A 57376-nucleotide genomic window follows, 5' to 3' on the forward strand; every position below is an offset into this window, starting at 1 on the left:
GGAGGTGGACGAAGGGCGGGGGAGCGGGCCGGTCAGCCAAGAGGGTCGTCCCGGCGGAGGGTGTCCGGAGGGTATGAGCTGATGGTCATCGTCGCGGGGTAGGGGGGTGGGGTGCCGCCGAACTCGGGGCACAGGGACTGGTGGCTGCACCAACCGCACAGGCGGCTCGGTTTCGGGCGGAAGTCCTGGTTCTGCTTCGCTCGTTCGATGGCCTGGGAGAGGGCCAGCAGGGTGCGCTCGAAACGCTCCAGCTCGCCCTGGTCGGGGCTGTAGTCGAGGGCCTCCGCGTCCTTCAGGTAGAGCAGGCGCAGTGCCCGGGGGACCTTGCCCCGGGTGCGCCACAGGACCAGGGCGTAGAACTTCAGCTGGAACAGGGCGCGGCCCTCGAACGCCTCGCGGGGGGCTCCGCCCGTCTTGTAGTCGACCACCCGCATGTCGCCGGCCGGGGAGACGTCGAGACGGTCGATGTAGCCGCGCAGCAGCAGGGCGTCGTCGCCGATCATCGTGGAGATCAGGGTCTCGCGCTCGGCGGGCTCCAGGCGGCGTGGGTCCTCCACCGCGAAATAGCCGCCCAGCAGGTCCCGGGCGCTGGTCAGGAACGCGGCCAGGCGGGCCGCCTCGGCCTCACCGTCCGGGATGTCGATCAGCGTGGCCTGGCCGGTGGCGTCGACCTCCGCCAGAACCGCCGCCGGATCGCGCACCAGCCCGCCGGCAGCCGCCGGATCGCGGACCGGCCCGCCGGCACCGGTCGCGGCACCCGCCACGGTTCGACCGGCAGCCAGCACGTCACCGGCAGCCAGCACGTCACCGGCAGCCGGCACGTCGCCGGCAGTCGGGACGTCGCCGGAGGCCGGCCTGCTGGCGGCCGGCGAGGACACCGAGGCGGCGGATGAGGAAGAAGACGCGGAAGAAGTTGAGGAAGAAGGAGTGTCGCCGCCGTTGCCGGAGGAGGAAGCCGGTGGGAGGTCGGCGGGCTGAGAGGGGTCTCCAGTGGTGGAGGAGGAGAGCGACCCGGTGCCGGAAGCCGGGCCCTGAGCTGTGGAGACGTCGCCGGTGGGGGCTTTCCGTGGGGACGGGGCCGGGCGGCCCCGGGGTGGTGGCTCGGTGGTGAACAGGTCGGCCAGGGCGGGCTCCCCGGCCAGCAGGCGCTCCCACTCGGGAGTGACCAGGGCGACCGCCGCCTCGGGGGTGCGGTCGGCGGCCGGCAGGTCGAAGAGGCGCTCCAGGACGGCGTGGACGAGGGTGCCCCGGACCTGGTCGGCCGACGGGGTCTCGGGCAGCTTGTCGATCGACCGGTAGCGGAACAGCAGCGGGCAGGTCTTGAAGTCGGCAGCCCGTGACGGGGACAGCGACGGACCGGCCGGCGTCTCCGGGCGCGGCCCCCGGCCGGACACCACGGCCACGGCGCCGGCGGTGGCCTCGACCGTGGCAGGGCCGGCGGTGGCGGGGTCGGTGGTGGCCTCGACCGTGGCGGGGTCGGCAGCGGTGGAGGACGCCGGGTCGGCGGGCTGCGGGGGCGGGGACACCGGCTGGGCCGCCGTGGGGGAGAGCGCCGTCATGTCACAGAGGCTAGGCCAGGGGTACGACGAAAACCGCGGGGTGGGTGCCGCGGCCGGTGGTCCGTAGCATCGGACACGTGGACGACAGCCGGGTATCGCAGCCGCCGCCGACGCCCCGGGGGCGGCCGGTCGGGCGTGTCGCGGGCATCCCGGTGCATACGAACGCGTCGATGCTGCTGCTCGCGGTGCTGGTCACGATCGTGTACGGGAACCACGCGCGGGAGCAGCTGGGCCTGGCGGAGCCGTGGGCGTACCTGGTGGGAACCGGTTTCGTGGTGTGTCTGGTCGGCTCGGTGCTGTTGCACGAGCTGGGGCACGCGCTGACCGCCCGCCGGTTCGGGATCGGGGTGCGGCGGATCACTCTGGAGCTGCTCAGCGGGTGGACGGAGATGGATCGGGACGCGCCGACGCCGCGGGTGGACGCGCTGGTGTCGCTGGCCGGGCCGGCGGTGTCGTTGCTGCTGGGCGGGGTGGCGACGGCGGTGACGCTGCTGCTGCCGGAGCGGACCCTGACCCGGGAGGTGGCGTTCCAGCTGGCGCTGAGCAACGTGCTGGTGGCGTTCTTCAACGTGCTGCCGGGGCTGCCGCTGGACGGTGGCCGGGCGTTGCGGGCGCTGATGTGGGCGGTGCTGCGGGACCGGAACCGGGCGACGGTGGTGGCCGGCTGGGCCGGGCGGGCGATGGCGGTGGTGACCGCGGCGGTGGTGCTGTTCCTCTGGCAGCTGGGTGTGATCACCACGCTGGGGATGGCGTTCGTGCTGCTGGTGGTGCTGACCCTGTGGCAGGGGGCGGGGCAGTCGATCCGGCTGGGCCGGATGACCGGGCGGTTCCCGCTGATCGACCTGTCCGCGCTGACCCGGCCGCTGCTGACGGTGCCGGCGGGCACCCCGCTGGGGGAGGCGCAGCGGCGCCGGTCGGAGGATCCGAGGCCGGACGTGATGCTGGCGGTCGCCGACTCGGCGGGTAGCCTCACGGCACTGGTCGATCCGGTGGCCGCCGAGCGGGTGCCGGTCGGCCGGCGCCCCTGGGTGAGCGTGGAGAGCGTGGCCCGGTCCCGGGACGCGCTGACCGCGCTGCCGCTCGGCCTGACCGGTGAGCAGGTGGTCCGCGCGCTGCAGGCGCACCCGGGTGCGCAGTACCTGGTGACCGCAGGCGAGGATGTCGTGGGCGTCCTGCGGGTCGCCGACGTGGCCGCCGTGCTGGAACCGCGGCGCGCGAGCCGGAATTAGCAGCCTCCTGAGAGAAGATCAGTGACCACAACCCCAGCCCCCGTCGTCGATGACGTTCCCGCGCACCGTGGGCCGTTCCGGGCGGGCGACCGCGTTCAGCTCACCGACCCGAAGGGCCGGATGCACACGATCGTGCTGGAGCCCGGTAAGGCCTTCCACACGCACCGTGGCGCGATGCAGCACGACGAGCTGATCGGCCTGCCCGACGGCAGCGTGATCACCGCCGCCAGCGGCACCGCCTACCTGGCGTTGCGCCCGCTGCTCAGCGACTACGTGCTGTCCATGCCGCGGGGCGCGCAGGTGATCTACCCGAAGGACGCGGCACAGATCGTCGCGATGGGTGACGTCTTCCCGGGGGCGAAGGTCCTGGAGGCGGGCGCCGGTTCGGGTGCGCTGACCTGTTCGCTGCTGCGGGCCGTCGGCAGCTCCGGCGAGGTGCACAGCTACGAGCTGCGGGAGGATTTCGCGGCGGTGGCCCGCAAGAACGTGGAGGCGTTCTTCGGCGGCCCGCACCCGGCCTGGCACCTGCACGACGGCGACGTCGCGGGTAACGAGATCGGTGGGTTCGACCGGATCATCCTGGACATGCTGACCCCGTGGGAGGCGCTCGACATGGTCGAGAAGTCGCTCATCCCGGGTGGTGTGTTCATCGGCTACGTGGCGACCACCCCGCAGCTGTCCGAGCTGGTGGAGGCGCTGCGCGAGCGCGGCGGCTGGACCGAGCCGCGGGCCTGGGAGTCGCTGGTCCGGGACTGGCACGCGGACGGTCTGGCGGTCCGCCCGGATCACCGGATGATCGCGCACACCGCGTTCCTGGTGTCGGCCCGCAAGCTGGCGCCCGGGGTCACCGCGCCGCCGCGGCGCCGCAAGCCGAGCAAGGGCGCGGAGGCGTACGCGGCACGGAAGGCGACCCAGGCCGCGCTGGCCGCACAGGCCGCCGACCCGGCCCCGACCGTGGCGAAGGCGGTGCAGGCCGCGAAGGCGGTGGACGCCGCGGAGATCGCGGCAACCCCGGCGGCTGCCCCGGCGGAAGTCCCGGTGGCGGAGAACGCGCGGCAGAGCGACGCCCCCGGGGAGTGACGCTCGCCTCTGGGTTCCGGTAGGTTCCCTCGGGGGTCAGCGACGCAGACAGGAGTGGGCGCGATGAGTTCTCCACCGTTCGGCGGCAGCAACGAGATGCCGGCGGTTTTCCCGGACTGGTCGCCCTATCCGGACCTGGACTCGGCGGCCCGTGCCTACCTGCGTGATCCGGAGGTGGCTCTGGAAGCGCTGTTCGGGGTGCTGCGTGGGGCATCGGTGCTGTGTTTCACCCTGGAGCGTTTCGTCAACGAGGTGAACGGGGTGTGGCAGGAGGTCGTCGTCTGTGACGGCAGCCGCCTGGTGCTCTGGCACGGTGAGGACGTCGCCCCGGGTGACGGCCCGGTCGGTGCGATGACCTCGTCGTTGCGGGTGGTGCCGCTGTCCACGGTGACCGAGGTGGGCTGCCGGCGGCGGCTCACCCGCACCCCGAACGGGCAGGCCCGGGTGGACAGCATCGACGTCTACCTGCTGCTGAGTTCGGTCGACGACGCGGTGCCGCCCCCGGGTGTGGGCGAGGAGGAGGGCCGGGCCCCGCTGCGGCACGACGCGCTGCGGTTCGGCAAGACCCTCGACGACGGTGGGCCGGGGCAGATCGCCCGGCTGGAGGAGTTCTCCCGGGTGGTGGCGTCCCTGGTGGGCCGTCCCACTCTCTGAGTTCACTCCGATTCACTCGGCGTTCTCCCGGCCGACTCGCCCGTGTGGTCTTTTGCATAGGCGGGCCGGTCGATGCCCGTTATGCCCGGATCGAGCCGTGCGGCGAAGATCGAGGCAGTGGCGTCCGTCGATGCAGATGCGCAGCTCACCAGTGTCGGGGGTCACCTCTACCTCGCACAACCCGCGGAGACCACCGAAGTTCGAACTATGTCCGACCGGCTCACCACCGATCGCACCAATCGATCAAGAGTCGGTGACGAGGGTGTTGCATGGGTCGAAAACCGCCTCGCAACGGCTAGTGTTATCCCAAGACGTTCGAGCCCCCCGGGGAGGTGGGACGTGGCACGTAGCGACGAAGCGGACTCCCGCGCCGCGCGAGCGGAGAAGGAAGTCAACGATCTCTCGAGTCAGGTCGCGTTTCTGCAAGAGGAACTTGCTCTGGTCCGGCGGAAGTTGACCGAGAGCCCCCGACACGTCCGGCAGCTCGAGGAACGGCTCGCGGCAACGCAGGCGCAGCTGGCCCGAGTGACCGAGAACAACGAGCGGCTCGTGGCGACCCTCAAGGAAGCCCGCGCCCAGATCGTCACTCTCAAGGAAGAGATTGACCGGCTCGCCCAGCCGCCCAGCGGCTACGGCGTTTTCCTGGCAGCCCACGAGGACGGCACGGTGGACGTGTTCACCGGCGGCCGCAAGCTGCGGGTGGCGGTCTCGCCGTCGCTCGCGGCCGACGAGCTCCAGCGGGGCCAGGAGGTCCTGCTGAACGACGCGCTCAACGTCGTCGACGCGTTCGGGTTCGAGCGCACCGGCGAGGTGGTCTCGCTCAAGGAGGTCCTGGACAACCCGTCCGGCGGCCCCCGCGACCGGGCCCTGGTGACGTCGCACTCCGACGAGGAACGCATCGTCTTCCTCGCCGACTCGCTCGACATCGGCAAGCTGCGTGCTGGTGACTCGCTGATGATCGAGCCGCGCTCGGCGTACGCGTACGAGCGGATCCCGAAGAGCGAGGTCGAGGAGCTGGTCCTGGAGGAGGTGCCCGACGTCGACTACACCGACATCGGCGGCCTGCACTCCCAGATCGAGCAGATCCGCGACGCGGTGGAGCTGCCCTTCCTGCACGCCGACCTGTTCCGGGAGCACCAGCTGCGCCCGCCGAAGGGCATCCTGCTCTACGGCCCGCCCGGCTGCGGCAAGACCCTGATCGCCAAGGCGGTGGCCAACTCCCTGGCCAAGAAGATCGCCGAGCGACGTGGCGAGGAGAAGCACACCAGCTACTTCCTCAACATCAAGGGCCCGGAGCTGCTGAACAAGTACGTGGGTGAGACCGAGCGGCACATCCGCCTGGTCTTCCAGCGGGCCCGGGAGAAGGCCGGCGAGGGCACCCCGGTGATCGTGTTCTTCGACGAGATGGACTCGATCTTCCGGACCCGTGGCTCGGGTGTCTCCAGCGACGTGGAGAACACCATCGTTCCCCAGCTGCTCAGCGAGATCGACGGTGTCGAGGGCCTGGAGAACGTGATCGTGATCGGCGCCTCCAACCGGGAGGACATGATCGACCCGGCCATCCTGCGCCCCGGCCGGCTCGACGTGAAGATCAAGATCGAGCGCCCGGACGCCGAGGCCGCGAAGGACATCTTCGGTAAGTACATCCTCTCCGACCTGCCGCTGAGCGGGGACGACCTGACCGAGCACGGCGGCAACCGGGACGCCACGGTGGCCGCGATGATCGAGGCGGTCGTGCTGCGGATGTACACCGAGACCGAGGAGAACCGCTTCCTGGAGGTCACCTACGCCAACGGTGACAAGGAGGTCCTGTACTTCAAGGACTTCAACTCCGGCGCGATGATCCAGAACATCGTCGACCGCGGCAAGAAGATGGCGATCAAGGAGTTCCTCACCTCCGGCAAGAAGGGCCTGAGGCTGCAGCACCTGCTCGACAGCTGCGTCGACGAGTTCCGGGAGAACGAGGACCTGCCGAACACCACCAACCCGGACGACTGGGCCCGGATCTCCGGCAAGAAGGGCGAGCGGATCGTCTACATCCGCACGCTCGTCTCCGGCGGCAAGGGCGCCGAGGCCGGCCGGTCGATCGAGACCGCCAGCAACACCGGTCAGTACCTGTAACACGCGCATCGGGGCGGGGCTGGAGGGTTTCCCTCCGGCCCCGCTCTCGTTTCATCACGTATGACCCGTCTGGCCTGGCTCGACGCCCTGCGCGGATGGGCCGCGGTGGTGGTCGCGGCCTTCCACCTCAGCCCGATCGTGCTCGGCACCGCGGTCCACCTCGAGATCTTTCACACCATCGACCTCGGCAAGTACGGGGTTCTGCTGTTCTTCCTGGTCAGCGGCTACGTCATTCCGATGTCCCTGGAACGGCACGGTGACCTGCGGCGGTTCTGGACCGGGCGGCTGCTGCGGATCTACCCCGCCTACCTGCTCGCCATCGCGGTCACGCTGGCGCTGAGTGCCGCCGGGGTGCTGCGGCTGCCCGCTCAGCTGGACACCGAGACCACCACCAGCGTGCTCGGGCACCTCACCATGCTGCAGGACCTGCTCGGCACCCAGGGGACACTACGGCCCTTCTGGACACTCAGCTTCGAGATGGTCTTCTATCTCGTGGTGGCGGGACTGTTCGTGCTGCGGCGGCACGGCGCGGCCCCGTGGTGGGCGGCCGGGCTCACCCTGCTGGCCCTGACCGGCCTGCCCGACGACCTGCTCGGTGCCACGGCCGGTCAGCGCCGGATCAGCGCGATCGTGGTGACGGCCCTCATGATCGCGGTGCTCACGACGTACACAACCGGGAAGTTGACGTTGATCTCGGGGGTCACCGGGCTGGCGGTGATCGTGCTGCCGCTGCTCAACGGGCACGCCACCGACCAGGTCACCAGCGCCTCCTCGGCACAGGCCGCCCAGATGCTCGCCGTCATGTTCGCCGGGACCGTGATCCACCGCGTGCAGCACCGGCGGATCGGGCGTACCGCAGCCGCTCTGGTCCTGTCACTCGTGCTCGGCGGCGTCGCGATCCAGGTAGCGCCTGCCGTCGCCGTGGCGGTGGCCGCCACCTTCACGGTCGCCTTCGCTCTGCGCGAACGCCGGATCCCGGCCGTCCTGTCCTGGCTCGGCACGATCAGCTATTCGCTCTATCTGCTGCACATCCCGGTCCTGGTGGCCGTCCGGCAGCTCACCGCCGACCCCGCGGTCATCACGGTGGCCTTCACCTGCGCATCCCTGACCTTGGCCTGGGCCGGCCACCGATGGGTGGAACGGCCCGCGCAGAACCTCGCCCGGCGCCTCCCGGTGATCAAAGTCGCCACGCAAGGTACGGACGCGCGCACTCCCAGCTTCGGAAAGCGCTACGAGAGCGTCTAGGCTCGATACATGAGCAGGCGCAGCTTCGTGGCGGACAGGGTGGTCGCATGAGCGTTCGCAGGATTATGGGTACTGAGGTCGAGTACGGTATTTCGGTCCCCGGCCAGCCCGGTGCCAATCCGATGGTCACGTCCTCCCAGGTGGTCAACGCCTACGGCGCCCGCCCCGAGCTCAACCGCAACGGCCGCGCCCGGTGGGACTACGAGGAGGAGTCGCCACTGCGCGACGCCCGCGGGTTCACCTACTCCGGCGCCGCGTACGACCCGGCCGAAGCCCTCGCCGACGAGGACCTCGGCCTGGCCAACGTGATACTGACCAACGGCGCGCGGCTCTATGTGGACCACGCCCACCCCGAGTTCAGCACCCCCGAGGTCACCAACCCGCTCGACATCGTCAAGTGGGACAAGGCCGGCGAGCGGGTGATGGCCGAGGCGTCACGCCGGGCCGCCACCATCCCCGGCACGCACCGCATCCAGCTCTACAAGAACAACACCGACAACAAAGGCGCGTCGTACGGGGCCCACGAGAACTACCAGATGCGGCGGCAGACCCCGTTCGCCGACATCGTCGCGCACCTGACCCCGTTCTTCGTCACCCGGCAGATCTTCTGCGGCGCCGGTCGCGTCGGCATCGGGCAGGACGGCAGCGGCGCCGGGTTCCAGATCTCCTCGCGCGCCGACTTCTTCGAGGTCGAGGTCGGCCTGGAGACCACGCTCAAGCGGCCGATCATCAACACCCGCGACGAGCCGCACGCCGACGCCGACAAGTACCGCCGGCTGCACGTGATCATCGGCGACGCCAACCTGTCGGAGATCTCCACCTACCTCAAGGTCGGCACCACCGCCCTGATCCTCAACATGATCGAGGAGAAGGTGTTCACCGGCGAGCTGGGCATCGCCGACCCGGTCAGCGAGCTGAAGAACGTCAGCCACGACCCGTCCCTCAAACACCTGATGCGGCTGCGCGACGGCCGCCGGCTGACCGCGCTCGACCTGCAGTGGGCCTACTTCGAGCGGGCCCGCCAGTTCGTCGACGAGCGCTACGGCGCCGACGCCGACGAGCAGACCACCGATGTGCTCGACCGGTGGGAGGACGCCCTCGACAAGCTCGGCCGCGACCCGATGCTGCTTTCCGACAGCCTCGACTGGGTCGCCAAGCTGCGGCTGCTGGAGGGCTACCGGGAGCGCGAGAACCTCGCCTGGTCCTCGCCGAAACTCCAGCTCGTCGACCTGCAGTACTCCGACGTACGGCCGGAGAAGGGCCTCTATCACCGGCTGGTCGCGCGCGGGTCGATGAAGACGCTGCTCGACCCGGAGGAGACCCAGGCCGCGATGTACGACCCGCCGGAGGACACCCGGGCCTACTTCCGTGGGCGTTGCCTCGCGCAGTACGCGTCCGAGGTGGTCGCCGCCAGCTGGGACTCGGTGATCTTCGATGTGGGCCGGGAATCGCTGGTCCGGGTGCCCATGATGGAACCGGAGCGGGGCACGCGCAAGCACGTGGGGTCGCTGTTCGACACCTGCGAGAGCGCCAAGGATCTGCTCGAGGTGATCACCAGCCGGTGAGAAAACAACCCGTTACGGCGGGGCGTTTCGTCACAGGCGCGAGGTAGGTTTTTTCCAACCCGATGTTGCAGGACTTCGGGTGGCTTCTGAAGGGGGACATCCATGGCAACCCGAGACACCGGTGGTCAGTCGCAGAGCAGCAAGGGCTCCAGCGACCAGGAGATCGAGGACGTCACCGTCGAGGCCAATCCCGAGGTCGCCGAGAGGCACGCGGAGATCACCGAGGACGTCGACGACCTGCTCGACGAGATCGACAGCGTCCTCGAGGAGAACGCCGAAGAGTTCGTCCGCGGCTATGTCCAAAAAGGCGGCGAGTGACCCCTTTGTCCGCTTCTAGGTGACCGGACGCCGCCCCTTCGGCGGCGTCCGGCATTTCCTCAAGACTTGTCGATGGCGTTGATCGCACCCGCGGGCACCGGCGGGATATTGTGCTTCAACTGCACGTACCTTGAAAGGAACCACGTGGCGACGGGCTTTGATCCATCCGGGCGTCTACCGGATTTCTTCACCACTACGGGGACGTCCTCCTTCACGCAGTTCCTGAGTCAGGCGGCGCCGGAGTTGCTTCCCGGGCGCCGGCCGCTGCCGCCGGGGCTGTCCGCCGACATCGCGCCGCACGGCACCACGATCGTCGCGATCGCGACGGCCGACGGTGTGGTGATGGCCGGTGACCGCCGGGCGACCATGGGCAACCTGATCGCCAGCCGGGACATCAAGAAGGTCCACCCCGCCGACGCCTACTCGCTGATCGGCATCGCCGGCACCGCCGGCATCGGCATCGAGCTGATCCGGCTGTTCCAGGTGGAACTGGAGCACTACGAGAAGATCGAGGGCGCCATGCTCTCCCTCGACGGCAAGGCGAACCGCCTGGCCGCGATGGTGCGCGGCAACCTCGGCGCGGCGATGCAGGGCCTGGCCGTGGTCCCGCTGTTCGCCGGGTTCGACCTGGCTCCGGCGGACACCGCGCGGGCCGGCCGGATCTTCAGCTTCGACGTCGCCGGCGGTCTCTACGAGGAGACCGGCTACGAGGCGATCGGCTCGGGTTCGCTGTTCGCGAAGTCGGCGCTGAAGAAGCGGTACCGGGCCGGGGTGAGCACCGAGGACGCGATCGATCTGGCGGTCGAGGCGCTGTACGACGCGGCCGACGACGACACCGCGACCGGTGGGCCGGACGTCATCCGCAAGATCTACCCGGTGGTGATGACCGCTACGGCGAACGGCACGCACCGGCTGACCGACGAGGAGATCACCACGGTGGCCGAGCGGGTCGTCGCGGGGCGCACGGAGAACCCCGGCGGCTGATCCGCCCTTTCTTTCGATCGAGGAGGTAGCCACCCGTGGCAATGCAGTTCTACGCATCACCCGAGCAGGTCCAGCGGGATCGTTCCGAGTACGCCCGCAAGGGCATCGCCCGTGGCCGCTCGGCGGTGGTGCTGACGTACGAGGGCGGCATCCTGCTGGTCGCCGAGAACATCACCACCCTGCGCAAGATCAGCGAGATCTACGACAAGATCGCGTTCGCGGCGGTGGGCCGGTACAACGAGTTCGAGGCGCTGCGGCGCGGTGGCGTGCGGATGGCCGACATGGTCGGCCTGAGCTACGACCGCCGGGACGTGACGGCCCGGGCACTGGCCAACACGTACACCCAGACGCTCGGTGCGATCTTCTCGGAGACGCAGAAGCCGTACGAGGTGGAGATCTGCGTCGCGCAGGTCGGCGCCACCCCGGAGGCCGACGAGCTGTACCGGATCACCTATGACGGCTCGGTCATGGACGAGCCGGGTTTCATGGCGATGGGCGGCCAGGCCGAGGCGATCGGCACCGTGCTGCGCGACCGGCACGACCCCAGCGCGGAGCTGACCGCGGCTTTGGCCCTGGCGGCCGAGGCGCTGGGCAGCGTCGGCGGGGAGAACGGGCAGGCCCGCACCCTGACGCCGAAGCAGCTGGAGGTCGCGGTCCTGGACCGGCGTCGTCCGGGCCGCGCGTTCCGGCGGCTCAGCGGGGCGTCGCTGACCAGCCTGCTGGGGCACGAGTCGGTGCCGGAGTCGGAGCTGGGCGATGTGGACGCGGCTCCGCCCGCGCCGTCCGAGGGCAAGCCGGTCGTGTCGGCGGCGCCGGAGACCGACGAGGATTCGCAGAAGTGACCGGTTGCGGGGCGTGGTCGATGGATTCACGCCCCGCAATCATGGAAACCCCCGGGCTCTGCCGGTAGTGTTCTGACATGGAACGGCGAATTTTCGGCCTCGAGACCGAGTACGGAGTCACGTGCACCTATCGGGGGCAGCGGCGGCTGTCTCCGGACGAGGTGGCCCGCTACCTGTTCCGCCGAGTGGTGTCCTGGGGACGCAGCAGCAACGTCTTTCTCCGTAACGGCGCCCGTCTCTACCTCGACGTCGGTTCCCACCCCGAGTACGCGACGCCGGAATGCGACTCCGTCACCGATCTGGTCGCGCACGACCGGGCCGGGGAGCGGATCCTGGAAGGCCTGCTCGTCGACGCGGAGAAACGTCTGCACGACGAGGGCATCGCGGGGGAGATCTACCTCTTCAAGAACAACACCGACTCGGCCGGCAACTCCTACGGCTGCCACGAGAACTACCTGGTCTCGCGCCACGGTGAGTTCGGCAGGCTGGCCGACGTGCTGATCCCGTTCCTGGTGACCCGCCAGCTGATCTGTGGCGCCGGCAAGGTGCTGCAGACCCCGCGCGGCGCCGTCTTCTGCCTGTCGCAGCGGGCCGAGCACATCTGGGAGGGCGTCTCCAGCGCCACCACCCGGTCGCGCCCGATCATCAACACCCGCGACGAGCCGCACGCCGACGCCGAGCGCTACCGGCGGCTGCACGTGATCGTCGGCGACTCGAACATGAACGAGGTCACCACCCTGCTGAAGGTGGGCAGCGCCGACATCGTGCTCCGCATGATCGAGGCGGGCGTGGTGATGCGCGACCTGACCCTGGAGAACCCGATCCGGGCGATCCGTGAGGTCAGCCACGACATCACCGGCCGCCGCAAGATCCGCCTGGCGAACAACAAGGAGGTCTCCGCGCTGGAGATCCAGCAGGAGTACCTGGCGAAGGCGACCGAGTTCGTCGAGCGCCGCGGCGGTGACCCGGTGGCGAAACGGGTCGTCGAGCTGTGGGGCCGGGTGCTCAACGCGATCGAGTCGGAGAACCTGGACCCGGTGGCGCGCGAGATCGACTGGGTGTCGAAGTACAAGCTGATCGACCGCTACCAGGCCAAGCACGAGATCCCGATGTCGCACCCGCGGATCGCGCAGCTGGACCTGGCGTACCACGACGTCCGCCGTGGCCGTGGGCTGTACGCCCTGATGGAGAAGCGCAAGACGGTCGACCGGATCGCCAACGATCTGCAGATCTTCGAGGCGAAGGAGACGCCCCCGCAGACCACCCGGGCCCGGCTGCGCGGCGAGTTCATCAAGCACGCCCAGGAGAAACGGCGCGACTTCACCGTCGACTGGGTGCACCTGAAACTGAACGACCAGGCCCAGCGGACGGTGCTCTGCAAGGACCCGTTCCGGGCGTACGACGAGCGGGTGGAACGCCTGATCGCCAGCATGTGAGACCGACGGGCTAGGCTGGCCGGATCATGAGTGATCCTGGCCAGCCCGAGCAGCCCGAACGTTCCGAACTCGAGGTCCGTAACCGGCTGGTGGACCGCCGCAAGGAGCGGATCCGTCAGCAGATCGCGAAGAACCGGGCGGGCGACTACACCGTGCCCACCTGGGTGCTGACGTTGCTGCTGGTGGCGTTGATCGGCGGCTGGGCGTTGTTGATCTTCACCGCCTGAGAACGGCTCGGAGCGGCCTGAGAACGGCTTGAAGCGGCCCGAGAACGGCTTGAAGCGGCCCGAGAACGGCCCGGGCGCGGGAAAGCGGTAAACAAGGCCGGCCGGTGACCGAAGAGCCAGAGGTGTCGAGAGCCTTCGGGGTGCTGGCGGCGCTGGCCGTCGTCATCTACCAGTTCCTGCCGGACGACCGGTGGTGGCTGACCGCCACCCAGGTCGGGATCGGCTGGGTCAGCGTGACCGCGATCCTGGCCGGCGCGCACCGGATGCCCCGCCGGGAGCGACTGCCCTGGTGGCTGTTCGCGGCCGGGGTGTTCGCCAACGCCACCGGGATCGCGGTGGCCACGATCGCCGCCGAGTCGTACGGGCTGGTGGACCTGCCGACGCCGGCGGATCCGTTCTTCCTCACCCTGTTCCCGGCGGTCGCCGGGGGCCTGGCGGTGCTGATCCGGCGGCGGGACCGGCGCCCGGACCGGTCGGCGCTCGTCGACGCGGCCACCATCACCACCGGGTTCGGGCTGCTGGCCTGGGTCTACGTGATCGCGCCGCGGAATCTGGGCGATCACATGGACCGGCTGGCTCACGCCACCCAGGTGGCGTACCCGATCGGTGATCTGCTGTTGATCGCTCTGACCACCCGGTTGTTGCGCAGTGGTGGGAGCAGAGGCGCGCCGTTCTGGTGGATCACCGCGTCGCTGGCGGCCTTCCTGCTCGGTGACAGTGCCTGGGTGGTGCTCGGCAACCTGGGTGCGGAGGGCGAGGCGCTGGCGAACACGCCGTGGATCGCCCGCCTGCTGGAGTCGGTGTTCCTGGTCGCGTTCCTGCTGTTCGGGGTGGCCGCCCTGCATCCGGGGGCCCGACAGGTGGCGGAACCGGCCGACTCCCGCCCGGCCGGTCTGGGTAAAGGTCTGCTGGCGTTGCTGGCAGGCGCCTCGATGATCGCCCCGGCGGTGCTGGTGGCGCAGACCGCGACCGGCGGGGTGACCGACGGCTGGAGCATCGCGTTCTGTTCGGCCGTGCTGTTCCTGTTGGTGGTGGCCCGGATGGCACTGCTGCTGCGGGAGGTGGAACGGCAGGCGGGGCAACTGCGGGACCTGGCGCGCTCGGACGAGCTGACCGGTCTACCGAACCGGCGGGCCTGGAACGACGAGCTGCCCCGGGCCCTGGAACGGGCCCGCCGCGACGGTGAGCCGGTGGCGGTGGCGGTGCTCGACCTGGACCATTTCAAGCGATACAACGACACCTTCGGGCATCCGGCCGGGGATCAGCTGCTCAAGGCGGCCAGCGCGGCCTGGCACGCGACCCTGCGCGAGGTCGACGTGATCGCCCGGTACGGCGGTGAGGAGTTCGTCGTCCTGCTCCCGGCGGCCGGCGCCGGCGACGGGCGGCAGGCCCTGGAACGGGCGCTGGCCGCGACCCCGCTCGGGCAGACGTTCTCGGCCGGGCTCGCGGTCTGGGACTGCCGGGAGACCTCCGACGAGCTGATCCAGCGCGCCGACACCGCCCTGTACCGGGCCAAGAAGGACGGGCGCGCGCGGATCGAGATCGCCGCGGGTCAGCCCAGCAACGCCGCCGCGTGACGGCCGGCCGCGGCGGCGGCCAGGAAGTAGCCGTGGTCCTGGTCCAGCTTGCGGCCCATGGTGGACAGCGGCACCGGGCTGTCCCGCAGCGCCCGGTCCAGCCCGTCGGCGGCGACGCGGACGATGCGGTGCCTGCTGGCCAGCGGGGCCAGCGCGGCGTCGACCGCGGCGGACAGCGCGGGGTCCAGGCCGTCCGGCACCGGCAGGTCGGTCCGGACCAGAGCCACTTTTCCGTACGCCGTCAGACTGTGATGTGACACGCCACGATGACGCTCCCGGCCGTCCGCGTCGGAGATCCGCAACGACCCGACCGGGCGGCCACCGAGCACCGCCACCGCGTTGACCGCCTCGCCGAGCGCCACCCCGGAGAACCCCCACGGCGTGCCGGTGCCCAGGTTGCCGGGCCCCTGCGCCACGATCGTCACGTCCGCGCCGAGCACGTGCCGGGCGGCCAGCAGCCCGGTGTGCACGGTGCTCGCCTCCAGGTCGCCGCCGAACGCCTGCCCGGTGGTGACCGTCCCGGCGAGATGGTCGCGCAGACCGTCCAGGGTGCGGGAGAACCAGGCCGGCAGCGCCCCGCCGTCGGTCATCAGATAGGCCACCCGCGCCGCGGGCCGGTCCGCCCGGATCCCGGCCAGGATCGCCGGCAGCGCCGAGTGCAGGTCGGCGGTGACCACCGGCATCCCGTCCACCGACTCGGCGGACTCCAGCACCGCCCGGTGCGGGGACGCCTCCTCGTCGACCCCGAGCAGGATCGCCTGCAGCGGGGTGTACCGCGCCTTGACCAGGTGACCGCCGTCGCGGGTGGTGCCGTCGTCGGCCGGATCGGCGGGCAGCCGGTCGGGCAGGGCCACCACCATCGCGTAACCACCGGTGCCCAGGCCCATCACCAGGGCGCCGACGTTGAGCAGCACCCGGTCGCCGGCCTCCGGCAGCCCGACCAGCTCCGGGTAGGCCAGGGCGCGGACCGGCCCGTCGTCGGTGGTCACGTCGAGCTCGACGGCGCCGTGCCAGCTCCGCCGCACCTTCTGTACCGTTCCGGACCGCCAGCGCACCATGCGACGAACCCTACAAGCCGCGGGCCGTGTCCCCCGTGGCAGTGACGGATGACAGCCGCCGCGGGCGGGCTGCTAGCGTTGCGTCTCGTGTCGCGCACTCGCACCGAGCGCCTGGTAAACCTGGTCATCTGTCTCCTGTCCACGCGTCGGTTCCTCACCGCCGCGCAGATCGCCCTGACCGTGCCCGGGTACGAGCACGACCCCTCCGATCCGCGGGACCACGAGGCGTTCCAGCGGAAGTTCGAGCGGGACAAGGCCGAGCTGCGGGAACTCGGGGTTCCCCTGGAGACCGGCACGGCCAGCATCTTCGACCAGGAGCCGGGTTACCGCATCGCCCAGCGGGAGTACGCGCTTCCCGACATCCTGCTGGAACCGGACGAAGCGGCCGCCGTGGGCATCGCCGCCCGGCTGTGGCAGCACGCCGGTCTGGCCGCCGCCGCCTCCTCCGGGCTGGCCAAACTCCGGGCCGCCGGGGTCGAGGTGGACCCGCAAGCCACCCTCGGGGTGGAGCCGGTCGTCACCGTCGACCCGGCGTTCGGGCCACTGACGTCGGCCGCCCGGGAGCGCCGCGCGGTCACCTTCAAGTACCGGGTGCCCGAGGTCGACGAACCCAGCACCCGCCGCCTGGAACCGTGGGGTGTGGTCTGCTGGCGTGGCCGGTGGTACGTGGTCGGCCACGACCGGGACCGGGACGCCACCCGCTGCTTCCGGCTGTCCCGCATCGTCGGTGACGTGCGCGCCGGTGGACCCTCCGGCGCATTCGAGCCGCCCGCCGGCGCCGACCTGATCAGCCACGTCGCGCACTCGTCCGGGCCGATCGCGCGGACCGGCCGGGCCACCGTCACGGTCCGCCCGGGCCGGGCCGCGGGCCTGCGCCGGATGGCCGCCGAGGTGACCCCCGGACCGGACGGCGACCGCCTGACCATCAACTTCGGCGACGTCGACTGGCTGGCCTCGCGGATCGCCGGGTACGGGCCGGACGCCCGCGCCGACGGCCCGCCGGAGCTGCGTGCGGCCGTGATCCAGCACCTCAAGGAACTGATCGTGCGCCACGAATCCCCGGCGGTGTCGGCATGAGCGCGCCTCGTACTCCGTCCGGCGATCGGCTTGGACGACTGCTCAATCTGGTGCCGTACCTGCTGGCCCGTCCCGGGATCTTGATCTCCGAGGCCGCCGCCGACCTGGGGGTGACCGGCAAGCAGCTGCGGGAGGACCTGGAGCTGCTCTGGGTGTGCGGGCTGCCCGGCTACGGACCCGGCGACCTGATCGACATGGCCATCGACGGCGACCACGTCACGATCAGCCACGACGCCGGCATGGACAAGCCGCTGCGCCTGAACCAGGACGAGGCGCTCGCCCTGGTGGTGGCGCTGCGGATGCTCGCCGAGACGCCCGGCATCGGCACCCGGGACTCCATCGAGCGCGCCCTCGCGAAGATCGAGAACGCGGCCGGTGACCTGGCCGGTGCGCCGGTGGCGGTGCGCCTGCCGGCCAACCAGAAGCGGCTGGCCGCGGTCCGGGCCGCCGTCGAGTCCGGGCACGCGCTGCGGCTCACCTACTACACGCCGTCGCGGGACGAGTCCACCGACCGGGTCGTCGACCCGATGCGGATGCTGATGGTCGGCGGCTTCAACTACCTGGAGGCCTGGTGCCGCCGCGCCGAGGCCACCCGGCTGTTCCGGATCGACCGGATCGACGCGTTCACCGAACTCCCCGAACCGTCCGCGCCGCCGGCCGCCGCCGTGCCGCACGACGTGACCGGCGGCGTCTTCCGCCCCGGCCCGGAGCTGCCGCTGGTGACGCTGCGGGTCGGCCGCGGCGGCCGGTGGATCACCGAGTACTACCCGGTCGAGAACGTGGTCCGCGACGGCGCCGAGTGGCAGGTCACCATGCGGGTCACCGACCTCGGCTGGGCGCAGCGCTTCCTCACCGGCCAGGCCCGGGACGTGACCGTGCTCGGCCCGCCGGAGCTGCTGGACCGGATCCGCGCCCAGGCCACCACGGCGCTCGACCAGTACGCCACCCCCGCGGGTTAGGGTTGACCCCGTGCTGATGTGGGTCTGGATCGCCGTCGTGGTGATCGCGCTGATCGTCCTGTCCGTCGCCGCGCTGAAGACACTCGGCCGGCTGCACGGGCTGGAACGTGCCGCCCGCAGACTCCAGCACCGGCAGGAGGAGGCGCTCGCGCTGCAGGCCGCCGGTGACCGGTTGCAGGTGACTCTCGAGGGTCTGCAGGAGCGGGCTGAGCTGGCCCAGGGCCAGGTCGAGACGATCAAGGCCGGTCGCGGAAAGAAGTAAGGCGATTACCGACCCGTTGTCCTGACCTTCGGAAGATCATAAGAAACCGGAAGGTTCCGGAGGGCAACATCAGCGGGATCCGCACGTACGATGGACCCCGCTACCTGATCCGACCGACTGGAGTCTTCCATGGGCGCCCTCAAGCCATGGCACATCATCGTCCTCGTTGTTGTGCTCATCCTGCTCTTCGGCGCGAAGCGACTGCCCGATGCCGCGCGTTCCCTCGGGCGTTCGCTGCGCATCATCAAGGCGGAGACCAAGGGTCTCGTCGACGACGACAAGGACAACCTCGGCGACAAGGCGGACGCCAAGTTCGGCCACAGCCCGTTGCAGGGTGAGGTCCAGCAGCCGTACCAGCAGCCCGGATACCAGCAGGCGCCCCCGCAGCCGGGTTACCAGCAGGCCGCCCCGCAGCCCGGATACCAGCAGCCGGCCCCGCAGGGTTACCAGGCGCCGCAGGCCCAGCCGTTCGTGGACCCGGTGCAGCAGCGCACCAACGACCGCTGATCCGGGCCGATGGAGCTGAGCCTGCGTAAGAAAAAGGGGCCCACCAAGTTCGAGCAGGCGTCCGATGGCTCGATGACGCTGATCGAACACGTCCGGGAGCTGCGTAACCGGCTCTTCGTCGCGTCGATCGGCGTGGTTGCCGGCCTGATCGTCGGTTTCATCGTATCCAAGTGGGTGTTCGGGCTGCTGCAGGCGCCCTACTGTTCGTTGCCCAGCTCGCTCGACGCGGACGGCGACTGCAACTTCCTCACCCTCGCGGTGACCGACCCCCTCATGCTGCGCCTCAAGATCGCGCTGTGGGTGGGTCTGATCCTCGGCTCTCCGGTCTGGCTCTACCAGCTGTGGGCGTTCGTCGCGCCGGGGCTGCACAAGCACGAACGCAAGTGGGCGTACGTCTTCGTCGCGCTCGCCACCCCGCTGTTCGTGGCCGGCGCCGCCCTGGCGTACGTGGTGATCGGGCACAGCCTGGCCTTCATCATGGAAGCCGGCGTCCTCGGCGAGTCGACCGAGCTCGAGATCACGTCGTACGTCAGCTTCGTGATGAACATGCTGCTGCTGTTCGGGGCGGCGTTCGAGTTCCCGCTGCTGCTGCTGATGCTCAACTTCACCGGCGTGGTCAGCGCGAAACGGCTGCTGAGCTGGTGGCGGACCGTGGTCTTCCTGTCGTTCGTCTTCGGCGCGGTCGCCTCGCCCGACCCGGGACCGTTCGGCATGTGCCTGCTCGCGGCGTGCATCTCGGTGCTGTACTTCGTCGCCGTCGGTGTCGCGTTCATCAACGACAAGCGCAAGGGCCGCGGCAAGGAACTGTACGAGGGGCTCGACGACGACAGCATCTCCGAGCTGCCGGAGGAGCGGGTGTCGGTGGGCGCGTCCGACCCGATCGAGGCGCCGACCGCGGTCGAGGCTCCGGCGCCGGTGGAGAAACCGCGGCCGATCGAGCGCCGCTTCGACGACATGACCTGATGACCCCGCTGTGACGGGCGACTTCATCGCGGTGCTGGCCAATCCCCTCGCGGGGCGTGGCCGGCACCGCGGTCTGCTTCCCGGGGTGGTGGCAGCGCTCGGCGGTGGTGGGCATCCGGTGCGGCTGCTCGTCGCCGGCACCGGTCCCGAGGCCGAGGACGCCTGCCGGCGGGCCGTCGGCGAGGGGGCCGTGGCCGTGGTCGCCGTCGGTGGGGACGGGACGGTGCACCGGGCCCTGCAGGCGGTCGCCGGGACTTCGACCCTGTTCGGGGTGGTGCCGGCCGGGACCGGGAACGACTTTGCGAGTTCAATGGGCGTACCGGCAAATGTGTGGAAAGCTGCGGAGGGGATCGGCCGGGCGCTGCGGGACGGGCGGGACCACCGGTGTGATCTGGCCCGGACCGTGGACGCCCACGGTGAGCGACGCTGGTTCGGGGCCGTGCTGGCCGCCGGGTTCGACGCGCTGATCAACGAACGGGCCAACCGGATGCGGTGGCCGACCGGGCCGCGCCGCTACGACCTGGCGATCCTTCTCGAGCTGGCGCGGGCACGAGCGCGGCCCTACACCCTGACCCTGGACGGGGAGAGCCGCGCGGTCACGTCCGAGGTCGTCGCGGTCGGTAACTGCCCGAGTTACGGCGGCGGCATGCGGATCGTGCCCGGGGCGGACCCGGCCGACGGGCTGCTCGACGTCGTCTTCACCTCACCGCTCGGGCGGGCCGGCCTGGCCCGGCTCAAACCGCGGCTGCGCAAGGGCACGCACGTCACGGATCCGCGGGTGACGGTGGTGCGGGCGCGGTCGGTGCGGATCGAGGCCGAGGGGATCGTCGGGTACGCCGACGGCGAACGGCTCGGCCCGTTGCCGCTGGACGTGAGCTGCGTGCCGGGTGCGATTCGGTTGCTGATCTGAAGACGCGGGCCGGTCCGCCGATGGGAAGGACATGACGAATCCGATCGGCCCCCGGGTCAACTCCCTGCTCGGCAGCGCGTCCTCGCTGCTCGGCTCCGCCAAGGAAGCCGTCAAGGCGATGACCGACGCGACCACCGCCCCGGACGCCGAGAAGTCGCCCGCCGCCGAGCCGAAACCGGTAGGAAAAGGCCGCCTGGGTACGAATCTCGACCGTTACGCCTGACCGGCCAGGGCCAGCGACAGCACCGACGACAGCCCGTTCGGACGACCGGGATCGGCGGCCGGCACGATGAACGCGGCACAGCCCGCCTTGACCGCCCCCGCGTCGGCGGGTGTGTCACCGACCATCAGCGCGCGCTCCGGATCCACCCCGAGCAGCCCGCACGCCCGGTAGAAGATCATCGGATCGGGTTTGATCCGGCCGACCTCGTAGCTCAGCGCGAACCCGTCGACCAGGCCGTCCAGCCCCCACGAGGCGAACAGCGGGCGGATGTCGAACGCGATGTTGCTGACCACCGCCACCTTGACCCCGGCCTCGTGCAGTTTGCGCAGCGTCGGTTCGGTGTCCGGGTAGGGCACCCAGCCGGCCGGCTCCAGCAGCCGGTCGTAGAGCGCGTCGGCGAGACCCTCCACGTCGGTGTGCACGGTCGCGGCCAGACCGGTGTAGGCCGCCCGGTGGCTGTGCGCGTAGAGATCACGGTCGGCCCAGTGCTCGGCCAGATGCGGCGGCACCCGGGTCGGCAGCGGCCCACCGGCGCGGCCCGCGGTCAGCAGCCGGTCGGCCAGGATCGTCGCCTTCCCCCGGTCCAGCGTCGACCCGCAGGCGGCGGCCGCGGCGAGCACCCAGGTCAGCGGGTCCTCCACCTGGGCGAGGGTGCCGTGGAAGTCGAAGAGCACGGCCTCCACGGGCCGTGCCGGGTGGGTGGAGAGATTCGAGGCATCCGGCACGTCGTGCACCTTACCGACCGGGATTCGGCCCTCGGACAGCCGTATGACCCGGAATAACCGTGCTGCGTTTTGTCACACCCACGAACTAGCCTGGTGCGCATGACGAGTCCCGCCGAGAAGTACGCGGCATCCAAGCGGCGGGCGGCGTACCCGGCGCTCGAAGATTTCCGGCTCGACGTGGGCTTCGACCTGGACGACTTCCAGCGCGAGGCGTGCGAGGTCCTGGAGCGCGGCAACGGTGTGCTGGTGTGCGCCCCGACCGGCGCCGGCAAGACCGTGGTCGGTGAGTTCGCCGTGCACCTGGCCCTGCGCTCGGGTGAGCGCAAATGCTTCTACACCACCCCGATCAAGGCTCTGTCCAACCAGAAGTACCACGACCTGGTCGCGCGGTACGGAGCGGACAAGGTCGGCCTGCTCACCGGCGACAACGCGATCAACGGTGACGCCCCGGTGGTCGTGATGACCACCGAGGTGCTGCGCAACATGCTCTACTCCGGCTCCGATCAGCTGCGCGGGCTGGCCTATGTGGTGATGGACGAGGTGCACTACCTCGCCGACCGGTTCCGCGGCGCGGTCTGGGAAGAGGTGATCATCCACCTTCCGGCTTCGGTGACGCTCGTCTCACTCTCCGCCACGGTCAGCAACTACGAGGAGTTCGCCGACTGGCTGGTCACCGTCCGCGGCGAGACCGAGGTGGTGGTCAGCGAGCACCGGCCGGTCCCGCTCTGGCAGCACATGCTCGTCGGCCGGCGCATGTTCGACCTGTTCCACGACGCCGACGCGGCCCGCAAACACGACGTCCACCCCGAGCTGCTGCGCCACACCCGGGAGATGGAGCGCCGGCAGGAGTTCACCGACCGGGCCGCCTCCGGGTGGAAAGGCGGGCGCGGCAAACGCTGGCAGCCGCCGCCCCGGGCCGACGTCGTCGAGCGGTTGCAGCGCGCGGACCTGCTGCCCGCCATCCTGTTCATCTTCAGCCGGGCCGGGTGCGCCGCCGCGGTGAAACAGTGCCTGGACGCCGGGCTGCGGCTGACCCTCCCCGAGGAGCGAGCCGAGATCCGCCGGATCGTCGCGTCCAAGGTGACCAGCATCCCGCCGGAGGACCTGTCGGTGCTCGGCTACTGGGAGTGGCTCGACGGCCTGGAGCGTGGCGTCGCCGCCCACCACGCCGGCATGCTCCCCGCCTTCAAGGAGGCGGTCGAGGAGTGCTTCGTTAAAGGCCTGGTCAAGGCGGTCTTCGCCACCGAGACGCTGGCCCTGGGCATCAACATGCCGGCCCGCTGCGTCGTCCTCGAGCGGCTCGTCAAGTTCAACGGTGAGGCCCACGTCGACCTGACCCCGGGGGAGTACACGCAGCTCACCGGCCGGGCCGGGCGCCGGGGCATCGACGTCGAGGGCCACGCCGTGGTGCTGTGGAGCCCCGACGTCGACCCCCGGCACGTCGCCGGGCTCGCCTCCACCCGCACCTTCCCGCTGCGGTCCTCGTTCCGGCCGTCCTACAACATGGCCGTCAACCTGGTCGGCAGCGTCGGCGCGGACAAGTCCCGGGAGCTGCTCGAGTCGTCGTTCGCCCAGTTCCAGGCCGACCGGTCGGTGGTCGGCCTGGCCCGTCAGGTGCAGCGCAACGTCGAGACCATGGAGTCGTACGGGTCGGACGCCGCCTGCCACCAGGGCGACTTTGACGAGTACTTCGGACTGCGCGTCGCCATAGCCGACCGGGAGAAGTCACTGTCCCGCCAGGGCGTGCAGCAGCGCCGGTCGGCGGCCGTCTCCGCGCTGGAGAAACTGCGGCACGGCGACGTGATCCGGGTACCGAACGGGCGGCGCGCCGGCCTGGCCGTCGTCCTGGAACCGGCGGTCGGCGGTTTCGGGGAGCCGCGCCCGCTGGTGCTCACCCAGGACCGCTGGGCCGGCCGGGTCAGCCCCGGCGACTTCAACGGCCCGGTCGAGGTGCTGACCAGGCTGCGGGTGCCGAAGGGCTTCAACCACCGCTCACCCGGCGCCCGCCGCGACCTGGCCGCCCAGGTCTCCGGCACCGGCCTGGACCGGCACCCGGACCGCCGGCGTGGCGGCCGCAGCCGGGCCAACCCCGGTGAGGACGCCGAGGTCGCCCTGCTCAAGGTGCAGCTGCGGCAGCACCCGTGCCACGCCTGCCCGGACCGGGAGGACCACGCCCGCTCGGCCGAGCGCCGGCACCGGCTCCAGCGTGACACCGACGCGCTGCGCGACAAGGTGGCCGGGCGGACCGGGTCGCTGGCCCGCACGTTCGACCAGGTGTGCGCGGTCCTGTCGGTCCGCGGCTACCTGTCGTCGGACGGCGAGGTGACCGACGCCGGGCGGATGCTCGGCCGGATCTGGTCCGAGGCCGACCTGCTCGTCGCCGAGTGCCTGCGGCAGGGCGTGTGGGACGGGCTGGCCCCCGATGAGCTGGCCGCGGCGGTGTCCATGGTGCTCTACGAGTCCCGGCGGGAGGGCGAGGACCGCGCCTCGGTGCCGAACGGGCCGATCAGCGCCGCCGTCGACGCCTGCGCCAAGCTGTGGGGAGAGATCGCCGCCGACGAGAGCGAGTACGGGCTGGCCCTGACCCGCGAGCCCGACCCCGGGTTCGTCTGGCCGATGTACCGGTGGGCCCGGGGCGAGCCGCTCGCCCGGGTGCTGTCCAGCGGGCACCACGACGCGGACATGCCGGCCGGGGACTTCGTGCGGTGGGCCCGTCAGGTGCTCGACCTGCTCAGCCAGGTGCGGGAGGCTTCGGCGGCCTCACCCAGCGTCAAGGACACCGCCCGCAAGGCGATCACCGCGGTCAACCGGGGGGTGCTGGCCCTGCACCAGGGCGGCGTCTGACCGGCCGCACCCGCCGCGGCGGGCCTGCTGCGGCGGGCCTCGCCGCCGGGTTCCGGGTCTCGGGTGCCGGGCCGTGCCGTCGGGTTGTGCCGTTGGCCCGTGCCGTCGGGTTGTGCCGTTGGCCTTTGGGTGGTGCCGTCGGTTTTTGGGTGGTGCCGTCGGGTGGTGCCGTCGGTCTTTGGGCCGTGCCACCGGGTTGTGCCGTCGACCGCCGGGCCGTCGGCCTCCCGGGCCTTACTGCCGGGTGCTGTGCCTTGCCGCCGGGCGGTGGCCCCGCGGGGATCGTCGCGGATGGTGAATCTTCGTTGACGGTCTCATGGGGATAAATCAAGAATTGCGGCGGCGGCAGGTTCAGTCTCGTGGGGCGCGCCCGGAGCGAGGCGGGGCCGGCCGGTGTCCGGTGTCAGCCGGTGGGGGCGGTTCGCCACCCGGGTGACGTCCGGCGGCGGCCGGCCCCGCGGCGGTCCCGGCCCGCTCCACGAGAACGAATCCAGGCGGAAACGTAAACGAATCCAGGTGGAATCGTTGTCGCGGCTGGACGGGCTCCGCGGGTCGCCATGGGCTCCGCGGGGTGCCGGAAAGCCCGGGAGAAGGGGACATGGGCGCGGGCTCACCGCATCTGATCGGGTGGTCCGGTGACGCGGTGGCGGACTCCGTGCTGGCCGTCATCGACGCGGACACCGCGATCATCGAGCTGTCGGTGTGGGGCGGATGGGACCGTGCGCTCTCCGCACAGGCCCGCACGGTGCTCGACAAGTGCCTCGCCGAACACCCCACCGGGATGATCATCGACCTGCACCGGCTGCGGGATCCGCAGGCGGTCAGCGCCCCGCTCTGGCTGACGGTGTGCGCCCAGGGCGCGGCCCTGGTCCCGCCGATCGTGGTGGCGGTCTGCCTTCCCGCACACGCCGCCCTGGCCCGGCGGCTACGGCGGCTGGGGGCCCGGGACTGGCTCGTGTTGTACGCGACGGTTCCCCAGGCGCGGGCGGCGATGGACGGGCGGCATCCGCTGCCGGACCGGCTGCACCTGGCCCTGCCACCGGACCCGGGGGCGGCGACCCGGGCCCGGTCGCTGGTGAGCGAGGCCTGCACCGGCTGGCGGCTCGGCCACCTCCGCGAACGCGCCCGTCTGATCATCTCCGAGCTGGTGGTGAACGCGGCCGAGCACGCCGGCACCGACATCGAGGTGGTGATCTCCGCCCGGGGGACCGGGGCCGGGGCCGCCCTGCACCTCGCCGTGTACGACGGGGATCCGGACCTGCCGCGCATGCGTGACCCGGTGACCGGCCCGCTCGGCCCGTCCCTGACCGACCGCGGCCTGGGCCTGCGCATCGTCGACGCGGCGGCGTCCGCGTGGGGCGCCCTCCCGTCCCGCGCCGGAAAGCTGGTCTGGGCCATCGTCCGGTCCCGCCCGGAGGAACTCTCGTGAGAGGAGACCCGAAGAGGCCCGGGCGAGCCGAGAGGGCGAGGGACGGCCTGGCGCGGCGCGGCGGAGGGCGAGGGACGGCGAGGCCTGGCGCGGCCCAGCCTGGCCTGGCGCGGCCCAGCCTGGCGCGGCCTGGCCTGGCCTTGCCCGACTGTGCCTTGCCTTGCCCGGCGCGGCGCGGCGCGGAGAGGGGCCGGAAGGCGAGGGGCGGTTCGGTGCGGGGGGAGGTGGGCCGGAGGGTGAGAGGAAGCCCGGAGGGAGGGAAGCCGGAGCAGAGCCGGTGAGGTGAGGGGACTGGAGCGCCGCGCAGCCGGGGAAGTCACCAGGAGCAGGGCGCGGCCGGAAAGTCACCGGGAGCAGGGCGCGGCCGGAAAGTCACCGGGAGCAGGGCGCGGCCGGGGAAGTCACCGCGAGCAGGGTGCGGGCGGGGTGCGGAACAGGCGCGTGTGGTGGGTGGGTATCAGGGAGCGGAGGAGACGGTGTGAACGCGAGCGGGACCAGGATCGACGGGGAACAGGCCGGGGACCGGCTGATGATCACGCTGCGGGGGAGCCTCGACGCCGTGTCGGTGGACGCGCTGCAGAGTCAGCTCTACGACATGACCCGGGTGTACGACATCCTCGGGCTGGGCACACCGGTCCGGCAGATCCACATCGACGTGGCCGGGGTCGATTTCTGTGACGCGGCCGGGCTGCGGATGCTGGTGGCGGCCCGCCGGGTCGCCGAGTCCCGGCAGGCCACCTGCCATCTGCATTCCCCGCAACCGCATCTGCGCTGGCTGCTGCGGGCCACCCGTGCCGCCGACCTCTTCGACGGCGTGTGAGACCCAGTGTGTGAGGCCCGGCCTGTGGGATCCGGCCTGTGAGGCCCGGCCTGTGGGATCCGGCCTGTGAGGCCCGGCCTGTGGGATCCGGCATGCGAGGCCCGGGTGGCGAGGCCGCGCGAGGCCCGGAAAGGCGACCGGCGACCTACTTGTCGTAGTAGAAGTCCATCGCCTCGCCGTAGTTGGACGGCTTCTTGATGCCCTGGTTCTTGCCGTGGTTGCTCAGCTTGGTGGTCATCTTCAGGGTCTTCTTGCTGTCCAGGATGTCCACGCTGATGGCGGTCACCCACCCGGCCGCGTTCGTGGTGGCGGTGAACTGGGCACTCCCGCCGAGCCACACCGAGATGGCCGGGGTGCCGACCGGCAGGAAGCCCTCGTTGAACTTGTCGCCCTCGATGTCGAGGCGCCCGGCGTAGCTGTTGGCGCCGGTGCTGCGGACCGTGTCCACCGACTGGATGAAGCGGGTCATCCCGGTCGGGTCGGTCATGTCGTAGTAGTACAGCGACGTCTTCTTGACCCGCTTGAGGTTCAGGTGCACCCAGGTCTCGCCGTTCTTGCCGCGCGAGTACAGATCGGTGCCGACGACGATGCGCTGTCCCTGATCGGTCTTCTTGCCGCCACCGCTGAGCTTCTGCGTGACGTTGATCTTCTTGGCTTTCGCGTCGTACGAGCCGGAGCCGGTGATCTTCTGGTTGTCGACGGCGTCACCACTGACCGAGAACTTGTAGCTCGCGGCCTTGGTCTTCTCCAGGGCGGCCATCAGCGCGGGCTTGGCGTCCGGCTCGGCCGGCGCAGACGGTGACGGCGAGGAGCCGGCCTCGGTGGCGACCGGCGCCCCGGAGGCGCCGGTGCCGGAACCCGACCCGGTGCCGGCCGCGGGCAGCGGCGGCAGCAGCGGAGTCGTGCAGCCGCCGGCCACCAGCGCGACGGATATGGCGAGCAGAACAGGACGGTACAACTTCATCGGATCCTCCCCCGTGAGACGCATTGAGGATCCTAAGGGGGAGCGCAAGCGAAATTCACGCAGGCCAGGGGCGTGACGAGGAGTCGAACAGCCGGGGATCGCTCTGGATCGGGACCACGCACAGCAGGTGACCACCCGGTGCACGCAGGGTTTTGTGCCCGCCGTGGTCGGCCACCATCGTCGCGCCGAGCCCGATCAGCCGGGCGGTCTCCGCCTCGACGTCGTCGGTCTCGATGTCCAGGTGGTAGCGGGGCGCGTCGTCGACCGACTGCACGTCCACGGCCAGCCCCGGGAAGGCGTCGTGGAGTTTGATGAACTCCTCCTCGCCCGGGATCGGCTGGGCGGTGGTGCCGAACGCGCCGGCCCAGAACGTCGCCGCGGCGGGGGTGTCGGCGGCCGGGGTGTCGATGAAGAGCCCGAACAGGCGGCTGCGATGCATGATCGAGACCTTACGCGTAGAGAGCGTCCAATTGCGACTGGTAACGTTCCTCGACGGCCCGCCGGCGGAGCTTCATCGACGGCGTGAGCAGCCCGCTCGCCACGTCCAGGTGCTCATCGACGATCACGTGCCTCTTGATGGTCTCCCACGGGTTGAGGCCGGCGTTGAGCTCCTTGATGCAGCGGTCGATCTCGGCCTCGGTCTCCGGGGTGCGGGACACCCCTTCGTCCAGGTCGATCAGCGCCGAGACGAACTTGCGCCGGTCGCCGTGCACCAGGACCTGGCCGACCAGCGGGCACAGCGCCTTGAGCTTGGCCTCGATCGCGGCCGGGGCGACGTACTTCCCGGTGGAGGTTTTGATCAGGTCTTTCTTGCGGTCGGTGATCTTCAGCGAGCCACGCGCGGTGATCTCGCCGATGTCGCCGGTGGGCAGCCAGCCGTCCACCATGATCGGATCCAGGCCGTGGTAGCCGCTCATCATGCCCGGCCCGCGCAGCATGATCTCGCCGTCCTCGGCGATCCGCACGTCGGTGCCGGGCAGCGGGCGGCCGACCGTGCCGTACTCCGGGTCGTCCGGCCGGTTGAAGATCGTGGTGGCGCAGGACTCGGTCAGCCCGTAACCCTCGGCGATCGGCAGGCCCAGCGCGCCGAACCACGCGGCGATGCCCGCGTCGAGGGCGCTGGCGCCGGAGATGAAGTACCGCATCCGGCCACCGAACCGGGCCCGCACCCGGGACAGCAGCACGTCGGCGAGCGGGTTGCGGTGCCCGGCCCGGACCGCGAGCCCGAACAGCTTCCCCTTCAGCCCGCCGCCGACCTGGGCGTTGACCCCGGCGTACACCTTCTCGAAGATCCGTGGCACGGCCGGCATGATGGTCGGGCGCACCTCGGCGAGCCGGTCCACGATCCGGCTGGTGTCACCGTCCACCGCGAACTCGAAACCGACCGAGATCTGGCAGGCCAGCAGCGCCTTGCCGAACGCGTGTGACAGCGGCAGCCACAGGTAACCGACGTCGTCCGGCCGGACGATCCCCATCGCCTGGATGGCGAGTCCCTGGTAGACCCAGGCACTGTGGGCGATCCGCACCCCCTTGGGCAGCCCGGTGGTGCCGGACGTGTAGATCAGCGTGGCCAGCTGGTCCGGGCGGACCGCGGCGGTGGTCCGCGCGACCAGGTCCGGATCGGACTCCAGCGCGGCCCGGCCCTCGGCCCGCAACCCGTCCAGCTCCTCGAAGAGGAAGACCTCCGCCACGTGCGGGGCGACCTTGTCACGCTGGGCGGCGTCCTCGGCGAACGCGAACCGGCTGCCCGAGTCGGTGAGGATGTGCCGCACCTCCTCCGGCGACGACGACGGGTAGACCGTGGTGGTCGCGCCGCCGGCACACATCACGCCGAAGTCGGCCTGGATCCAGGTGACGCTGGTGGCGGCGGCGATCGCGACCCGGTCCTCCGGGCGCAGGCCGCGGGTGATCAGGGCGGCCGCGATCTCCCGGACCGCCTCCGCGGTCTCCCCCCAGGTGTGCGCGACCCACTCACCGCCGGTCCCGGGGCTGCGATAGGCGACTTCCGCGGGCGTACGCCCGGCGCGGTCCAGGAACATGGCCCCGAACGAGTCCGGGGTGTCCTCCTGGAGCTCGGCCAGCAGCTTCTGCTCGTGTTCGGGAGCGGTGCACGACGTCATCAGGCCTCCAATCGCCTTTTGATCTTGCCCGACCCGGAGCCGGATGAACGGGTCGGGTGGCGACGCTCACGAGCGATGTTCCGATGAATTTCTCGGGTCACGGGCCACCTGCGGGTACCCGGCCACGGCAGGATGGGAAACGTGGCAGACGACCTACAGCTGGCCCTGGAAGCCGCCCTAGCGGGTTCCGCCGTCGCACTCCGGCATTTCGCGGCCCTCGCGGAACTGCCCCGGGAGATGAAGAAGGACGGGTCGGTGGTGACCGCCGCCGACCGTGCCGTCGAGGACCGCATCCGCGAGGTGCTCACCGAGGCCCGCCCCGGCGACGCCATCCTCGGTGAGGAGCACGGCGAGACCCTGGGCACCGAGGGCCGCCGCTGGATCATCGACCCGATCGACGGCACGCATCTGTACGTCGAGGGCGACAACCGCTGGCTGGTCCTGATCGCGCTGGAGGACCAGGGCGAGATCACGGTGGGGGTGGCGGCGGTCCCGGCCCAGGGCCGCATCTGGTGGGCGGTGCGCGGCGGAGGAGCTTTCGAGGCCGTCGTACGCGACGCCAGGATCGTCGACGAGCAGCGCATCCACGTGGCCGGCGGCCCGGCCCCGGCGCTCGCCGACACCCGGCTCGGTGTGGTGCCGAGCTGGGGGCGGGAACCGTTCACCGCCCTGTTCGAGGCCGCCGACGAGCGGGAGTGGTCGTTGCAGCCGGCCCTGCTGGTGGCCCGCGGCGACCTGGACCTGTCGTTGCAGACCGGCGGCCAGATCTGGGACTTCGCCGCCACCTCGCTGATCGTCACCGAGGCCGGCGGGTTCTATCGCGGACTGGACGGCCGGACCGTCCCCGGCCCGGGCGCGGCGCTGTCCGGCCGGGCCCGGGAGGTGGTCGACGAAGCCTTCGACCTGGTCAGGGGGCGTGCAGAGTGATGGTGGTCCAGGCGCCGACGTGCACCTGGTCGCCGTCCTTCAGAGAGCGTGACTGACCGGCGCCCAGCGGCTGGTCCTCGTCGTTGATCCAGGTTCCGTTCGAGGAGCCGACGTCGGAGACCAGCCATGCGCCGTCGATGCTCAGGGTCAGCAGGGCGTGGCTGTGCGAGACCCCGGGGTCGGAGGGCTCGGCGGCCAGGTCGATCTCCGGGTCGGTGCCCTTCGACGAGCTCTTGCGCCCGATCCGCACCTGCGGCGGCACCAGCGTCACGGTCTGCGGCAGGGTGCCCGCCGGGAACGTGACGCCCTCGATGTCGTTGAGCGCGAAGTACTCCTGGTCCGGCACCACCGTCGCGGTCCACGGCCCGGTGACGGCCGGGGCGGCCGGGGACGTGGGCGCCACCACCGGCGCGGGTGTGTCGATCTGCGGCACCTTGCCGGTGTTGTGGTCGAACCCGCAGTCCTCACAGAACCGGAACGGGCCGCTGCGGGGGTACCCGCAGTTCGGGCACTTCTCCTTCGGTGGGGCGCTGACCGCGGCCGCCGGCGCCTGGACCAGGACGGCGGCCGGGGCCGCGCCCTCGATCCGGGTGCCGCAGGTGTCGCAGAAGTCGGGCTCGCCGGAGGCGTGACCCTTCGGGCAGGGGAACGTGCTCACTGCCCCCACCCCACGCGCACGGTCTTGGTCGACCGGGTGTCCAGGGCCATCTCGTCCTCGGCGGCCACCTTGCGCTTGAGCCGCACCGTGCCGGTCACCGGGTCCTCGATGTCGACCACCTTGGCCAGCAGCTCCTCGGTGGCCTTGTTGCCGCTGGCGTGCGCGAGCTGCGCCGCCCGGCCGAACTTGATGGTCGCGGTCCGGTCGTCGCCGGACTCCCGGGCCGCGATGCCGGCCTGGATCGCGTCGGCCAGCTCGGCCTGCCCGGTGTAGTGCGCGACCTGCCGATTGATTTTGGTGGAGAGCGCGGTGTCGTCGGTCCACACCGCCCGGACCAGGCAGCGGGCGTGCTCGGTGTCGCCCTCCATCACATGCACCCGGGCCGCCAGCATCTCGTCGCCGGATGCGCCGGCCGGCACGTCGACGCAGATGTGGTAGTCGCGGCTCTCCTGACCCCACGAGCCGAGCGGGTAGCGGCCGGCCCGCGGCCCGTCCTCGGCACGCTTGCCGGTCAGGTCGGCCACCAGCGGCTCCACCTGCTTGACGAACCGGACCGAGGCGTTCACCGGCGTCCACACCTTGAGCTGGACGTCGGCACTGGTCTTGCCCATCGCCGCGGTGATCATCTGCTGGAACGACTCGGCCAGCTCGGCCGGCTTGGCGACGATGTCGACGGTGCCCAGCATCTTGTCGGCGATCTTGCGGAGCTCGGCGACCTTCCAGTTGGCGCCGACACCCCGGCAGTCGCAGACGAACGACTCCTTGATCCGTTCGAGCACCGTCTCCAGGTAGCCCTGCCGCTCGCCGTTGTCACCGTCGGTCAGCAGGATGGCGTGCTTGATGTCGCCCGGCCGCTGCTCGAACAGCTGGGCGGCCAGCAGCAGCCAGGCGCCCATCGCCGTGCCGCCGTTGGCCTGCAGCCGGTCGATCGCGACCGCCGCCTGCGCGCGGCTCTGCGCGGAGGAGACCGCCAGCTCACCCGGGGCGGGGAAGAGCTGCTGGGCGGTGCTGACCCCGGCGATGATCGCGAAGTGGACACCGTCGTCGATGCACTCGACGGCGGCTTTCGCGGCCTGCCGGGCGGCCGCGATCCGGCCCTCGGCCTGCATGGACCCGGACGCGTCCACGATGATGATCTCGGTCGCGCCACCGGTACGGCGGCCGCCCTCGCCACCTGTCGACGTCACTGTCACGATCGCGTTGACTTCACTCGCGCCCAGGGCGAGGTACTCGTTCTGGAAGGCCTCGGCGGTGTAGGACACTCTCGGGACTCCTTATGCCAGTTCCGTTGTCGTGGGTTCGGCCGGCCGCACCGGGATCAGCGCGACCGTGATGTTGTCCGCGCCGCCCGCCGCGTTGGCGTAGGCGACCAGCGCCCGGGTCGCCCCCAGCAGCGAGTTCGCGGTCTCCAGGCAGTCCCGGACGACCGAGCCGAAATCGGCCGCGTCGGGCAGGTAGTTCCACAGGCCGTCGCTGCACAGGATCAGGTGACCCGGCTCGGACGCGGTGAACGACCGCACCCGCGGCGCCACCGGCCCGGCGTCGGCGCCCAGCCAGGCGGTGATGGCGTGCGCCTTCGGGTCGTTCATCGCGGTCACCGGGTCGACGCCCATCGCGATCACGTGGGTGGCCCACGAGTCGTCCTCGGTGAGCTGCTCGGCGGGACCCTCCGGGCCGAGCCAGTAGATCCGGCTGTCGCCGACCCAGCCGTAGCCGACGTGCGGGCCGCGGATCGCGGCGGCGATGATCGTGCAGGCCGGGTTCGCGGCGGCCCGCCGCGGGTCACCGGTGTGCGCCAGCGACGCCACCGCGGCCGCCGCACCGGCGATCGCGTGCGACACCGCACCGGCCAGGCCCGCCGCGCCGGCCGGGCGTTCCAGCCCCTCCAGGTCGGCGGTCCCGTCCGGGTCGCCCTCCTCGCCGGCCGGCTCGTCCGGGTGACGGGCGCCGGCCAGCAGCTCACCGGCGGCGCGGACGGCGATGTCCGAGGCGGCGTCCGGGTCGAACGAGGCCGAGACCCCGTCACAGACCACCACGTCGGCGGCCTCCACCCCGACGGCCAGCCACATCGCGTCCTCGTTGCGGTGGTGGCGGCGGCCACGGTCGCTCACCGCGGCGCCCGAGGGTCCGCCGTCGGCCTCCAGATGATCCCGCGATCGGCCGGCCATCATGCCGCACTCCTCGCAATAGCCGTCGTCGCCCACGGAACCGGCTGCCCCGCAGCGCACACAGTCCTTTTTAGCCGCCGGGAGCTCGACTTCGGAAGCGGGTTCGGCCAGCTTCCTCCCGCACGCCTCGCAGAAGGAGGCGCCGGCGGCGCGCTCCTCGTCGCACGAGGTGCATTCGGTCACGATCATCGGTGCGGGTCCTGCCTCTCTCACGTACGCGTCCGCGGCCGCACCGCGTTCGCCAGGTCAACCAGGCGGATCTTCTCCGCGCCGTGTGTCGCCCGGGCCATCTCCCGGTATGCCGACTCCAGCGCGAACCGCACGTCCCGTTCCGGCAGTCGCTCCGCCGGGGTGCCACCGATCACCGTGGCCAGCACCGGCGGATCGATCGCCGTGCCCTTGCCGATCGTCCGCAGGGTCTGCTCCAGCAGCTCGGCCCGCAGTGCGGCGAGCTGGGCCGCCTCCACCTCGAGGCGGGCGATCAGACCGGCCGCGGCGGCCAGCGAATCCACGTCGACGACCGTCGACGCATGTGCCTTGACCAGCGCCCGGATCGCGCCGATCTGCGAACTCGGGTAGGCCGACGAGGTGCCCGGCACCCGGCTGTACGCCTCGACCGCCCCGGCCCGGTCGCCACCCTGCAGCCGGCAGCGGGCCAGCCCGGCGGCGGCCGTGGTGTAGGCCGGATCGGTGCGGCTGACCACGTCGTAGTGCAGGCACGCCCCGGCCGGGTCACCGGCCAGCTCGGCGGTCATGCCCAGGGCCAGCTGCGGCGCCAGCTCGCCGGGCAGCGCCGACCACACCGCGTCGAACCGCTGCCGGGCCCGCGCGAAGTCACCGGTGGTGAGCGCGAGCAGGCCGTCGTACCAGTCGATGCGCCAGTCCGCCGACTCGGCCGCGAGCGCGTCGCGGACCTCGGCCGCCTTCGCCGCGTCACCCTGGTCGACGAACGCCCGCAGCCGCCGCAGCCCGACCTCGACCGAGTCCTGCGGCGCGCTCTCCAGCTGCGCCAGCACGGTTCCCGGGTCGGCGGCGGTGATCGACGCGAGCAGCCCGGCGGCCGGGTCGCTGAGGTCCACCAGCGGGGTCGGCAGGTCCTGCCAGCGGGCCCGGTCGTCGCGCAGGTCGGTGCGCAGCTCACCGGTGAACCAGCGGGAGATCGCCGGGTGCGGGGTGCCCCCGGCGGCGAGGACCTGCCGCAGCACGCCGAGCATCTGCTCGGCCATCTCGGCGGCGTCGCCGAACCGCTCGTCCCGGTCGGTGTGGGTGGCCCGCAGCAGCAGCCGGTAGAACGACTCGTGCCGGGAGTAGGCCTCGAAGTCGCCGCGCTCCGGCAGGCTGTCGGCGAACGTGCTCTGGTACCCGCGGAAGTCGGTGGTGAGCACCGCCAGCGTGCGGCCGATGGTGTAGAGGTCGGACTGCGCCGACGGCCCCAGCTGCGCCATCTCCGGCGCCTGGTAACCGACGGTGCCGTAGATCGCCGCGTCCTGGTCGTCGATGTGCACCACACCGCCGAGGTCGATCAGCTTCATCTGGTCACCGGACTGGATCACGTTGTCCGGTTTGAAGTCGCAGAAGATCAGGCCACGCTCGTGCAGGTAGCCGAACGCGGGCATGATCTCCAGCACGTACGCCAGGGCCTGCTCCACCGGCAGCGGGCTGACCACACCGTTGACCCGGCGCTCCTTGAGCACGTCCTTGAGCGACTTGCCGCCGACGAACTCCATCACGATGTAGCCGGCGCCGTCGTGCTCGACGAAGTTGTAGATCTTGACGATGTTCGGGTGCTCGACCTCGGCCAGGAACCGCTGCTCGGCCAGCGCCGCCGCCAGGGCGTCCTCGTCGCCGGAGTTGAGCAGGCCCTTGAGCACCACCCAGCGGTCCGAGACGTTCTTGTCCACGGCCAGGTAGATCCAGCCCAGGCCGCCGTGCGCGAGCGCGCCGACCACCTCATATTGCCCGCCGACCAGGTCGCCCTTGGTCAGTTTCGGGGCGAAGTTGAACGCCTCGCCGCAGCTCGGGCAGTACCCCGACGCGCGGGCCTCCCGGCTGTCCCGGGACCGGCCGACCGCGTTGCCGCACCTGCCGCAGTACCGTTTCGACTCCGGCACCTCGGCCACGGCCATCACCGCGGTCGCCGGGTCCGCCTGCCGGATCGGCGCGATGTCCACCAGTCCACCGCCGAAGCGGCGAGCCGTTCCGGTCCGGGAGGATCCGGTGCGGGAAGACCCTCTGCCGGTACGGGTGGAGAGGGCACTGCTCCGGGTGGAACCCGTGGTGGCCTTCGTCCCCGTGGTGCTCCTCGTCCCGGCGGCGGGCCCGGCGGCCGGCGCCAGCCCGCACGTGTCGCAGTAGCCGTCCTCGATCGCGCCGGAACAGCCGGGCCGGTGGCACCTGCCGTCGTCGGCGGCCGCGGCGACCGGGGCCGGGGCAGCGGGTTTCGGGGCCGCCGGCCGGGTGACGGCCGGCGCGAGTCCGCAGGTGTCGCAGTAGCCGTCCTCGATCGTGCCGGAACAGTTGTCACGCAGGCAGCTGGTCATCGGGTCCCCCGGGAGGCGATGGTGGCGGAGAGCGCGTCCTGATAGGCGTCGACGGCGGCCCGTGCCGCCGGCAGGTCACACGGAGCCTGGTAGAGGTGGTCGCGGGCGGCCTGGGCCAGCGGGCCCAGCGCCGGATCCTCACCGAGGCCCCGGCTCAGGGCCTTCGCCCGGTACGCGTCGAGCCGCCCGCGCAGCTCGTTGCGCTCGGTCAGCAGGGCGCCGGTGCGGGCCGCCGCGTCGCGCAGCACGGTCAGGCGGTCGGCCGACCGGCGGCGCCAGGCCGACAGCCGCGGGCTGATCAGGCTCCACTGCCCGGCGGCGGCCAGCGCGTCGATCGCGGCCAGCTCCGGGCGCGGGTCGATCGGACGTACCGCGATGATCTGGTCGTCGGGGAACCGCCCGGCCGCGGCGTCGCGCGCATCGTCGGCCGCCCGCTGCGCCGCGTCGAGCTCGGCCAGCAGGGCCCGGGCGTCGCGCAGCCGCTGGGTGAGTGACGCCCGCAGCTCGGCCGCCGACGTCCGTTCCGCGTCGGCCCGCTCGACCAGGGCCGTCACCCGGGCCAGCCCGGTCAGGTCGGCGCCGAGCGGATCGGACAGCAGCACCCGGGTGATGTCGCCGAGCAGCCGGTCGGCCTCGGCCAGCAGCTGGTCGGCCCCGGACGGCCCGGACTGCCGGGTCAGGTCGCGCACCCGCTGCATGGCGTCGGCGGCCTCGGCGGCGGCCGGCATGCCCCGCCGCCACGCCTCGCCGGCGCTGGTCACCACGGCGACCGCGGTGCTGAACGAGGCCTCCATCGCCGACAGCAGCTCGGCCGGGGTGCAGGTGGAGACGACCTGACCGGAACCGAGCAGCCCGCGCTGGGCCAGCGGCACCGTCGCGGTGGACAGCGTGATCGACGCGCCGAGCACCTGGTGCTGGTAGGCGGCCCGGTCGGCGTCGTTCATCCGCCGCTGCCCGCGCAGCGTCTCGGCCCGGGCGATCACCTCGGTCAGCTGCCGGTGCCCCTGCCAGAGGCCCTCCAGCGCGGTGCCGGCGTCGGCCCATGCGGTCGCGGTCCGCCCGGTCAGCGGGATCCGGCCCAGCTCCTGGCGATCCGGGTTCTGGTCCAGCTCCACCAGGTTGGTGGCGATGGCGGCGACGGCGCCGGAGAGGCGGGCCAGCTCGGTGTCGGCGGCGGTCGTGGTGCTCATCGGTACTTCGCCGCCGGGGGCTGCGGGGCCGGGGCGGTCAGCCACTTGGCGTAGATCTTCGCCCAGGTGCCGTCGCTGCGGGTCTTCTCCAGCACCGCGTTCACGAACTCGGTGAACTCGGGGTGCTTCTTGGAGACCGCCGCCGCGTACGGCTCGGAGGTGAATTTCGGGCCGACCACCTTGGCGTACGGGTCCTGGGTGGCCAGGCCGGCCAGGATCGTGTCGTCGGTGGAGATCGCGTCCACCTCGCCGAGCTGGAAGGCGACCAGGCACTCGCCGAAGTCGGCCCGCGCCACCGGGACCGGCCCGGTGCTGACCTTGCCGATGTTCTCCAGCGAGGTGGAGCCGGTGGCCGCGCAGACCGGGCGCTTGCCCAGGTCCTCGATCTTCGTCACGGTCGAGTCCTTGCCGACCAGCACCCGCTGGCCCGCCTCGAAGTAGACCGTGGAGAAGTCGACCTGCTCCCAGCGGGCGCAGTTGGTGGTCATCGTGCTGATCGCCAGGTCGACCTCTTCGTCGACGACCGCGTTCACCCGGTTCGAGCGGGGGACGACCCGGATCTCCAGTTTGTCCGGGTCGCCGAAGATCGCCTTGGCGATCTCCCGGCCCATGTCGACGTCGAAGCCCTCGATCTTGCCGGTGAACGGGTCGCGCGAGCTGAACAACAGGGTGTCCTGGGTGGTGCCGAGGATCAGCCGGCCGCGCTTGCGGATCTCCTGCATGTAGCTGCCGGCCGGCATCTGGGTGCCCTTGGCCGGCCGGAAGCTGGCCCGGGCGTCGCAGGTCTCCGGCGGTTGCGGGGTGGCGCTGGTGGCGGCCGCACTCGGTGTCGCCTCCGCTTGCGGAGCGGAGGCCGGCGTGTCGGTGCAGGCGGTCAGCCCGGCGAGCAGGATCGCGGAGCAGGCCAGAGCGAGACGGTTGTGCTTCACCGGTACTCCTCCAGCCGGGCCCGCAGGCCGATCACCGCGAACAGACAGATCACCAGGGCCAGCAGCGGGCCCAGCACGGTCAGCGAACCCAGCCCCCGCCCGGCCGACCCGATCTGGCCGTCGAAGGCCGCGCGCCGGTCCGCCGAGGCGTCGTCCAGAGTCTTCGTGAGCTGGTCGAACGCTGTCGACGTCTCGTCACCGACGGCCAGTTCCACCGCACCCTCGTAGTCGCCGTTGTCGTCCAGGGAGCGGATCTTCTCATGCAGCGTCACGTAGCCGTCGTGCTGGGCCGTCGCGGTGCTCATCCGGTCACCCACCGGCCGGAGCTCCGGTCCGTCGAAGGTGACCTGCCCCCGGATGGTCTTGAACTCGGTCTCCAGCGTGCCGCTGCCGGCCCGGGCGACCAGGGTGAGCGCCTCGTCGGCCCGCTCCCGCAGCACCAGGACCCGCATCTCGGCCAGCGTCTCCACCGGCGCCGACCCGAGCCGCACCGCGTCGGTCAGCTTGGCCCGCTGGTGCAGGAAGACCGCCGCGGTGCCGGCCAGCAGGAGCAGGGTGAGCGCGGACGCGGTCAGCAGCGGCAGGTTGAACGTGCGCCGGGTGCTCCGGCTCAGCCGGATCTGGATCACGAGCAGGGCCGCCACCAGCGCCGCGACCAGCACCCCGAGCAGGGTCAGCCACCAGGTGCTGCGGGCGTTCGTGTAGCCCGCTTCGGCCTCCCGCCCGGCCTCGCGGAACAGGATCTCCGCCTGCGGCTGGAGCGTCTCGCGGTTGAGCTTGGAGGCGGTCGACAGGTAGGACGCACCGACCGGTTTGCCCTGCCGGTTGAGGGCCCGGGCGGTGGCGACCAGCGCGGCGTAGTCGTTGAGACCGGTCGCGACGGCCCGGATCGCCTCGCCCGCCGGCCCGTCCTGCGGCACCCGGCGGGCGGCCGAGGTGAGGGCGGTGGCGGCGTCGGCCAGATCCTTGTCGTAGCGCGCGGTCAGGGCCGGCGGCTCCAGACCGCCGGCCAGGAACGCCAGGGCGGCGGTGGTGTCCGCGTCGGCCAGCGACGACTGGATGGTTTCCGCCTCGGCCAGCAGCGGCTGGGCGCGATCTCGCAGATCCGCCGTGCCGGTGCCGGCCGACCACGCGGTCAGGCCGGTCACCAGCCCGGCGAGACAGGCCAGGACCAGCAGGACGGCCAGCATCAGCTGGAGCCGGCCGGGCGAGCTGTGCCGCATGCCGGCGAGCCGTCGTAACGCCACCCGGGGTGGCGCCTGTACCGCAGTCACTATGGTGCCCTCTCGCTGGGGGATCGCACGTCCACTGTGCGTCACTGGCGCAAGCGATCGAGCAGGAGTCTACGGCGGGCGTATGACGGTTTCGGCTCAGCTCAGCTCGCGCTTGAGCAGCTTCCCGGTAGCGGTCATCGGCAGCGCTTCCACGATCGTGACGATTCGCGGGTACTTGTACGACGCCATCTGTTCCCGGCTCCACGCGACCAGTTCGTCCCCGGTGACCGTGGCGCCCGGGTTCAGGATCACGAACGCCTTGACCTCCTCGCCGTGGCTCTCGTGCGGGACGCCGATCACCGCGGCCAGCGAGACCGCCTCGTGGGTGATCAGGACCTCCTCGATCTCCCGGGGGTAGACGTTGAAACCACCCCGGATGATCATGTCCTTCGCCCGGTCGACGATGTAGTAGAACCCGTCGGCATCCCGGCGGGCCAGGTCGCCGGTGCGGAACCAGCCGTCCCGCATCACCTCGGCGGTGGCCTCCGGGCGCCCGATGTACCCGCGGAAGATGTTGTGCCCGCGGATCGCGATCTCGCCGATCTCGTCCACCTTCCCGACGGTGTTCCACTCCGGGTCGATCAGCTTGACCTCGATGCCCCAGACCGGGATGCCGATCGAACCGGGACGGGGGTCGCTGTGCGGGTCGCTGAAGGTGGCCACCGGCGACGTCTCGGACAGGCCGTAGCCCTCCAGGATGGTGACGCCGAGCCGCTCCTTGACCGCCCGGATGATCTCCACCGGCAGGCTGGAGCCACCGGAGACGGCGACCCGCATGTTGGCCGCGATCCGGTCCACGTCCACGCTGTCGTCCAGGGCGTTGAGCAGCCCCCAGTACATGGTCGGCACCCCGGCGAAGAACGTCACGTCCTCGCTCTGCAGCAGCGCGACCGCGGCCTTCGGCTCGAACCGGGGGAGCAGCACCAGGGTGGCGGCGGTGGCGAAACCGGCGTTCATGTTGACCGTGCTGCCGAACGAGTGGAACAGCGGCAGCACCAGCAGGTGGGTGTCGGTGGCCGGCTGGCTGCCGAAGAGCCGGTTGCAGGTCAGCGCGTTGAGGATCAGGTTCGAGTGGGACAGCTCGGCGCCCTTGGCCTGTCCGGTCGTCCCGCTGGTGTAGAGGATCACCGCGGCGTCGCTCTCGTCCCGCAGCACCGTCTCGAACACCGGCGACTGGCCGGCCAGCGCCGAGCCCAGCGTCTCCGCGCCCTCGATCGGCGACGCGGCCGCCGGGTCCGCGGTGATCAGGAAGAAGTGCTCGGCGCCCTCGGTCTCACCGAACCCGGCGAAGCCCTCGGCACCCATCGGCAGCTCGGGGGTGCCCTGGAAGCAGAGGTAGGCCTTCGCGCCGGAGTCCTTCAGGTGGTACGCGATCTCCCGGCCCTTGAGCAGGACGTTCAGCGGTACGACCACCGCGCCCGCCTTGAGGATGCCGTAGTAGACGATCGGGAAGTACGGCAGGTTCGGGCAGGTCAGCGCCACCTTGTCGCCGGGCTGGATGCCCCGGGCCACCAGCATGGCGGCCACCTGGCTCGCCGCGGCGTCCACCTGGGCGTAGGTGAGCCGCTGCGGGCCCAGCACCACGGCGGTGCGCTCCGGGTGCCGGCGAGCGCTGTCCTCCAGGAGAACGGAGAGGTTGAGCATGTGGCGGAACCCTTCTTACCGATGGATCTGTGACGGCAGTCTCATCCCAGCACGGGGAGCGGTGGCACGGAAGCCTCCGTTTCGGTCGTGTTTCCCCGGTCGTGATTCGTCAGATCGGGCACCGGGGTGCCGATGGCACATTCGTGGGTATCCCGGTGCTGGACGCGGTGCACGTCGGCCGTCAGCCGATCTTCGACGTGCACGGTGACGTGGTGGCGTACGAGCTGCTCTTCCGCGGCCGGATGGACGCCGTCGCGTCGGGACGGCAGGACACCTATGCCACCAGCACGGTGATGGTGAACGCCTTCACCGAGTTCGGCATCGCCGAGGTGGCCGGCAACCGGCCGTGTTTCATCAACCTGACCCGTGAGTTCGTGACCGGGCGGCTGCCCCTGCCGTTCGGCCCGGAGCAGGTGGTGCTCGAGGTGCTGGAGACGGTCGACGTCGACGACGAGGTGATCACCGGGCTCACCGCCCTGGCCGAGGCCGGCTACAAGATCGCGCTCGACGACTTCGTCTGGGGCTCCGGCCACGAACAACTGCTGGGCCTGGCGTCGTACGTCAAATTGGATCTGCTCGACGGCGACCTGAGCCGCCTCGACGACATCGTCGCCGCCTGCCGCGCGTATCCCCGGATCCAGCTGGTCGCGGAGCGTCTGGAGACCGCCGCCGAGGTGGCCGTCGCCGACCGCTACGGCATGGAACTGCGCCAGGGGTACGCGCTGAGCCGCCCCCAGGTGCTCACCGCGCCCAGCCTCTCCCCGTCCCGGATGCGCCGGCTGGAGCTGGTCGCCGCGCTGATGACGCCGGACGTGCCGATGGAGAAGATCACCTCGATCATCGTCAGCGACCCGGCCCTGGCGCTGCGGGTGCTGCGGGTCAGCAACTCGGTGGCCGCCGGGGTGGTCAGCCGGATCTCCTCGATCCGGCAGGCGGTGATGCTGGTCGGCCTGACCCAGATCCGCCGCTGGGCCACCCTGATGGTCGTCGACGACGTCGCCGAGGCCCCCGAGGAGCAGCTGCTCACCGCGCTGACCCAGGCCCGGCTCTGCGAGAACCTGGCCCCGCGGTTCCGTGCCGACCCGGGCGCGGCGTTCATCGCCGGGCTGGTCACCGGGATGGCCGGGCTGATGGACATGACCACCGCCGCGATGGCCGAGCAGCTGCCGCTGACCAGCGACGTGTCGGACGCGCTGACCCGCGGGACCGGACGACTGGGCCAGGTGCTGGCGGCGGTCCGGGCCTACGAGGACGGCGAGTGGGGCAGTGACGACCTGGCCGGGCTGTCGCTGGACGCGATGCGCTGGTCCACCCGGACGCTGAACGCCGCCTCCCAGCTCACGCCTGCCGCGGCAGGACGCCGCCGCCATCGGGACGCGGCGCGCTGACCTCCGGCTCGTCGGTCTCCTCGATCTCGATCTCGTCGGCCTCCAGGACCTGCCACTCGGTCTCCTCGACCGGGTGCCGCCCGGTCCACCAGACACCGGACGCGGTCAGCGCCAGGTTCAGCACCGCCGGGCCGAGGACGAACAGGTCACGGGCGCCGCTGTCGAAAAGCCCGTACCGGTTGTCCAGCAGACAGACGAACACCGACCACGGCATGCCGAGCACCATCAGCGCCATGCCGACCAGACCCGCGCCGAGGTTCGGCCGCGGATCGGCGGCGGCGGCCGCGCTGGCCGGGCCGAACCACAGGTAGATCAGTGGGAGCAGGAGCACGGCTTGCGCCGTGACCAGCGCCCAGAGCTTCCGGCGCCGGGCGCGCCTCGCGTCGTCCTGCGACAGGCCGTCGTCCGCATACGCGTCCTGTCGCGCGTCGTGCTGCATGTCTGCGACCCCCTGAGTGTGATCGCGTCAGCCTAGATCGTTCCAGGACGGCGCAGGAGTACCCCCGGCTGATCAGATATCCGGACCGCAACCGGCAAGATCGTGAAAAATCATGCCGCCCGGCCAGCAACCGGGCGGGTCAATTTCCGACCGTGACCGTGATCGTGGCCAGCAGCCCCGCCGCCAGGTCGAAACGGTCGCGCGGGACCACGGTCAGCGGGCCGCCCGCGATCGGGTGCGGATCGGGGTCGCCGGCCGGGCCGGGGGTGATCTGGCCGGCGATCTGCTCCGGGACGAACAGCGGCCCGGCGTAGGTGACCGCCCGGCCGCCCGCCAGGATACCTCCGACATGGACGGACGCGTCGATGCGGACCGGTTCGCCGGGGATCCGGCCGGGGTGGACGGTGCGGAACTCGGCGTACCCGTCGACGTCGGTGACCTGGGCCCCCCGCAGTTCCGCCGCGGGGGCGGCGGGCGCGGGGTGGCGCAGATCGACGACGGCGGCGGTGACCGGAAGGTGCGAGGCGGCGTGCAGGACCCGGATCCGGAGCATCAGCGGTACGCCGGGACGGTCCCCGGCGATGTCCCGGCGCACCAGTTCCAGGGGCAGATCCGGGGCCGGCCCGGCCGGGATCTCGGCCAGCGGGACCGGCTGTGGGCCTCGATGCGCGGGCCGGGGCACCGGCCTGCTGATGACCGGTGTTCCGCCACAGTCCTCGATCCGCACTGCCCACCCCCGCTGTAGATGCCTCAACGGAGTTGATCTTCGCAAGGAAAACGCCCTGAAGTGCGGTTTTGGGTGATTTGTCTGCTGTGCCTATCCGGCCCCGATGCGGAGCCTCACCTGCTGAGATTCCGGTACCGGCGGACGGCCATCGGGCCGACGACGACGATCAGCAGCACCGGCCACACCACCGCCAGCGGCAGCGCATGGGCGGCCGGCCACGAGTCCGACCCGATCCCCGGATTGCCGAACAACTCCCGGATCGCCGTCGTGGTCGCCGAGATCGGATTCCACTCGGAGACCACCCCCAGCCAGCCGGGCATCAGCTCCGGCGCCACGAACACATTGGAGATCGCGGTCAGCGGGAACGCCAGCGGGAACACGATCGTCGCCACCATGTCCGGGTTCTTCGCCAGCATCCCCAGCGCCACCCCGACACAGCTCAGTGCCAGCCGCAGCAGCAGGAGCAGCCCGATCGCGGCCAGCAGCCTCGGCACCCCGAGATGCCAGCGCCAGCCGACCGGCAGCCCGCACAGGACCAGCGCGGTGATCTCCAGCAGGGCCCGCACCTGATCGGCCGCCATCCGCCCGGTGATCAGCGCCGACCGGGGCATCGGCATCGACCGGAACCGGTCCACCACACCACGGTTCATGTCCACCGCGATCCCGGTGCCGGTCGCCCCGATCCCGTAGAACATCGTCATCACGAACACCCCCGGAACCAGGAACTCCCGGTAGTGGCCGCCACCGGGGACCGCCATCCCGCTGCCGAACACGTACCCGAAGACCAGCACGAACATGATCGGCAGCGAGAAGTAGATGACGATCTCCTCGGGCGCCCGCACCACGTGCCGCAGGTACCGGCCGGCCATCACCCGGCCGGCGGTGACCGCCGTCATGCCGGCACCTTCTCGGTCAGCGTCAGGAACGCCTCGTCCAGGGTCGGGCGGTGCACCCCGATGTCGGCGACCGTGATCGCCCCGTCCTGCAGACCGTGCAGCACCGCGGTCAGCGCGCCCACCCGGTCGGCCACCGGAACCCGCAGCCGCCGCTGATCCGGATCGATGTCCGGGACGGTCCCGGTCACCTCCTTGATCACCGCCGCCGCGTCGTCCAGCCGGTCCGCCTCGCGGATCACCACCTCCAGACGATCCGCGCCCAGCGCCGACTTCAGCTCGTCCGGAGTGCCCTCGGCCACCACCCGGCCGGCGTCCACCACCGAGATCCGGGCCGCCAGTTGATCCGCCTCCTCCAGGTACTGGGTGGTCAGCAGCACCGTCGTGCCCTCGGACACCAGATCCCGCACCGCCCGCCACACCTCGTTGCGGCTGCGCGGATCCAGGCCGGTGGTCGGCTCGTCCAGGAACAGCACCGCCGGGCGCCGGATCAGGCTCGCCGCCAGATCCAGACGCCGCCGCATGCCACCGGAATAGTCCTTCGCCGACCGGCTCGCCGCCCCGGCCAGGTCGAAACGCTCCAGCAGCTCCCCGGCCCGGGCCCGGGCCGCTGCCGGGGACAGGCCCTGCAACCGGCCGAACAACACCAGGTTCTGCCGGCCGCTGAGCAGATCGTCGACCGCCGCGTCCTGGCCGGTCAGAGCGATCCGCTCGCGCACCGTGCGCGGATCACCGGCCACATCGGCGCCGGCCACCTCCGCCCGGCCGGCGTCGAAACTCAGCAGCGTGGACAGCACCCGCACCGCCGTCGTCTTCCCGGCCCCGTTCGGGCCGAGCAGGCCGTGGACGATGCCGGCCGGCACGGTCAGGTCGAAGTCGTCGAGGGCCACCGCGCCCCCGCGAAAGCGTTTCCGCAGCCCCTCGGCCACGATCGTGGAAGTCATGCGGTCCAGCGTGGGCGGCGGCGCTGACCGGCGGCTGACCGCGCGCTGACCGGTGCTTCCGACCAGGGTATTCCTCGGTCAGGGTCTTCTTCGGTCAGGGCAGGATCGCCGTTCGCAGGGCCGGATCCAGGTCGTCGTAGTGGTCGTCCGGCTCGGTGCCGGTCGCGGCCAGCACCGTGGTGAAGAACTGCCGGGCCGCCACCGCCGCCACCACGTGGAAGATGTCCTCCTCGGACAGACCCTCATTGCGGAGTACGTCCAGAGCGGCCGGCGTCGCGGCGGACGGCTCGGTGGCGATCCGGGTCGCGAACTCGATCACCGCCACCTCCGCCGGTGGCAGGCCCGAGTCCCGGGGCGCGGTCAGCGCGGCGATCAGCTGTGGATCGTTCAGCAGGCCGTCGCGGACCACGGCGGTGTGGGCCAGCACGCAGTACCGGGAATTCAGCGCCCGGGCCGCGGCCAGGGCGACCAACTCGTACCGCAGCGGGGTCATGCCGCTCTTGATCGTGGAGAGCATCGACTCCCAGGCCGAGTGGATGCCGGGCTGCAGGGCGAACGGGCGCAGGAAGTTGGGGACGTAGCCCACGTCCTCACCCACCCGGTCGTACAGCGGCGATGTCGTCGGGGTCCGCAGATGTGTCATCACCGGACCGTAGGTGTGGCTCCGGGCGGCTGTCACGGCCCGGGTCGCGCTCTGTCCTGGATCCGACGGCTGCCTCCTCCTCATCGGAGGGCGCGGCCAGGGCCGCCAGGCGCTCCCGGGCCTCCGCCGTCACCTGGTGGCCGATCATGCCGCCGCGGACCGTGGACACCTCGCGGTAACGGGCCGCCGCGGTCACCGGATCGCCGGTCAGCTCGGCGATCCGGCCCAGCGTCAGCAGGATCGTCATCCGGGTGCCGTCCGCGCCGTACCAGCCGGCCGGGCAGGCGGCCAGGGCCTCCGAACACCAGCGGAACGCCTCGGCCAGAGCCTGCTCCCCCTCATCGGCCCGGCTCGTCGCCAGCGCGCCCAGACCCAGCAGGGCGGACGCCACCAGTTCCGGGGCGCCGGCCTCCCGGGCCAGGCCGGCGGCCCGGGCGAAGTCGGCCGCCGCCCCGTCCCGGTCACCGGTGTCCATCCGGGCCTGGCCGCGGCCGCGCAGCAGATCGGCGACGTCGATCGTGGAACCCAGCTCGCCGGCCAGCCGCAGCGCCTCCTCCGTCGGCGGGATGGCCGCCGCCGGATCGGCACGCCACACCGCGAGCTCCGCCAGCCCCGACAGGGCGAGCATGGTGCCCCAGCGGTCGCCGAGAACCCGGAACCCGTCCAGCGCCGACCGGAAGTGCGGCTCCGCCAGCGCCGGATCGGCCCCCGAGAACAACACCACCCAGCCGCCGCCGATCCCGCCCAGCGCCCGGCACCACGGGTCACCGTCGATCTGCTCCCGCAGCCTGCGGTTCAACGCGGCGATTCCGTCCGGTTCGCTGTCCGGCGGGCCCACCGCCATCGCCGACAGGTACAGCAGGAACGGCTGCGCGGGCGCCCTCGTCAACGTCCGCAGATAGCCGGACCAGCGCTCCGCCGCCCCCGCCGACCCGGTGCCCAGAGCCGCGGTGAACGAAGCCACCACGTACTCCTCGGTCAGCCCCGGCGGCGGCTCCGGCCCGGTGGCCCGCAACACCAGAGCGCTCAACGCCGCCGCCTCCAGCCGCAGACCCCGCAGCCACCAGTAGAAGCTGAGCACCGACACCAGCCGCAACGCCGTCCGCACGTCGCCACGGGCGGTGCTCCGGCGTACCGCCGCGGTGAGATTGTCCCGGTCGGAATCCAGACGGGCCAACCAGACGAGCTGATCGACCGAGCGCAGGTACGGGTCGGCTTCGGTCGCCAGATTCAGGAAGTATGCGGTGTGGGCCTGGTTCAGCTGGTCCTGTTCGTCCTCGCCCCCACCCTCGCGCTTGCCCTCGCCCTCGCGCTTGCCCTCGCCCTCGCCTGTCGGCTTTTCGGCGCAGAACGCTTTGATCGTCGCCAGCATCCGGTAGCGGTCGCCGTCCCGTTCGATCAGCGACTTCGCCACCAGTCCGCTGAGCACCTCGACCACGTCCGGGTTCCCGGCGGGGCCGCAGACGTGTTCCACGGCGTCCAGGGCGGCGCTTCCGGCGAAGACGGTGAAACGGCGGGCCAGGGTCTGCTCCGCCTCGGTCAGCAGATCCCAGCTCCAGGCCACCACCGCCTGCAGCGTCCGGTGCCTGGCCACGGTGCGCCGGCCGCCGGCCAACAGCTTGAACCGGTCCCCGAGCCGGGCCGCGATCTCCTCCACCGGCAGCGCGTGCAGCCTGGCAGCGGCGAGTTCCACGGCCAGCGGGAGCCCGTCCAGGGTCCGGCACAACTGCCGGATCACGGGCGCGTTCGCCGGGGTCATCGCGAAACCGGGGACCACGTCCGCGGCCCGGTCCAGGAACAACCGAACCGCCGGAGCCAGAGGTTCGGCCGCCTCTCGCGCTAGGGGCCCGTCATCGTCCCCTCCGGAGGCTCCCGCTCGGCCGGTTTCCCCGCCCCAGCCCTCCTCCTTGCCCCAGCCGTCTTCCTTGCTCTGGTCGGTCTGCCTGTCCCCGCCTTCCTCCTTGCCCCAGCCGGCTTCCTCGCTCTGGTCGGTCTGCCCGTCCCCGCCCTTCTCCTTGTCCCGGGCCTCGTCCTTGCCTCGGCTGGTCTGGCTGCCCCCACCTGCCTCCTCTCCCCGGCCGGCCCTCTTGCCCCAGGCCGCCTTCCCGCCCCGGTCGGTCTGTTCGGTCTTCTCTTTGCTCAGCGGCCCGGTGTCGTGGTCCTCCGGTGGCACCGGCAGGCCGCCCACCGGGAGAACCACCTCTCCCGGGATGGCGAGCGGTTCCCGGCTGGTGGTGAGGATCCGGACGCCGGGCGCGCCGGACAGCAGGCGGGCGGTGAGTTCGGCGGCGGCCTCGACGACGTGTTCGCAGTTGTCCAGAACCAGCAGCAGAGGCCGCTCGCCGAGGGCGATCACCAGGCGTTCCGTGACGTCCGGAGCGGGGGGAACCGGTGGGTGTGGTCTTGCGTACGGGAGCTGGCGGGGGCCTATCGGGGCGGAGGAGGATGAGGGCTCGGGACGAGGTCCGGAAGCCGTCGGAGGCGGTGGCTGAGTGTTGGGGGTGTTCATGATGACGTCACGCAGACCGAGGGCGGCCAGCACCGCTCGGGGAACCTCGTCGGAGCCAGCCGCGGCCAGCTCGGCGAAATAGACGTCCCCGTCGTGCCGGGCGGCCACCTCGGCGGCCAGGCGGGTCTTGCCCGCACCACCGGGCCCGTGCAGGGTGACCAGCCGTCTGGCGGCCAGCACCTCAGCGAGCCGGGTCAGTTCCCCGTCCCGCCCGACGAAGCTGTTGAGCTGACTGGGCACCCCACGCCGGACAGGCCCATGCCCGGACCCCGAACCATGCCCAGGCCCGGTCCCATGCCCAGGCCCGGTCCCATGCCCAGGCCCGGTCCCAGACCCGGTCCCAGGCCCGGTCCCAGGCCCGGTTCCGCGGCCGGTCCCAGGCTTGGTCTCGCGCCCGGTTCCGCGCTCGGTTCCGTTCGGGTGGCCCGTTCCCGGCGGAGAACCCTCGCGGGTCCACCCGGCGCCGGCGGGGTCGCTGGTCCGGCCCGGCTCGGGAAGCCGGCTCTCCTCGAGGCCGTGTGGGCCGGGAGTGCGCTGGTTGCGGTGAGGTGGGACGGATCGGCGGAGCAGCGCTGTGTGGAGGTTGGTGAGTTCGGGGGAGGGGTCGGTGCCCAGTTCGTCGGCGAGGGCTCGGCGGATCGTCTCGTAGGTGGCCAGTGCCTCGGCCGGGCGGCCCGTCGCGGTCAGGGCGCGCATCAGGAGGGCGTGGGGGCGTTCGCGCAGTGGGTGGGTGGTGATCAGGTCGCGGAGGGCGGGGATCGTATCGGGCGGTAGCGGGATCGGGCGGCGTAGTCGCGCGTCGTGGAGGTCTTCGAGGGCGGTCAGGCGTGCCTCGGTCAGGCGGGTGACGTGGGGTGCGGCGAAGGGTGCGTGGCGGACGTCGATGAGGGGTTCGCCGGTCCAGAGGCCGGTGGCTTCGGTGAGCAGGGTCGCGGCCCGGTCCGCGTCGCCGGTGGCCAGGGCGCGGTGGCCGGCGGTGGCCAGGACCGTGAAGCGGTGGGCGTCGACCTCGTCGGTGGGTACCGCCAGGCGGTACCCGGCCGGGGTCAGCTCGATCGGCAGTGACCGCCGTAGCCGGGACACCTGGGCCTGCAGCGCGTTCGCCGCGCCCAGCGGGGGTTCCGCACCGTAGAGGCCGTCGATCAGCCGGTCGATCGGCACCGGCCGGCCGGCGTCGAGGAGCAGCATCGCCAGCAGCGCCCGCAGCCGGGGACCACCGAGCGGGATCGGAACCCCGTCCGGTCGCCGAGCCCACAAGGGCCCCAGGATGCCGAACCGCATACCGACGATTCTGCCGTGCCCACCCCCGCCCTCCGAAGTGGCCCGATACCACCCCAAGATCCAGATAGCGGATGCCGGAAAGCCCTGATGCCTTTCGGTGGCGGATGCCGGAAAGCTCTGGCACCTCTCAAGCGGCGGTGTGGGGCGGTGGGCCCGCCCCGGCCCGCCCCGCCCCGGCCCGCCCCGCCCCGGCCCGCCCCGGCCCGCCCCGGCCCGCCCCGGCCCGCCCCGGCCCGCCGCGGTCCGCCCCGCCCCGCCCCGCCCCGCCGCGGTCCGTCGCGGTCCGCCCCGCCCCGCCGCGGCCCGTCGCGGTCCGCCCCGGACCACCCCGGACCACCCCGGCCCACCCCGGCCCGGCCCGTCCCGGCCCGTCCCGGGGTGGTCCGGGGCGGTCCGGGGACGAGGTCGGCGGTGGCCCTGGGCCAGGGCCGGGGTTGAGGGTGGGCCCTGGGTCGGGGCCGGGTCGAGGGGGCCCTAGACCGAGGTCGGAGTTGAGGGCCGGCTGGGGGACGGGTGGGTGGGGGCCGTGGCTACGCGGTTGCGGCCGGCGTGTTTAGCGGCGTACAAGGCCTGGTCGGCGGCGGTGATCAGGGCCTCGGTGGAGGGGACCGACTGCATGTCGGCCACGCCTACCGAGATGGTGACCTGGATGTTCTCGGTGTCGGAGACCGCTATCGGGGTGTCGGCTATCGCCTGGCGGATGCGGTCGGCGACCGCCCGGGCCTGGGTGGGGTGGGTGTCGGGCAGCAGGACCGCGAACTCCTCGCCGCCGTATCGGGCCACCACGTCGCCGGGGCGGACCAGGGCGCTCAACCGGGCGGTCACCTCCACCAGGACCCGGTCGCCGCCGTGGTGGCCGTACGTGTCGTTGACGGTTTTGAAGTGGTCGATGTCCAGCAGGAGCAGGCTGACCGGGGCGCCGCCGCGGGTGCCGCCGAGGGCCTGGTCGAAGTAGCGGCGGGTGGACAGACCGGTCAGGGCGTCGGTCACCGCGTCCCGGCGCTGGGCCCGGACCAGCAGGGCCATCCGGAGCATGACCAGCAGGAACACGACTATGCAGACGGCCGCGGAGGCGACCACGTACTCCTCGGCGCCGCGATAGTGCTGGATGACCGTGGTGGTGGGCGCGGTGATCGCGGCCAGGGCGAGGACGGTGAGCCGGCCCACGGTGGCGTCGGGGGTGGCGGTGGTGGCCGGTTCGATCAGGTGCGCCGACGACGGGTGCAGGATCGCGGCGGCGAAGAGGAAGGCTCCCGCCATCCACATCGGGTCGAGGAAGTTGCCGGCCTGGTAGGTGCCGGTCTGGGTCTGGAAGCCGTAGATCGTGTCGGTGATCAGCATCGCCACCAGGTAGCCGCCGATCAGCCGCAGGGCGGGGGTCCGCCGGCCGGCGCCGAGCAGCAGCCTCGCGCCGACCACCAGGATCATCAGGTCGCCGACCGGGTAGGCGAGGGCCACCAGCGACGTCAGCGAGGTGAAGTCGATCAGCGAGACGATCACGAACAGGAAGATCAGGTAGCCGGAGCCGATGGCCACGATCGCCGCGTCGATGGCACTGGCGCCGTCCCAGGCGGGGGTGCGCCGCCGGACGATCAGCAGCAGCCCGGCCGTCATCAGCGGGTAGACCAGCAGCCAGTAGACGTCGGGCACCCCGGGGTACGGCGCCGACCCGTTGATCAGGGCCTGGAAGTAGTACAGCACGTCCGCGACGGCGCCGGACGCGGCCGCGGCGGCGAGCAGCAGCAGGATGCCGCGCATCGCCGGGCGCCGCCACGCCATGGTCAGCGCGCTGAGCGCGAACACCGCGTTGGCGCTGACGAAGAGCGCCACCTGCAGGCCGGGGAGGATCCCGGCGGTGACGAGGGCGCAGTACGCGCCGATGAGGACGGGTGCCGCGCCCAGCAGGATCTGCCAGGGAGCCGGCCGGCGGATGGACATGCGGTTATCGTGGTCAGCCGCGGGTGCCCACCGGCTGTTGCTCCGTTGTGATCCGGGTGCCGGGCGGCCCGGGGCGCCGGCGGCGGAAGACGAACGCCCTTTGCACCGCGAAACCGGTCAGGAACAGCGTCACCTCGGTGAGGATCTTGCTGACCACCAGCGATCCGGTGACGGCGCTGAGCACGTGCAGCAGGGCGATGTTGGCGGTCAGCATGGCCAGGGCCAGGGCGATGTAGCGGGGCGCGGACTGCCGGTGCGGCACCGCGTGGCCGCCGCCGAAGACACCGGCCCGATTGACCGTGTAGTTGAGGGTGGCGCTGACCATACGGGCGCCGATCGCCGAGGCGGTCAGGTCGCCGGTCGCGGTGACCAGGGCGGCCAGCAGCAGGGCGTCGACGGCGAAGGCCAGCAGCGACGAGCCGGCGAACGCGAGCAGCGGGCCGTAGATCCGGGCCGAGTCGATGACCGGCCGGAAGTGTGACGAGCTGTTGCCGTCCAGGTAGACGGTGGCGATGTCGACCTCCTCGATCGGCAGGTGCTCGGCCGCGGCCCGCAACAGCAGCTTCAGCTCGTACTCGAAGCGGTCGCCGGGCACCCGGTTCAGCCAGGGCAGGGTGCGGGCCGGGTAGCCGCGCAGCCCGGTCTGGGTGTCGGTGACCGCCAGCCCGGTGATCAGCCGGAACGCGATCCGGGTGGCGGCGTTGCCGAACCGGCTGCGGGCGGGCACCCGGCCGGTGAACCGGCGCACGCCGAGCACCATGGCGGCGGGGGAGGTGCGGACCCGGGCGGCGACGGCCTCGATGTCCTCGACGCGGTGCTGGCCGTCGCTGTCGGCGCAGACCACGTCCACGCCGGGGTAGTGCGCCCCGATGTGGGCGAAACCGGTCTTCAGGGCGAACCCCTTACCCCGGTTGTGGCTGAGATGGATCACTTCGGCGCCGGCTCTGCGGGCGGCTTCGAACATGGCGGCGTACGCCGGGCCACTGCCGTCGTCGACCACCAGCACCCGGTGCCGGTCGAGGCGCTCGACGAGCGTGGCGAGCCGGGCATCGGGCTGGAACGCGGGGATCAGGACGATCACGGCGCTCACCCCGCCACGTACAGGATGTCGGAGGTTCCCCGCTCCTGGCCCTTGCCGAGCGGGTTGTTCACCAGCTCGTCCCGGAAGATCATCGCCGAGGATCCGCCGCCGTCGAGGTTGTAGGCGGTGGTCGCGCCGAGCCCGACGAAGATCTCCGCGAACTCCGGCATGGTGACACCCCGGCTGTAACCCTTGCTGCGCCCGTCGACGACCACGAACAGCAGGTGGTTGGCGTCGATCAGGCCGACTCCGGTGCGCGGCTGCTGCCCCTGGATGGAGTGGTTGCCGAAGTTGGTGTCGACCTCGACCTGGTCGATGCCGTCGATGGCTTTGCCGCCGTCGACCAGGCCGGGCCCGAACGACAGGGTGTTCCAGACTCCGTCGGCGATCAGCCGGTCGGCGCTGGTGGCGGTCTCGTCGTACAGCTTCATCGTGCCGTCGGCGTAGAACGCGAGGCCCTGCCGGGCGCCGGAGTCCCGGAACGTGACGCCGTTGCGGATGACGATGCCGGTGTCCCGGAAGCCGTAGTAGTCGCCGTTGATGGCGAGGACGGCACCGGCCGAGGCGGCGATCTCCGACGGGTTCGCGATGATGTTCTCGCCGAACTGGTCGTTGGCGAACGCCGACTTCACGATGGTCGCGTCGGTGACCCGCACGTCCGCCACGAAGTACGTGATCTTGTCGGTGCCGGAGCCGGTGGACACCGTCTCGATGGAGATCTTCGCGGTGTCGCTGGAGTAGGAGGTCGCGGTGGCGGTGCCGCCGGTGCTGTCGGCTTCGGCGGCCACCACGTTCTGCGCGGCCAGACTGGAGGCGCTGCTGACTTCGACGTGGTCGAGCACGTACCGGTCGAGGGCCCAGGCGCCACCACCGCCGACGGCGGCGAGCAGGCCGAGACCCCCGCCGAGGAGACCACGGCGACTGATCCTGCGGGGTTTCTCTGTCACGCCCCGAAGTGAAGCCGCGAACCTTGTGGGCCTGCTGTGCCCTGCTTGTAGATGAACCCAGCGTTACGAGAGGGCGTCCAGCATGCCGCGCAGGATCGCCGGGGTCCGGTCCGGGCGCTCGGCTTCGATGAACAGCCGGCCGATCGCCGCCGCGTACTGGTCCACCTCGTCGCGGCGCTCCAGGTACAGCCCGCTGGTGAGGTGCTCGATGTAGACCACGTCGGGCAGTTTCTCGTGCGGGAACCGCAGGATGCTGAACGCGCCACCGGCCGCCGCGTGCCCGCCCCGGTCGAACGGCATCACCTGCAGCCGCACCCGCGGCGACTCGCACATCTCCAGCAGGTACTCGATCTGGCCGCGCAGCACCTCGCGCCCGCCGATCGGGCGGCGCAGCACCGCCTCGTCCAGCACCGCCCACAACCGGGGCGCCTCCGGCCGGTCGAGGACCTGTTTGCGGGCCATCCGGAGCTTGGCCCGGCGGTCGATCTCCTCCGGCCCGTCGTCCTCGTGGCCGAGTTTGATCACGGCGCGGGCGTACCCGTCGGTCTGCAGCAGGCCGGGCACGAACTGCACCTCGTAGGTGCGGATCAGCTCGGCGGCCTGCTCCAGGTCCAGGTAGTTCTGGAACCAGGTGTCCAGCACGTCGCCGTACGCCTGCCACCAGCTCGGCGCGTTGGCCTCCCGGACCATGGTGAGGACCCGCCGGTGCTCGGCCTGGTCCTCCACGCCGTAGAGATTGAGCAGGTCGGTGATGTCGCGCTCTTTGAAGGAGACGCGGCCCAGCTCCATCCGGCTGATCTTGGATTCGGAGCCGCGGATGACATAGCCGGCCTGGTCCCGGGAGATTCCCTTGGCCTGCCGCAGAGCACGGAGGTGAGCCCCGACCTGGAGCCGGCGCACCGTCGCCCCGCTGCTGTGCCTGCCGTTGTCGCTGTTGTCGTGCTCGTCGCCGACTTCGGACACCTGGGCCTCTTTTATCGACTGTCCCTTGTGGATACTTCGATGACGGTCGGCAACAGCATACTCGGCAGTTGACTAGTCTCGTGTGTGGACATGCAACTTGCATGGCGACACCCCGGACCGGCGGACCGGTCCGGGGCGTCACCGCGGAGGAGAAGGGGGCGTCACCGCGGAAGAGAAAGGGGCGCCACCGCAGGGGAGGAAAGGGACGGATCAGGTCATCGCCCGCCGCGGCCCCGCCCGCCACCGGCCGGCGCGGTGCCCGCGGTCACCGTCGCGACCTGCGACGCCGAGCCGAGCGTGCCGGACTCGGCGAGCCCGCCGGTGCTGCTGCCGGTCGCGGTGCCGCCGGTGCTGATCGTGTACTCGGCGCCCGACTTGATCGCCGCCGAGGAGAAGGTGATGTTCTGCACAGCCCGGCTGGTGGTGAAGGTGCCGACCACCGTGCCGCCGGCGTCGGTGATCTGCACCGTGGTGCCGGCCGCGATCGTGCTGTCCAGCGTCGCCGAGATCCACGCCTGCGCGGAGCCGGTGGCCGGCGTGACCACCATGCCGGAGCTGCCCGCGGCGAGCAGCGTCCCGCCGCTGACGGTGAGGTCGCCGTTGACGTCCAGCGCGCCGTTGCCGTTGCCCTCCGGGCCGTTCACGACCACCGTGCCGCCGGTGATCGACGCGGTGCCGTTGGAGTCGAGGCCGTCGCCGTCGGCGTTGATGATCAGGGTGCCGCCGTTGACGGTGACCGAGTAGTCCCCGACCTCCTCACCACCGCCGCCCGGGCCGCCGCCGAAACCGCCACCCTGGTCCTCGGAGGTGGAGCTGCCGCCCGCCGCGTTCACCCCGTCGTCGCTGGTGGTCACCGTGGCGGTGCCGTCGTTGAGGACGATGTGCGCCGCCTCCAGGCCCTCGACCGCCGAGGTCACCGTGACCGAGCCGGCGTCGATGATCAGCTGGCCCTCGGCGTGCACCCCGTCGTCGCCGCTGGCCGAAGTGACCTTCGCGCCGTTGAAGTGCACCGCGCCGTCGCTGTGCACCGCGTCGTCGGCCGAGTCGACGGTGATCGTGCCGCCCTCCAGGACGGTGATCACGCCGGACTTCAGGCCCTTGCTGGACACGTCGTCGGAGGGCGCCGTGCCGTGCCCGCCGCCGGAGGTCACCGTGACGGTTCCGCCGGTGACCACGATGTCGGTGGCCGCGTCGATCCCGTCACCGGTGCTGGTCACGGCGATGGTGCCGCCGCTGACCGACACGTACCCGCGCTCGGTGTCCTCGTCGTTGTCGGCCTTGATCCCGTCGCCGACGGCGGTCACGGTGATCGTGCCGCCGGTGACCACCACGTAGTCCTTGCCGCGGATGCCGTCGTCCTTCGCGGTCACGGTGATCGTGCCGGACTCGACGAGCAGGCCGTCCTTGGCGGTGATCGCGTCGTTGCCGTTCCCGGTGACGGTCAGCGTCCCGTCGCCGTCGATCGTCAGGTCGCCGGCGCTGAACAGGGCCGCGTTGACGTCCGCGTCCTCGGCGTACGACGAGGTGTCGGCCAGGGTGTTGGTGCTGCCGGAGGCGAGCTGGACCACCAGCTCCTTGACCTCGGTGGCGGCGATCGCGGCGCTGTCCGAGCTGGTGATCGAGGCCCCGTCGAGGATCAGGGTGACGGTGGCGTCCGGGGCGTTCACCACGATCTGCCCGGCCAGCTCGCCGCTGATCGTGTAGGTGCCGCCCGCGGTGATGGTGACCGTGTTCCCGTTCACCGTCACGCCCTCGGCGCCGGAGGTGGCCGAGCTGCCGGTCAGCTCGATGGTGCCGGTGACACCGGCGTCGTCGCTGCCCGCGCTGTGCACCTCCTTGTCGGCAGCCAGGACGGTAGCGGCGTCCTGGGTGCCGTCGACGGTGGAGGCGTCCACGGTCGAGGTGACCGCGACCTGGGTGGCGTCGGTGCCGCTGCCCGAGGTGGAGCAGCCGGCCAGCACGGCGGCGGCCAGGACCAGGGAGCTGACGGCGGCGAGGACCTTCTTACGGAGTCTCATCAGAACCCTTTCAAGAAATTGCGGAGGACCGGATGCCAGCGGTTGGCCGGGAGTTCGGGGCGCAGCGCGGCGAGCCCGGTGGCGTACTTGGAGATGGAGCAGGGGCGGTGCCCGAGGGACCAGAGCAGCCGGTCGACGTCCGAGGCGGCCCGTCCGGACTTGGTCTCGACGATCACCGAGTTCGGCATGTGTGTGGTCGACCCGTCCGGGAGTTGCCAGGTCAGGCCGGTGTCGATGGTGACCCGGCTGCCCGTCGACGGGACGAACAGCGTGTTGCGGCGGTAGTAGGTGGCCATCACCGGGTGGAAGTCCAGTCCTTCGGGACTGATCCCGGCCCCGGCCAGGGTCTCCGCGGCGTAGGCACGGCCCTCGTGGCCCAGATCGGCGCCGGTCCCGGCGTACGGGATCCGCTCCTTGACGGTCTGTCCCCGCCCGCCACGCGTCTTCACCTCGACGAAGTTCAACCCGCTGTCCAGGTACGTCCGGACCCGCACCTTGAACCGGCGCCGCCGCTGGTAGGCCGCCGCGTGGAACGAGTCCAGCCCGGCGGTGTCGAAGTAGATCGAGCGGTACCCGA

At 71.6% G+C, this 57376-nt stretch carries 49 protein-coding genes and 2 pseudogenes (1 of these 51 cut by a window edge); 24 read left to right on the forward strand and 27 right to left on the reverse strand.

Annotated elements, in window-relative coordinates:
• Window positions 1–32 precede the first annotated feature (32 nt).
• Window positions 33–878: a RecB family exonuclease gene (locus Aco03nite_RS52560; protein WP_373872564.1), complete on the reverse strand. Its 846-nt coding sequence runs from the start codon at window positions 876–878 to the stop codon at window positions 33–35.
• 231 nt (window positions 879–1109) lie between these two features.
• Window positions 1110–1403, reverse strand: a pseudogene (locus Aco03nite_RS55020) (RecB family exonuclease); the annotation flags it as partial.
• A gap of 233 nt (window positions 1404–1636) precedes the next feature.
• Between Aco03nite_RS55020 and Aco03nite_RS02760 the strand changes: the two are divergent.
• The 12 genes and pseudogenes from Aco03nite_RS02760 (at window position 1637) to Aco03nite_RS02815 (ending at window position 14837) form a co-directional block, all read left to right on the forward strand.
• Window positions 1637–2788, forward strand: a complete 1152-nt coding sequence (locus tag Aco03nite_RS02760; RefSeq protein ID WP_203792972.1) for a site-2 protease family protein — start codon at window positions 1637–1639, stop codon at window positions 2786–2788.
• 21 nt (window positions 2789–2809) lie between these two features.
• Window positions 2810–3745, forward strand: a pseudogene (locus Aco03nite_RS02765) (tRNA (adenine-N1)-methyltransferase); the annotation flags it as partial.
• 186 nt (window positions 3746–3931) lie between these two features.
• Entirely contained in the window at window positions 3932–4522 is a 591-nt protein-coding gene (locus Aco03nite_RS02770; protein ID WP_092540739.1) for a hypothetical protein, read from the forward strand.
• 339 nt (window positions 4523–4861) lie between these two features.
• A complete protein-coding gene (gene arc, locus Aco03nite_RS02775) occupies window positions 4862–6643 on the forward strand; it encodes a proteasome ATPase (protein WP_203792973.1) in 1782 nt (593 codons plus the stop codon).
• Window positions 6644–6703: 60 nt separating this feature from the next.
• Complete coding sequence (locus Aco03nite_RS02780) at window positions 6704–7888, forward strand: acyltransferase family protein (protein WP_203792974.1); 1185 nt, start codon at window positions 6704–6706, stop codon at window positions 7886–7888.
• Window positions 7889–7935: 47 nt separating this feature from the next.
• A complete protein-coding gene (dop, locus tag Aco03nite_RS02785; RefSeq protein ID WP_344316014.1) occupies window positions 7936–9453 on the forward strand; it encodes a depupylase/deamidase Dop in 1518 nt (505 codons plus the stop codon).
• Between the two features lie 102 nt (window positions 9454–9555).
• A complete protein-coding gene (locus Aco03nite_RS02790) occupies window positions 9556–9771 on the forward strand; it encodes a ubiquitin-like protein Pup (RefSeq protein WP_092540747.1) in 216 nt (71 codons plus the stop codon).
• A gap of 144 nt (window positions 9772–9915) precedes the next feature.
• A complete protein-coding gene (prcB, locus tag Aco03nite_RS02795) occupies window positions 9916–10755 on the forward strand; it encodes a proteasome subunit beta (protein ID WP_203792975.1) in 840 nt (279 codons plus the stop codon).
• A 35-nt stretch (window positions 10756–10790) separates the two neighbouring features.
• Window positions 10791–11597, forward strand: coding sequence for a proteasome subunit alpha (prcA, locus tag Aco03nite_RS02800; protein WP_203792976.1), 807 nt, complete (start codon window positions 10791–10793; stop codon window positions 11595–11597).
• A gap of 77 nt (window positions 11598–11674) precedes the next feature.
• Window positions 11675–13033, forward strand: a complete 1359-nt coding sequence (pafA, locus tag Aco03nite_RS02805) for a Pup--protein ligase (protein ID WP_203792977.1) — start codon at window positions 11675–11677, stop codon at window positions 13031–13033.
• A gap of 26 nt (window positions 13034–13059) precedes the next feature.
• The gene (locus Aco03nite_RS02810) at window positions 13060–13260 is read left to right on the forward strand and encodes a hypothetical protein (RefSeq protein WP_203793028.1); all 201 of its coding nucleotides are present in this window, start codon (window positions 13060–13062) and stop codon (window positions 13258–13260) included.
• Between the two features lie 104 nt (window positions 13261–13364).
• Entirely contained in the window at window positions 13365–14837 is a 1473-nt protein-coding gene (locus tag Aco03nite_RS02815; protein ID WP_239144858.1) for a GGDEF domain-containing protein, read from the forward strand.
• On the opposite strand, the gene Aco03nite_RS02820 is transcribed toward Aco03nite_RS02815, so the two are convergent.
• A complete protein-coding gene (locus Aco03nite_RS02820; RefSeq protein WP_203792978.1) occupies window positions 14813–15895 on the reverse strand; it encodes a DUF3866 family protein in 1083 nt (360 codons plus the stop codon). The two genes, Aco03nite_RS02815 and Aco03nite_RS02820, sit on opposite strands and share 25 nt — an antisense overlap.
• An 87-nt stretch (window positions 15896–15982) precedes the next feature.
• On the opposite strand from Aco03nite_RS02820, the gene Aco03nite_RS02825 reads away from it, so the two are divergent.
• The 7 genes from Aco03nite_RS02825 (at window position 15983) to Aco03nite_RS02855 (ending at window position 20796) form a co-directional block, all read left to right on the forward strand.
• A complete protein-coding gene (locus Aco03nite_RS02825; RefSeq protein WP_203792979.1) occupies window positions 15983–16972 on the forward strand; it encodes a helix-turn-helix transcriptional regulator in 990 nt (329 codons plus the stop codon).
• The gene (locus Aco03nite_RS02830; protein ID WP_203792980.1) at window positions 16969–17931 is read left to right on the forward strand and encodes a helix-turn-helix transcriptional regulator; all 963 of its coding nucleotides are present in this window, start codon (window positions 16969–16971) and stop codon (window positions 17929–17931) included. Before Aco03nite_RS02825 ends, Aco03nite_RS02830 begins: the two co-directional genes overlap by 4 nt.
• 16 nt (window positions 17932–17947) lie before the next feature.
• A complete protein-coding gene (locus Aco03nite_RS02835; RefSeq protein WP_203793016.1) occupies window positions 17948–18193 on the forward strand; it encodes a hypothetical protein in 246 nt (81 codons plus the stop codon).
• Between the two features lie 129 nt (window positions 18194–18322).
• Window positions 18323–18700: a Sec-independent protein translocase subunit TatA gene (tatA, locus tag Aco03nite_RS02840; protein ID WP_203792981.1), complete on the forward strand. Its 378-nt coding sequence runs from the start codon at window positions 18323–18325 to the stop codon at window positions 18698–18700.
• 9 nt (window positions 18701–18709) lie between these two features.
• Entirely contained in the window at window positions 18710–19663 is a 954-nt protein-coding gene (gene tatC, locus Aco03nite_RS02845) for a twin-arginine translocase subunit TatC (protein WP_203792982.1), read from the forward strand.
• Between the two features lie 10 nt (window positions 19664–19673).
• On the forward strand, window positions 19674–20573 hold the full coding sequence (locus Aco03nite_RS02850; protein ID WP_203792983.1) for a diacylglycerol kinase family protein: 900 nt from the start codon (window positions 19674–19676) through the stop codon (window positions 20571–20573).
• 31 nt (window positions 20574–20604) lie between these two features.
• Window positions 20605–20796: a hypothetical protein gene (locus tag Aco03nite_RS02855; RefSeq protein ID WP_203792984.1), complete on the forward strand. Its 192-nt coding sequence runs from the start codon at window positions 20605–20607 to the stop codon at window positions 20794–20796.
• Here Aco03nite_RS02855 and Aco03nite_RS02860 read toward each other — a convergent pair.
• Window positions 20787–21530 (reverse strand): HAD family hydrolase, encoded by a 744-nt coding sequence (locus tag Aco03nite_RS02860; RefSeq protein WP_373872562.1) that lies wholly within the window; start codon window positions 21528–21530, stop codon window positions 20787–20789. The two genes, Aco03nite_RS02855 and Aco03nite_RS02860, sit on opposite strands and share 10 nt — an antisense overlap.
• A 90-nt stretch (window positions 21531–21620) precedes the next feature.
• Between Aco03nite_RS02860 and Aco03nite_RS02865 the strand changes: the two genes are divergently transcribed.
• From Aco03nite_RS02865 to Aco03nite_RS02875, 3 genes are all read left to right on the forward strand, one after another.
• Complete coding sequence (locus tag Aco03nite_RS02865; protein WP_203792985.1) at window positions 21621–24365, forward strand: DEAD/DEAH box helicase; 2745 nt, start codon at window positions 21621–21623, stop codon at window positions 24363–24365.
• 598 nt (window positions 24366–24963) lie between these two features.
• Window positions 24964–25794 (forward strand): ATP-binding protein, encoded by an 831-nt coding sequence (locus Aco03nite_RS02870; RefSeq protein ID WP_203792986.1) that lies wholly within the window; start codon window positions 24964–24966, stop codon window positions 25792–25794.
• Between the two features lie 478 nt (window positions 25795–26272).
• A complete protein-coding gene (locus Aco03nite_RS02875) occupies window positions 26273–26614 on the forward strand; it encodes an STAS domain-containing protein (RefSeq protein ID WP_239144860.1) in 342 nt (113 codons plus the stop codon).
• Between the two features lie 145 nt (window positions 26615–26759).
• Here the strand turns inward: Aco03nite_RS02875 and Aco03nite_RS02880 are convergent, their stop codons facing one another.
• From Aco03nite_RS02880 to Aco03nite_RS02890, 3 genes are read right to left on the reverse strand one after another with little or no spacing between them, the layout of a single operon-like run.
• A complete protein-coding gene (locus tag Aco03nite_RS02880) occupies window positions 26760–27578 on the reverse strand; it encodes a hypothetical protein (protein ID WP_203792987.1) in 819 nt (272 codons plus the stop codon).
• A 55-nt stretch (window positions 27579–27633) separates the two neighbouring features.
• Window positions 27634–28017: a VOC family protein gene (locus Aco03nite_RS02885; RefSeq protein WP_203792988.1), complete on the reverse strand. Its 384-nt coding sequence runs from the start codon at window positions 28015–28017 to the stop codon at window positions 27634–27636.
• Window positions 28018–28027: 10 nt separating this feature from the next.
• The gene (locus tag Aco03nite_RS02890; protein ID WP_239144861.1) at window positions 28028–29698 is read right to left on the reverse strand and encodes an AMP-dependent synthetase/ligase; all 1671 of its coding nucleotides are present in this window, start codon (window positions 29696–29698) and stop codon (window positions 28028–28030) included.
• Window positions 29699–29839: 141 nt separating this feature from the next.
• On the opposite strand from Aco03nite_RS02890, the gene Aco03nite_RS02895 reads away from it, so the two are divergent.
• Window positions 29840–30625: an inositol monophosphatase family protein gene (locus Aco03nite_RS02895; protein ID WP_373872563.1), complete on the forward strand. Its 786-nt coding sequence runs from the start codon at window positions 29840–29842 to the stop codon at window positions 30623–30625.
• On the opposite strand, the gene Aco03nite_RS02900 is transcribed toward Aco03nite_RS02895, so the two are convergent.
• The 8 genes from Aco03nite_RS02900 to Aco03nite_RS02935 all read right to left on the reverse strand — a co-directional run bounded on the left by Aco03nite_RS02900 (window position 30606) and on the right by Aco03nite_RS02935 (window position 41028).
• Window positions 30606–31283, reverse strand: coding sequence for a double zinc ribbon and FHA domain-containing protein (locus tag Aco03nite_RS02900; protein WP_203792990.1), 678 nt, complete (start codon window positions 31281–31283; stop codon window positions 30606–30608). The genes Aco03nite_RS02895 and Aco03nite_RS02900 overlap by 20 nt on opposite strands.
• The gene (locus tag Aco03nite_RS02905; RefSeq protein ID WP_203792991.1) at window positions 31280–32545 is read right to left on the reverse strand and encodes a vWA domain-containing protein; all 1266 of its coding nucleotides are present in this window, start codon (window positions 32543–32545) and stop codon (window positions 31280–31282) included. Before Aco03nite_RS02905 ends, Aco03nite_RS02900 begins: the two co-directional genes overlap by 4 nt.
• Before the next feature lie 12 nt (window positions 32546–32557).
• The gene (locus Aco03nite_RS02910) at window positions 32558–33640 is read right to left on the reverse strand and encodes a PP2C family protein-serine/threonine phosphatase (protein WP_203792992.1); all 1083 of its coding nucleotides are present in this window, start codon (window positions 33638–33640) and stop codon (window positions 32558–32560) included.
• Between the two features lie 20 nt (window positions 33641–33660).
• A complete protein-coding gene (locus Aco03nite_RS02915) occupies window positions 33661–35991 on the reverse strand; it encodes a serine/threonine-protein kinase (RefSeq protein ID WP_203792993.1) in 2331 nt (776 codons plus the stop codon).
• Window positions 35988–37181: a hypothetical protein gene (locus Aco03nite_RS02920; RefSeq protein WP_203792994.1), complete on the reverse strand. Its 1194-nt coding sequence runs from the start codon at window positions 37179–37181 to the stop codon at window positions 35988–35990. The genes Aco03nite_RS02915 and Aco03nite_RS02920 overlap by 4 nt, the downstream gene beginning before the upstream one ends.
• Window positions 37178–38110: a glutamate ABC transporter substrate-binding protein gene (locus Aco03nite_RS02925; RefSeq protein ID WP_239144862.1), complete on the reverse strand. Its 933-nt coding sequence runs from the start codon at window positions 38108–38110 to the stop codon at window positions 37178–37180. Before Aco03nite_RS02925 ends, Aco03nite_RS02920 begins: the two co-directional genes overlap by 4 nt.
• Window positions 38107–39384 (reverse strand): GlnX family signal transduction membrane protein, encoded by a 1278-nt coding sequence (locus tag Aco03nite_RS02930; RefSeq protein WP_239144863.1) that lies wholly within the window; start codon window positions 39382–39384, stop codon window positions 38107–38109. Before Aco03nite_RS02930 ends, Aco03nite_RS02925 begins: the two co-directional genes overlap by 4 nt.
• 96 nt (window positions 39385–39480) lie before the next feature.
• Window positions 39481–41028, reverse strand: coding sequence for a long-chain-fatty-acid--CoA ligase (locus Aco03nite_RS02935; RefSeq protein ID WP_203792995.1), 1548 nt, complete (start codon window positions 41026–41028; stop codon window positions 39481–39483).
• A 143-nt stretch (window positions 41029–41171) separates the two neighbouring features.
• Between Aco03nite_RS02935 and Aco03nite_RS02940 the strand changes: the two genes are divergently transcribed.
• Window positions 41172–42416 (forward strand): EAL and HDOD domain-containing protein, encoded by a 1245-nt coding sequence (locus Aco03nite_RS02940; protein ID WP_239144864.1) that lies wholly within the window; start codon window positions 41172–41174, stop codon window positions 42414–42416.
• Here the strand turns inward: Aco03nite_RS02940 and Aco03nite_RS02945 are convergent.
• The 12 genes from Aco03nite_RS02945 to Aco03nite_RS03000 all read right to left on the reverse strand — a co-directional run.
• Window positions 42367–42855 (reverse strand): hypothetical protein, encoded by a 489-nt coding sequence (locus Aco03nite_RS02945; RefSeq protein WP_203792996.1) that lies wholly within the window; start codon window positions 42853–42855, stop codon window positions 42367–42369. The genes Aco03nite_RS02940 and Aco03nite_RS02945 overlap by 50 nt on opposite strands.
• A gap of 139 nt (window positions 42856–42994) precedes the next feature.
• Window positions 42995–43582 (reverse strand): peptidase associated/transthyretin-like domain-containing protein, encoded by a 588-nt coding sequence (locus Aco03nite_RS02950; protein WP_203792997.1) that lies wholly within the window; start codon window positions 43580–43582, stop codon window positions 42995–42997.
• Window positions 43583–43695: 113 nt separating this feature from the next.
• On the reverse strand, window positions 43696–44478 hold the full coding sequence (locus Aco03nite_RS02955; RefSeq protein WP_203792998.1) for an ABC transporter permease: 783 nt from the start codon (window positions 44476–44478) through the stop codon (window positions 43696–43698).
• A complete protein-coding gene (locus tag Aco03nite_RS02960) occupies window positions 44475–45419 on the reverse strand; it encodes an ATP-binding cassette domain-containing protein (protein WP_203792999.1) in 945 nt (314 codons plus the stop codon). The genes Aco03nite_RS02955 and Aco03nite_RS02960 overlap by 4 nt, the downstream gene beginning before the upstream one ends.
• A 94-nt stretch (window positions 45420–45513) precedes the next feature.
• The gene (locus Aco03nite_RS02965) at window positions 45514–46062 is read right to left on the reverse strand and encodes a carboxymuconolactone decarboxylase family protein (RefSeq protein ID WP_203793000.1); all 549 of its coding nucleotides are present in this window, start codon (window positions 46060–46062) and stop codon (window positions 45514–45516) included.
• Window positions 46010–49852: an AfsR/SARP family transcriptional regulator gene (locus Aco03nite_RS52570; RefSeq protein ID WP_239144865.1), complete on the reverse strand. Its 3843-nt coding sequence runs from the start codon at window positions 49850–49852 to the stop codon at window positions 46010–46012. Before Aco03nite_RS52570 ends, Aco03nite_RS02965 begins: the two co-directional genes overlap by 53 nt.
• Window positions 49853–50326: 474 nt before the next feature.
• Complete coding sequence (locus tag Aco03nite_RS53965; protein ID WP_203793001.1) at window positions 50327–51790, reverse strand: GGDEF domain-containing protein; 1464 nt, start codon at window positions 51788–51790, stop codon at window positions 50327–50329.
• 13 nt (window positions 51791–51803) lie between these two features.
• A complete protein-coding gene (locus Aco03nite_RS02980; protein ID WP_239144866.1) occupies window positions 51804–52880 on the reverse strand; it encodes a glycosyltransferase in 1077 nt (358 codons plus the stop codon).
• Complete coding sequence (locus tag Aco03nite_RS02985; protein WP_239144867.1) at window positions 52877–53818, reverse strand: phosphodiester glycosidase family protein; 942 nt, start codon at window positions 53816–53818, stop codon at window positions 52877–52879. Before Aco03nite_RS02985 ends, Aco03nite_RS02980 begins: the two co-directional genes overlap by 4 nt.
• Before the next feature lie 63 nt (window positions 53819–53881).
• Window positions 53882–54781 carry a Sco1979 family transcriptional regulator gene (locus Aco03nite_RS02990; protein ID WP_239144868.1) on the reverse strand — a complete coding sequence of 300 codons (900 nt, stop codon included), beginning with the start codon at window positions 54779–54781 and terminating at the stop codon, window positions 53882–53884.
• Window positions 54782–54996: 215 nt separating this feature from the next.
• The gene (locus tag Aco03nite_RS02995; protein ID WP_203793002.1) at window positions 54997–56799 is read right to left on the reverse strand and encodes a carbohydrate-binding domain-containing protein; all 1803 of its coding nucleotides are present in this window, start codon (window positions 56797–56799) and stop codon (window positions 54997–54999) included.
• A protein-coding gene (locus Aco03nite_RS03000) for a polyphosphate polymerase domain-containing protein (protein WP_203793003.1) crosses the window boundary here: on the reverse strand, window positions 56799–57376 show its 3' portion. The gene runs 190 nt beyond the window's last position; only the last 578 of its 768 coding nucleotides appear in the window; its start codon lies beyond the right edge, outside the window; the stop codon is at window positions 56799–56801. The genes Aco03nite_RS02995 and Aco03nite_RS03000 overlap by 1 nt, the downstream gene beginning before the upstream one ends.

It is taken from the genome of Actinoplanes couchii, from assembly GCF_016862075.1.
Classification (GTDB): Bacteria; Actinomycetota; Actinomycetes; order Mycobacteriales; family Micromonosporaceae; genus Actinoplanes; species Actinoplanes couchii.

What these genes read in the sequence shown, in the direction of transcription:
- Aco03nite_RS02770 (WP_092540739.1), top strand. Translation starts at nt 3,932, where the DNA reads ATGAGTTCTCCACCGTTCGGCGGCAGCAACGAGATGCCGGCGGTTTTC.
- Aco03nite_RS02780 (WP_203792974.1), top strand. Translation starts at nt 6,704, where the DNA reads ATGACCCGTCTGGCCTGGCTCGACGCCCTGCGCGGATGGGCCGCGGTG.
- dop (WP_344316014.1), top strand. Translation starts at nt 7,936, where the DNA reads ATGAGCGTTCGCAGGATTATGGGTACTGAGGTCGAGTACGGTATTTCG.
- Aco03nite_RS02790 (WP_092540747.1), top strand. Translation starts at nt 9,556, where the DNA reads ATGGCAACCCGAGACACCGGTGGTCAGTCGCAGAGCAGCAAGGGCTCC.
- pafA (WP_203792977.1), top strand. Translation starts at nt 11,675, where the DNA reads ATGGAACGGCGAATTTTCGGCCTCGAGACCGAGTACGGAGTCACGTGC.
- Aco03nite_RS02810 (WP_203793028.1), top strand. Translation starts at nt 13,060, where the DNA reads ATGAGTGATCCTGGCCAGCCCGAGCAGCCCGAACGTTCCGAACTCGAG.
- Aco03nite_RS02820 (WP_203792978.1), bottom strand. Translation starts at nt 15,895, where the DNA reads ATGGTGCGCTGGCGGTCCGGAACGGTACAGAAGGTGCGGCGGAGCTGG.
- Aco03nite_RS02830 (WP_203792980.1), top strand. Translation starts at nt 16,969, where the DNA reads ATGAGCGCGCCTCGTACTCCGTCCGGCGATCGGCTTGGACGACTGCTC.
- Aco03nite_RS02835 (WP_203793016.1), top strand. Translation starts at nt 17,948, where the DNA reads ATGTGGGTCTGGATCGCCGTCGTGGTGATCGCGCTGATCGTCCTGTCC.
- tatA (WP_203792981.1), top strand. Translation starts at nt 18,323, where the DNA reads ATGGGCGCCCTCAAGCCATGGCACATCATCGTCCTCGTTGTTGTGCTC.
- tatC (WP_203792982.1), top strand. Translation starts at nt 18,710, where the DNA reads ATGGAGCTGAGCCTGCGTAAGAAAAAGGGGCCCACCAAGTTCGAGCAG.
- Aco03nite_RS02855 (WP_203792984.1), top strand. Translation starts at nt 20,605, where the DNA reads ATGACGAATCCGATCGGCCCCCGGGTCAACTCCCTGCTCGGCAGCGCG.
- Aco03nite_RS02865 (WP_203792985.1), top strand. Translation starts at nt 21,621, where the DNA reads ATGACGAGTCCCGCCGAGAAGTACGCGGCATCCAAGCGGCGGGCGGCG.
- Aco03nite_RS02870 (WP_203792986.1), top strand. Translation starts at nt 24,964, where the DNA reads ATGGGCGCGGGCTCACCGCATCTGATCGGGTGGTCCGGTGACGCGGTG.
- Aco03nite_RS02880 (WP_203792987.1), bottom strand. Translation starts at nt 27,578, where the DNA reads ATGAAGTTGTACCGTCCTGTTCTGCTCGCCATATCCGTCGCGCTGGTG.
- Aco03nite_RS02885 (WP_203792988.1), bottom strand. Translation starts at nt 28,017, where the DNA reads ATGCATCGCAGCCGCCTGTTCGGGCTCTTCATCGACACCCCGGCCGCC.
- Aco03nite_RS02890 (WP_239144861.1), bottom strand. Translation starts at nt 29,698, where the DNA reads ATGACGTCGTGCACCGCTCCCGAACACGAGCAGAAGCTGCTGGCCGAG.
- Aco03nite_RS02910 (WP_203792992.1), bottom strand. Translation starts at nt 33,640, where the DNA reads ATGATCGTGACCGAATGCACCTCGTGCGACGAGGAGCGCGCCGCCGGC.
- Aco03nite_RS02915 (WP_203792993.1), bottom strand. Translation starts at nt 35,991, where the DNA reads ATGACCAGCTGCCTGCGTGACAACTGTTCCGGCACGATCGAGGACGGC.
- Aco03nite_RS02920 (WP_203792994.1), bottom strand. Translation starts at nt 37,181, where the DNA reads ATGAGCACCACGACCGCCGCCGACACCGAGCTGGCCCGCCTCTCCGGC.
- Aco03nite_RS02935 (WP_203792995.1), bottom strand. Translation starts at nt 41,028, where the DNA reads ATGCTCAACCTCTCCGTTCTCCTGGAGGACAGCGCTCGCCGGCACCCG.
- Aco03nite_RS02945 (WP_203792996.1), bottom strand. Translation starts at nt 42,855, where the DNA reads ATGCAGCACGACGCGCGACAGGACGCGTATGCGGACGACGGCCTGTCG.
- Aco03nite_RS02955 (WP_203792998.1), bottom strand. Translation starts at nt 44,478, where the DNA reads ATGACGGCGGTCACCGCCGGCCGGGTGATGGCCGGCCGGTACCTGCGG.
- Aco03nite_RS02960 (WP_203792999.1), bottom strand. Translation starts at nt 45,419, where the DNA reads ATGACTTCCACGATCGTGGCCGAGGGGCTGCGGAAACGCTTTCGCGGG.
- Aco03nite_RS02965 (WP_203793000.1), bottom strand. Translation starts at nt 46,062, where the DNA reads ATGACACATCTGCGGACCCCGACGACATCGCCGCTGTACGACCGGGTG.
- Aco03nite_RS52570 (WP_239144865.1), bottom strand. Translation starts at nt 49,852, where the DNA reads ATGCGGTTCGGCATCCTGGGGCCCTTGTGGGCTCGGCGACCGGACGGG.
- Aco03nite_RS53965 (WP_203793001.1), bottom strand. Translation starts at nt 51,790, where the DNA reads ATGTCCATCCGCCGGCCGGCTCCCTGGCAGATCCTGCTGGGCGCGGCA.
- Aco03nite_RS02995 (WP_203793002.1), bottom strand. Translation starts at nt 56,799, where the DNA reads ATGAGACTCCGTAAGAAGGTCCTCGCCGCCGTCAGCTCCCTGGTCCTG.